Source organism: Nostoc sp. DedQUE02, from assembly GCF_034531035.1.
Classification (GTDB): Bacteria; Cyanobacteriota; Cyanobacteriia; order Cyanobacteriales; family Nostocaceae; genus Nostoc.
The window spans coordinates 1-57,671 of record NZ_JAVRBY020000030.1 but is presented as its reverse complement, the minus strand read 5'-3'; the positions used below and the strand labels follow the sequence as shown (position 1 = coordinate 57,671).

The window sequence follows — 57,671 nt, the reverse complement described above, 5'->3', positions numbered from 1 at the left end:
AGAAATGTTTTCTTAAGAGCGAGGTTAACTCGCAGCGCTAGAGCGATTGTAAAAACATTGCTCATAGCGATCGCTACTGTGACATTTTACTTCACCAGCGATCTAACTCTTCCCCAATCTGCTGCCGCCTATCCCTTTTGGGCACAGCAAACCTATCCCGAAACCCCCCGCGAACCGACAGGGCGGATTGTTTGTGCCAACTGTCACCTAGCCGCCAAGGTTACAGAAGTGGAAGTACCTCAATCGGTGCTACCTGACACTGTATTCAAAGCTGTGGTGAAAATCCCTTACGATTTGGCTGCCCAGCAGGTTGGTGCCGATGGTTCTAAGGTTGGCTTGAACGTCGGTGCTGTACTGATGCTACCTGAAGGCTTTAAGATTGCTCCTGAAGACCGTCTTTCCGAAGAACTTAAAGAAGAAGTTGGCGACACTTTCTACCAACCCTACAGCGAAGATAAAGATAACGTCGTCATCGTCGGTCCCTTACCCGGTGAACAGTATCAGGAAATCGTCTTCCCAGTTCTTTCTCCCAACCCCGCAACCGACAAAAACATCCACTTCGGTAAATATTCAGTTCACGTAGGTGGTAATCGCGGACGTGGACAAGTTTATCCTACTGGCGAAAAGAGCAACAACGCTGTCTACAACGCTTCTGCTACTGGCACAATTACCAAGATTGCCAAAGAAGAAGATGCAGATGGTAACGTCAAATATCAAGTCAACATCCAACCTGAATCGGGTGATGTGGTTGTTGATACGATTCCTTTAGGGCCAGAATTGGTTGTTTCCGAAGGGCAAGCAGTTAAAACTGGTGAAGCTTTGACCAACAACCCGAATGTCGGTGGATTCGGTCAAGCAGATGGAGAAATCGTACTTCAAGATGCCTCTAGAGTCAAATGGTTGATTGCGTTCATCGCTCTTGTCATGTTGGCTCAAGTTATGCTGGTGCTGAAGAAGAAGCAGGTTGAAAAAGTCCAAGCTGCTGAGATGAATTTCTAAATTTTTTGCGAAATCATTCCTTGTAGGACAGGCATCTTGCCTGTCTTTTTTATAAAATTTGCAGAACAACTAATGTCATATCATCAGTGTTTTGCTTATCATCACCAATGAATTGCTGAACTTGGTCAAACAGGTAATCCACAATCTCCTGTGGCCCATTGCAGTACTTGCAAGCCGTATTGAAGCTAGCAACAAAATTGTCTTCATCGAAGCGATCGCCACCAGCAGCAGCAGCATCGGTCAAACCATCTGTATAGTAGATAATTGTATCCCCAGGTTCTAATTGTACCTGGGCATCTTCATATTGGCTGTTAGCATCCAAACCGATTAGCATTCCTAGAGTATCTAAACGGCTGACAGTTTTTGTCGCCGCGTGCCACCACAAGGGAGGATTATGTGCCGCATTGCTATAAGACAAAATTCGGTTATGGGGATTATATTCTGAGTAAAATAGCGTTACAAAGCGGTGGGAATTTTCCAAATCCGCATACATAACTCTATTTAAATTTTGTAGAATTCTGGCTGGAGAATTACCATGTAGCACTTCTCCCCGTAGCATTCCCCGCATCATCGTCATAATCAGACCAGCAGGCACACCTTTGCCCATGACATCTCCAATAACCAAACCCCAGCGACTAGTTTCTGTACCGCTTTTAATCTTGGGCTGAATCTTATTGTTATTAGTAGCAATAAAGTCATAGTAATCTCCGCCGACGCGATTGGCAGGTTTACACCGTGCCGCCAGGACTGCACCAGGGATTGTAGGGCATTGCCGTGGTAAAAGTCGCCGTTGAATTTCTGCGCCAATTTCCAGTTCTTGGTCTAAGCGTTCTTTTTTTCTTAGTTCTACAGCTAGTTCATCGTTTTCGATCGCTACTGCTGTTTGATCTGCCACTAACCTAACTAACTTTTGCCTAGTTTCTGTCCAACTATATTCTGGATCGCGACTCAAGACATAGAGCCATCCCCGTTCTGTATGCTTCACCAGAATCGCCGTACCAAAGATTTGCACATCTGGCCCCAAATAGCGATGCATCTGGTCATCCAAAATTCCTGTGGTATTCGCTAAGGGGGCAGTATTAGGTACAAGTGTGATTTGACTGGTAGCTATTTCTAGTGCTTTGCGAATATTCTTTCGCTGGCGACTGTCTTGCCAATGTAACTGTTCTAACCTGATTTGACCATTAGGTTTGTAGAGAAACAGGGCGCTGCCGTCTGCATCTGTCACTCTTGTTGCCATCAGTGGTATCAGTTCCAAAAACTGATTCAAATTATTGAAACTTCTCAGGGCAAATCCTAAAGAACTGAGCAAATCTTGAATTTTGTTCTGTTCCCGGTGCAACCTTGCCACAAGTTCTTTAAGTGCCACGACTGGTGTGACATCTGTCGCGGCACTACTATTGTTATCAGTGGGTTGAGAGGGCAGTTGAGACACAGGTACAGGTATTATTGCACTTTAATATTGGCAGATTTTAGATTACTTATAAATCTTTTGGCTTTGGCATTGTTAAACCATATTTAGACAAGACCTGTCATTTTAGCAAGAGTATAAAGACGTAACAGGCAAATTTTATAAGTATTTTATTTGCTTATTCTATTTCTGATGGAATATTAGTCATTTCAAATCATGTGTTTTTAGTCCAAACCCAACCCGTAAAAATTACTAGTTTGTTTCGGTGATAATTCAGAAGGTTTTTCTTTTTTTCATAACTTAATTCCCAAAGCATATCTCTAAAGTCATAGAAATACTTTATTCAAAGAATAATTAATAACGCTTTGAGAGTGACTGTTCGGCCAGAAGCACAAGAAGACTAGAAGTCTTTTGATCGAAAACCTCTAGAAGCGCTCAAATCGAGCTTGGTTTGGTAAAACATAGTTACATTTATTCTCAAACCTGAAAATATGTAAATAAGTCTTCAAATACTTAATTTGTATACCATAATTGCCAAGGAACTTTCAGTAAAAAAAACATCTCATTCCTGCGGCACGCTCCGCGAACGTAGGAGCGCACAGGTGTGCTACAAATGTACAAATAATTTGGGATAATTTATTTTTTGTCAGTCCCCAAGATTGAGCTTTTGAGTCCACGGTCTATGATTCTTTAAAGTCCTGAAGGCCGGAAGCCGTCCTTTTGTTGAGGTAGGCGCTGGATAGGCAGTTGAAGCTCGGATATTTACTACTTTGTCAAGTTAGTAATGAAGGGTTTGTAGTCAGAACTTTAGTGCTTAGAAAATAAAGATTAAAGTTCTGATTACAAACTTGCTTACCCACTAATTTAAACTTGACAAACTACTACTCTTAAGCAAGTTAAACACAACGTGTCGCTCTTTCGACTCCTAAAGCAGTTGCTTCTTTTGTGGTTGCCGTTGCGCGAACAAGTAGTTGAAATTTTAGCAAAAGTCACACATTGATTGTGAAAAACGTATGGTTTTAGGACTTGAGCCGTTTCCAGCATTTTATTTCTAGTGAGTTCAAGTGATGATACCAGATCAGTTATCCCTAAATTTATCAGTTTGTCAAGAAAAATTTTTAACTCCAAATTTTTCAATTAGCCACTCAAGAGAGCTTCGACAAACTCATAGCTCGAAAACGGGCGCAGGTCTTCAATTCCTTCGCCAGCACCAATAAAGCGAATAGGTAAACCTAGTTGTTGCACAACTGCCAGAGCAACACCGCCTTTGGCAGTGCCATCGAGCTTAGTTAAGACAACGCCACTCAGTTGGGCAGCTTGGGAAAAAACTTCAGCTTGCCGCAGTCCATTCTGACCTAAAGTGGCATCTAGAACCAAAAGAGATTCTACTTTGGCATTTGGGGCTTTTTTGTCGATAATTCGCCGGATTTTACCGAGTTCGTCCATTAAATTTTTCTTGTTTTGCAGTCGTCCAGCTGTATCTACCAAAAGTAATTCAGTTTGACGCGCTTGAGCTGCGGCGATCGCATCAAATACAACTGCTGCTGGATCTGTATTCTTTCCCGGATTGGCAATTACATCCACGCCACTTCTACTACCCCAAACCTTCACCTGTTCCACGGCGGCGGCGCGGAAGGTGTCTGCTGCCCCAATCAAGCATTTATAGCCAGATTTTTGTCCCAGATGGGCAATTTTGCCGATGGTAGTGGTTTTACCGGCACCATTTACTCCAGTGATTAACCAAATGTTTAAGGTGTCTTTTTCTGGGGTAAAGGTAGTTTTGTGGGATGTAATACTTGGCGCATCCAGCATATCCCGGAGGATTTTTTTTAGATAAGCGATCGCTTCTTCCGGTGCAGTAACTTCTTCTCGAAGTTTTGTCTGTAGAGCATTGATAATAAAGTCTGTCGCCTCTACACCCACATCAGCTTGCAGGAGCAATGCCTCAATTTCCGTCACAGCAGCAAGGTTTAGCGGCCCTTGACCAACGATCGCCTTCAGTTGGTTAAGAATACTACGACGAGTTTTGTCTAACCCTTGCCGGAGCTTTTTCAGCCAGGTAATTTCTTCAATAGAAACGTCTTCTGCACTCCTACCTTGAGCTGCTAGAACTTTCGCCGACCAGACAAACCCATCATCAAAGTCTAGTCCAGGAATTTCTTCTTCTACATCTGAAGTTGTAGCTACTGGCTGTGCTACCTCCGGTTCTGGAACTTCAATGGCGGTGGCTATTAGTTGTTCCAGTTTTGCTTGCCGTTCTGCTGCTGCCCGTTCTAAGAACGATAAGGCAGCTGGTGGTGTTGGTTGTGTTGCCTCTGGCGTAGCTAGTGCTTCGGTGGATGTTGGTTCAACTTCACTTACCGTGAGTTCCGGGCTAGAGACATCTGGCTGATCGCTAATTGCTGCCACTGAAGAATCTTCTATATTTTCTTCCTCGGTAGCTGCCTGGATAACTTCTGGCTGTGCTGTTTCTAGGGTTGTACTAACAGGTTCCTCAGTTGCTTCTGGTTCAGTGATTTCCGCAATTGCCGTTTCTGCGGTTTCAGATTGTGCTGAAGTATCTGCTAAATCAGATGAAGTTTCTCCTACCTCACCTTGTTGTTTTTGTTGAATATTTTTGTAGGCAGCTTTAGCAAATGCCAACAAATCTGCCGTTGTGTCTGGTGCAGTTTCAGCTGATGCTGTTGACGTTTCGGCTGGCTCTGGTTGGGGTTCTTGTGCAGGAGTGGCTTCTTGCTGTTTTTTATCAGAGGAAGTGTTAGAGGAATCGTTATGTTGACGACGGAACCAATTAAAAACCATTGCAGCAGTATTGATTATATGAGTTATTAGTTATAGTTATGAGTTTAATTTAACTTGGGGCATTGGGCACTTGTACTGAGCTTGTCCTGAGCGTAGTCGTTGGCGCACTTGTACTGAGCGAAGCCGAAGTAGCCTCTCGTAGAGAAGGGCGTAGTCGAAGTATTGGGTATTGGGTATTGGGCATTGGTCAATAATCAATAGTTCTCTTCCCCTGCTTCCCCTGCTTCCCCTGCCCCCCGGTCACTGAGCGTAGCCGAAGTGCTGCTCCCCTTATCTTGCTCATCCTCCTCATTTGGGGAAGTAAGTATAAAAGGCTATGCTGTTTTCTTCTGCTCAGTAACTCGGCGCAAAACACCGTTAATAAATCGATGACCATCGTCGCCACTGTAACGTTTGGCTAGCTCCACAGCTTCGTTGATGGCGATACTATCTGGAACTCCTAAGAACTTCATTTCTGCCACAGCGATTTGCAAGATATCGCGGTCAATTTGAGCGAGACGAGTTACTTGCCAATCTACTAAGGCACTAGAAATGAGTTCATCTATAATGTGTCGATTTTCGTTGACGGTAATCACAAGCTCTTTAGCGTAATTCCGAACTCCCTTATCCTGATTAGCTAACTGAATCAATACGGGGAAATCAACTGCCGTACCCAACTGATTGATTGCCGTCTGGGTACAGGCGATCGCTTCTTGAAGCATTGTTCTGGCAGTATTGAGGTCGGAGGCCCGGGTTTGGCTACTCAAAAGGCGATCGTTACTACGTTGTAGTTCACCTGCGGCATTATCGAGGGTATCTTGCACTTCTGAGGTCAGAGTGCGTACTGCTCCTAGCACCAACTTGGATACTAGTTGATCGTCTTCCAATTTCTCTAATTTCTTTGGGCTGACTGGCAATTGGCTAAGGCTTAAAAGCGCCAATTCACGGGCAATTTGCTGAGGTTTCCGGGGTTGCATAAAAGTGAATGGTGATTGTGCGAGAACTGATTAACTAGGCGGAACAAACTTACAAGTTTATCAATTTTGGCACAGTCAAACAACAACATTACGCATTTGCTTGTAACTTTGCCAGATTGATTTTAAGTTTCTTCAACGGCAATAACCTGCTGTTTGGTTTCGTCGTGTTTCATTTCCAGTGTGGACTCTTTGGGGAAAACCAAAGGCGTATTGGGAGCGACAATGCCACCTGATACAATTATTTTAAAGGCGTCTTCAATGGAGATGGAGAGGTTTACCACCTCATCTTCAGGAACGACTGCATACCATCCGGTAGTCGGATTCGGGGTAGTAGGGATAAAAACACTTAGCACGGGGCGAGGCATCTGGGCTTGGATATCACTGCTGATTGCACCAGTGACAAAGGCGATCGCCCAAATTCCTCGCCGGGGATACTCTACCAAAATTACACGGCGAAACTTGCCATTAGAATCTTTTAGAATTGTTTCTAAAAGCTGTTTGAGAGTTTTGTATACCTGTCCTGCTAAAGGAATTGCCTGTAATAATCGCTCACCAAAATCTAACAACCATCGCCCAGCAATATTACGAGCCATCAAGCCCATTAAGAGTATACTTAGTAAGGGTACAGCTAATCCTACTAATAAATTCAGTATATTTACTAAAACTGGGTTCAATCCATCAAAGGGATTTAATTGTTTGGGAATTTGGGTGAGGAAGTTGATTACCCAAGTAGCAACGCTAATGGTCAGCCAGATAGTGGTTGCTAGGGGAATTATTACCAACAAACCAGCAATCAGGTCGTTTTTTAAGTCCTGTTTTAGGCGATCGATTCCCAAGCCCCGATTCTCCTGTTTTAAGCTAGAGGAACTTTTTTTATTGGTATCCATACCAGCAGATTCGTCAAATTCCGAAGACTTCAACTTTCTTGAGTTTCTGCCACAAGTAACTGTCTAAAACGCTAGCAAGTTGGTTGCTGCCTCAAAAACACATACTTGTTGCTGGAAATCAGCTATTTTCCTACAAGCATACACATAGACGTTAACCAATCCGATGGCGATTGGTTATTTTCAGAGGATGTTACTTTTCTTTGTAAGACTTGTAAACGATTGTTGCAAGTCCTTAGGTATTACTAATCTACCGCGCTCAATCAAAAGCTGCTCATGATTGTAAAAGTACCATCAGGGAAACTCAAAAATTCCGTATTGCTCAATCAAGGGACGATTTCGTAAACTTATAAAATTCTTACCCTACTTCCCCTGTACCCCTGCCTACCTAAATTCATCCCACTGTTGTGCAACGCCAAGAATTCTTTTATCTGGTCAGTCGCTCACATTTAAGCAGGAGCGGCTTTTATGAAAGTGTTCTGTTAAAAATATTAATTTATTATGGTGGTTTTGTTTAAATGTAATACGCCGTAGGGGCACACAGCTAACTATGCACCCCTACTTCTGAATTCTGATTTTGCGATCGCTGCTTATTGATTATACTGGGAATTCTGCTAATCTTCAGTTCCCTTTATGCCACATCAACCTGTGTAGTTTCTTCAGAATCCGCGTACTGTACCTGTTGTGTAGACTCTTTTGCCAAAATTGCTGTTGCATCTAAATTAGGTTTTGGTAGATACTTCATTTCCCAGACTTTGAGCAAAATCAGATATTCGTAGAATGCCTGCAATGTACACCAAGCAATTCCGGCACGTCCATCTAAACAACCGCCTAAGATAAAATACATATATACAAATCTTAGCAACGGTCTGGCGGGTAAACGTAAAGACAAATCTTTCAAGGCGCGGCGTCTTTCGATTTCCGATTTACCAAAGAATAAATCTTGCCAGTTGACCTTTCCTTGTTCTAGTTGAAACAGTGTTTCTTGAGCTTCATCTGTAGAATAACGGTTATGCTTTTCAATCCAACGACTCAAGCCTTTGCTACAAGTGTAATGTGGATATGTTTCTTTTAAAAAGCTAGTTGCACCCTCACAAACTTCTCGCTCAGTATGACCGTAGTCTGTGAACCACACTTTACCGTGGCAAAAGAGTCGCATTTGGTAACGGGGATACTGTGTGCTGTAGCGAATCCAACAATTCATAAACATCACACGTTCCGCCACATAGTAACCAATGTAGTCTGGATTCTGACTTGCCTTTTCGCATTCCGCAAACAGTTCTGGTGTCATGCGCTCGTCAGCTTCGAGAATGTAAACCCATTCGTGCTTCGGGAGGATAGACTCTAACATCCAGGTGCGTTGGCGTCCGTGGCTTTCAAAAGCATGTTGGACGACGCGGATAGGATAGCGACTGGCGATTTCCACAGTGCGATCGCTACTGCATGAATCCACAACAATAATGTCATCCGATAGCATCGCCGATTCGATACAAGCAGCAATATCTAGTTCTTCGTTATATGTCAGTATGTAAATTGAGAACATTACCCAAGTTTTATAGCGATTTTACTCAGTGATAATTGTCTTTTTATTGTTATTAGCTATTAGACGCATGGCAGTATCAGCCGTCATTCAAGAGGCAGGAGGTAGAAGGCAGGACACAGGAATAACCGACACTTAAATTTTTTTAACTGGGTTTTTGGCTCAGAACTAAAGTAATCAATTATACTTCTTTTCTCCTGACTTCTGCCTTCTTTTATAATTTTTAGATACGTCTTAACTGCCATGCCAATAGTGGATTAGCGGGCAGCAGGTCTAGGTTTACCACCTTGTACAGCACCCCTACCTCTTAAGCCTGTCCAGCCGATGATAATGTAACCAATGGATAACAGCAAACTGCTAATTCCAATCCGCAGCCCAGACTTCCAAGCAGTATCTTTAGCTTGTTGCTGCGCTTCGTCTCTGCGCTGGCGAACTTGGCTCAGTTGTTGAGTTTGCAGCGTTTGAACATCTGTTTGTTGTTCGATAGCTTTGTCAAGTACTTGAGGATTTGTTTTAGCCTTCTTCAGTAACTCTTTAATGTTTGCGGGAATTTGAGGGCTTTCAAGTGCTTGCTTATATTTTTGATCATCTTTGAGGATTTCACTAAACTGAGCTTTGGTTTGGTTTCGCAGCTGCTCTAGTTGCGCTTTTCCTTGCTCAGTATTCAGTTGTGCTTGCAATTGCGACAACCGAGTGTTCAGTTGATTTTCTGCCTGATCTGCTTCTTGGGTGATTCGGTTGAGTGTTTGAGTCTTAGCTTGATTGACGTTGTTTAGGTGCAGGGGAAAAATTAGCAAGAACATCAACCCTAAAATACTTGAGAGAATTAGAGCGGGAAATCTTAAATCGACACCTTGCGGGCGATCGCTTCCTACATCAGCATTATCAATCCAATAGGCGGCAAACAGAAGCCCCAAACCTACTAAAGGAACAATTCCCCGATCTACGAGTGCTGTTGCCAAGTTGATTTGCCATACCCGATCAGTCGGTTGAAAGGGTAACAATAGAATCAAAAAATCAACGAAAAACGACAAAATACAGATGATTCCAACTACCTTAAGTGTGAGGGCAGGACTCACGGAAGCAAAACGGTTAACCATAGTTTTTCAAACTGGCGGTGAATACGAGTGATTTTCATATTTCAAGCTACTTAAATATTGTGCCTATGACCGTGCCTGTTGTGTAGAAATATAAAGCAGATTCAATATTGATAAAAGCTATCTGCCTCTTGGTTTTCAACTAGGCCACAGTAGCATTTGTTATGTATAGTGTCTTCAGGAAATTCCTGGTGCTTTAAGATACGAAGATAATGCGTGGCTGAAGCAAAAGACTCATTAATTACTTAATCGCTTGTAATACAGGCATTTTCTATGGACTCACAAATGTGCATTGGTGTCAACTTAGCGTGAAAGCCTCATCAAGACGTGATACTAAGTTCATTTACTTACGGTTACTCACCGCGTCACCCTACCACGGTTTTGTCTAAAGCCGAAACCGCCCCTCCCCAAAGCATCGGGGAGGAGTTGGAGGTGGGGTAAAATGCCTGTGGGATAAGCGTTTTAACTTAAGTTGACATATCTGACAGATGTGTACCCCTAGCGTGTCTTGCATCAATACAAAAATTGCTGTGTGTCTCTCATCTCCCTTATTTATCTATCTCTCTTGCAAGGGCTTGTTCCCAAATCGGCAGATCCTCTGGTCGGTCAACATCAGCTAAAGGCGACAAGTTCACATAAGATAAATTAAGTTTTTGGGCAATGTCTACAGTTGTCTGGAATACTTGAGCAGTTCCCCACTTGATGTTGACGAATAACTCCGGGATGGATTGGCGCAAACCAATTAAGTAATATCCACCATCGATCGCAGGGCCAAGTACCAGATCAAAAGCCTGTAACTTTTCAAAGGCTGTTGCTAAAATCTGGGTATTGACTCCAGGACAATCTGTACCGATGATCGTTACTTTTTCTGCACCAGATTGAAAAGCATCGAAAAGCGATCGCGCCATCCGCAAACCTAAATCCCCTTCACCTTGAAACTGGTAAACCAAATCCAACCCCAGCCAGTCTTGCATAAGTTGCAAATCGCCACCTGTAAACCGCACTTCCACAGATATGTCAATGGCTTTTTGCAATTCTTGAACCTGAAATATTGTATATTCAGTCATCTGGCGTTGAAGATTGGCAGCACCAACAGTTCCCAAAACAGGTATCAATCGGGTTTTTGTCTTACCCGGTTCTGGATAGCGAGTAAAAATAATCAGGTGCTGTTTCGAGTTTCCTAGTAAGTTCAGCACACAATACCTTATTTGAATAAACTAAAAATATTTTAATTTAAATATAGGATTCATATTTGATTTATTAAAAAATTCAATACAACTCAAAGAGGCTTCTTGCCTATTGCCTATTGCCTATTACCTATTACCTATTGCTTCCTACACAAATAAGTTTATAAATCAAATCGGATTGCTATATATTTCTTCAAGAGCATAAACGTGTTTCATCTGAGATTGATTAATTACATCCATTATCCTTATCAGTCCGCATTGCGCCTAGTAAAGTTGAAACGAAAACGCACCCTTTAGTAGCACTGTTATTCCGAGGCATGAAGGTAATTTTACCCAGTTGTCCATTTACAGAACCATCATACTTGAACTGTACTCGATAGTAGCTAGTACTAGGAATTTGATCAAAATTGGAAGTAAATGCAATTGCTTTAGGGTTATCTGTAATCAAGGATTTTGCATTGGTGGTTTGACAAGAAGTTCCAGGTTGTATAGAAGCTAAAACTTGATTGCCGTCATCCCAAAAACAAGCCTGCCAAAGAACTCTTTCACGTTTGGCATTAGCTTGGGCATCACGTAATAGTGTCAGTGCTGTATTTTTTGCAGTATTTACCCTTTGGCGATTCAGAAATCCCAGCCAGCCAGGAATTGCGATCGCAGATAGTACACCAATCATGAGAATAACTACAAGTAGTTCAATTAAAGTGAAACCACCTTCTGATTGCTCTGATATAAATTGTTTTTTCATCTTTATTTATAATTCAGCTATGATTCTGGAATTTTATTAATAACGCCACGCATAAGTACTTGAGTTTGTAAAATAGGAGTATAACTATTAGTTGTTACTCCTGTTTTGCCGTTAGCATTACCCCTCAAATAGATCACTACATCTTGATTGACTCCACTGGCAACTGCTGTTGATCCTGAAGCTGGCACAGCAGTCCTAACACAGGCAAAAAAACTATTACTAGTGCTGCTTGAAGGAGTACGAATATAGTTAGTGCCACATGTAGGTAAAGTACCAGTATTTGTTGCATCAGGAGCATCAACAAAATCTACTAAAGCAGCAGGATTAACGCCACTTGTTGATGGTAGAGATGCTTGCAAATTAGTACCATCACTAGATTTTCTTGGCCATATTTGAAATGAAGTACTATCTGTTTGCGATGGGTCTACATATCCTGTGGATTGGGTCAAGTCACTAGCGGAAATAGCACTATATTTACTTAGAGCATATCTTATAATCCTAGATTTTCCCCGCCAAGAGCTACCAGAAGTAGTTGATTGTAAATAAACAACCAATGTATAAGTCCGACGCTTAATTAAAAGGTCTAAACAATCTTGGTTTTTAGTAGCGTCAGTTATACCACTGCAAGTACCCAAGGTAGTCAAGGTAGCATCATCAATTACTTCCGGTTTCCAAAAAGCCAAAACAGGTTTTTGAGTAGTAGTAATTAATGATGTTGGTAAGTAGTTTTGCAACCCTGGGCAATAATCACTACTAGCTGTAGCACTAGCAGTTGGAGCAGTTCCTTGGACTGTAGTTGACATACAATTGTTGTCGTAAACATACACTGCCTCACGTAATTCTGCTGCCATGTAATTTAACGCCGTTTTCATTTCCTGTTGGGTTTCGTTGCGGGCATTTTCCCGACTGTCAACTTGCAGGAGATCTACAACCAGTGACAACAAAGCCGAAATAATCAAAGAAGCGATTAAGAGCGCTACCAAAAGTTCTATAAGGGTAAAGCCTGCTGTTTGGCTTTTTTTAGAATAAACCCACAACCAATTCAATAGCAATTTAAGATGTCTTTTCGTCATAGATTTTCAGCTTGATAAAAATAGCAAATATGACATTAAATAGGTCAAATTTAAAAAATATAAAATAGACCTATGGTTCCTTCATAAACAGTTTTGGAGGAAGTGAGGGTCAAAACATATCTGTTTGTAGTAGAAGTCTTACATTTTATTTAGTTAAGTTACTTAGGCAATATTCTAGGCTCGACTTCATCCATTTTTTATTGCAACATTATACTCATGTGAATTCGTTGCACGAATGCTTAAGCTAAAACCTTTGTGGGACAGTAATTTTATTTTTTTAACTTATCGATAATCTGTGATGTTGAAGCTTTTTGTCCGGTAAAGAAAAAGTAGTTATTAATTTTGGATAAAGTCGAGCTAAGGTTATTGCAAGAATTCCTTATATCTAGTTAGAGAATCTTTGAGATCGCTGCGAACCACAGAAGTGTACATCACAGCCAAAGGATACTTTCGCTGTTGTCCCTGCTCTGTAGTGAATTTAAGAGATGCTGGGGTCGTTTGCAGTCCTGACTGTCCATTAGCTATAGCTGCATACACCCTTACCCCCATTTGAAATGCAACGACTTGAGAGGTGCTTCCATAACTCTTTTCCTTAGTACGGAATCTTTGTATATAAAAACTGGGTGTAGTACTGTTATTAATATAGACAGGGCAAGCCTCGGATGAAGCAGGACTAGTAGTAGTAAAACTAGTGCAGGGATAAGTAGAAGAAAGAAAAGTTGTAGGCGCTCCCACTGCTTCTGCATTACCTGTTGCTTCTGATGAAGTAGAAGGTAGAGAGGGTAATACACTATTGGCATAACCTCCCTTTTCGGCCAATATACGTACTTTATCAACTTCGCGTTGAGCCAATTGCATTGCTTGTTCAGCTTTTTGATTTTGAACGCGAGTAGCTACCGCTAAAAAAATCGGAGGAGTAATTGCTACAACAACTATGGTAACTACAATCATCGCCATCAAGGATTCTATGATGGTAAATCCTTCTTCCGGGTGTCGTTTGACAACTGGCTTTTGTAACTCAAGATAAGTTTTGAGTCCTGTTGACAAATGCGAGCAGATATTAATTGGTAGCATATTATCCTCCTTCAACTGAAAGTATTAAGAACAAGAAGCAGCAGGATCGATGTAGGGCCCGCTTGCACTTTTCTTTGCACAGCGCAATTTCTTAATATATGGGTCGTCTACAGCTAACTCCCGATAAACTTCACTACGGTTAGTACTAGGAACGGCAAAGCGTCGAGATACCGGGCCTCCTGTTTGAAATTGCAAGGCAACATCATAACCCCAGCGACGGGTGCTAGGTGGACGGAAATACCATGTATATTCAGTACTCGAACTAGGTGAATTACCTGGTTCCCAAGCTTCTTGGTCAAAGTTACCTGTAGCTTGATTGCTGAATCTTAATTGTATAAAAGCTCCTGACAGGAAAAAATCTTGAGAGTCCCAATTTTCAAACATTCGCGGGAAAACATGGAAGCCTCCATAAGACTGCCCACCTCTAGAGGGGATGATACCTTGAACGATAATTGTATTGACCCTAGTAGTATTAGCAGTACCAATACATTTTCTATTACCACCAACATTGCAATCGCCATCTTGATCTTGAAATCTTAGGTAGCTGTGGGGGTAGTCGCCGCTAATACCAGTAACGTTTTCGTATGATCTTTTATCAGCATCTGGACAAGGTATGGTATTACTTTTGCAGTACCTGGGTTTGCCATTTGGGTCAATGTCAATTGGTGAAGTTAAAGTTGAATCGTAAGGATTAGCCCTAATCCAAGTATTAGTAGTTCCTGAAGGAGTCCTATCAGCAGCAGGAATATTAGATGAATCTAGTGAGTATTTAGGACGGTTTTGGTTGAGGTAGGAAGTGTATCTAGCACTTGAGCTACAACCGTAATTACTTAAGATTGAGCTTGAAGGAGCGCTACCAGGATAGATAATTCCATCTTCTATGCTGCCATTACAGAATTGATTGGACAAAATATTAACATCATCGCCCAGTACTTCTGTAGGTCGCCAAGTATCTGATGATGGACTGGCAAATCTGGTATCTTTTCTAGTTCTGAGATAAAAATTGCTCCAATCATCTTTTAGCTTGCCTTTACCGTCGCTGTCGGGAGTAGAACTGCTGGGATTACTATTGGCAAATTCTTCTAATAAATTGCTGGCAGTAGTAGTACCATCAGTGCTATGGAGGTTGAAATCTCCCTGAATATAAACAGAGTTGTTGGAAATAAAGGACATACCAGCAGTGTTAGTCCCCCTATCTAACCTAGAACCATTTTTCAAGCGGAACCCATAAGGACGACGATCTGGATCTGCGTAGTAGTCTACAGATTTGGTAGAAATGCCATTTATATTGTCGATGAGCGGGTCTTTAAGATTACCAGGTTGAGCATTCATGTTGGTAGTATTGCTTGCTCCTGCGGGTCTGGCAATACCATCTTCCCTCACAGCATCTTCTCGAAAGGCATAAAATATACCATTGGGAGGCGGAGCGTTAGGATCGGTGGCAGTGTTATCGTTAATCGGTAGCCATTTATCAGTACCTGGGCCAGTTGTACTTCGCAGTAAGTTGAGGTCAACATCTAATGCCCGCACGCTCATCATCTCCCGCCCGTTAAACAAGGCAGCATCTTTAAAGGCGACTTGGTAGTATGTCGTATTAGGCGTTGCGTCAGTGTATTTAACTAGGTTATTGTAGTTTGTTGTGTTGCTATTGGGTAGGCTGCCGGGCTGACCTGGTATTGTAGCAATATTAGTATCGTTGGTAGCTATAGCGGCACTCCTGGGAATCGTCCAAGTTCCTATGTTTGGGGTAATTGCTATATCTGCAATATTGATAGTTTTGTAGCGATCAGTTACAGAAGTTGGGTTGACTGTTGCACCAGTGATATATGAGTCAGTCCGGTCTTCAGCGTGATCGCTGGTGGGGAAAATGTAATACAAGGCATTATATTTAACGCCACTCGGACACAATATATCCAAACCTTTCACATCTGTGGGACTTGTAGAACGAAACTTGGCTTTGCCACAATCAGGAGTTGCACCGTTTCTGCGATCCAGTTCTACTTGCTCTTTGGTGGCAATTAGCCGTGCCAATTTCACCAATTTATCTTTATTGGCCACAGCAGACGCATTTAAAGCTGCGATCGCTTGATCTGGGGTGCTAGGCAGAGGGCTAAGATTAGCAATAGCTGTATCCAAATCATCTAAAAGCGCATTTGGCTTCAGTGCAGCAGTACTCCAGTTGAGGCTGTAATCATAGCCGTTGAGATAGCTGATGTTGTAAGCTAGCATCCCCAACATACAATTCGCCGTATCTCGGTATGATTGATCTGCAATACTTGTACCGGATAGCGATCGTCGCAGATTAGAAAAATTTCCATATTTGGTTAGCTCAGGATAGGGATGCATGATCGTTGATGTAGATGCTTCTTGTTTCGGTGGAAAAGCACCATCTGGATCACCTGCAAAATATGCCAGGTTCGCCCGCGCGTTGCTTAAAGCCGTTAAAGCAGCACTGCTAGTAGGAGGACTACTAAACTCCCAACCATTAGTGCCTCTGCCTGTGAAAAAGTCGGTAAGAAGTTTATCAACAAAAGTAGATGAGCCTTGAATCCTTAGAGTGTCAAAGGTGGCACTTTGCCTAAGAGTTTCTGCTGTTCCTGGATGCACCGTAGTTGCCATACAAGCCACAGGAGTTAGTCCACTTCCACTTTGATAGTGATATACAGAAGTAGCTTGCACCGCAGCTAAATTATCTCTTTGAGTGCGGCGCTGAAGAAACTCATGTTGCCTACCAGAAGGGAGACTGGATGCAGTTCCAAGCGGATCACCTAACTCCAGTCTTTGCCCTACAATCACTCGCAAACCCCCTGTGACTGCTCGTCGCTCCCAATAGCCATCTAAACCCAAAGCATCTGGATTTTTCGGGTCTGGGGGGGTATTTCTGGTGAGAGAATCATAATTTGTACCAGCGTTACTGGAAGTAATCGGCTCGCCGACTTTATTGGTTGATGGTATTTTTACTAGACTAGTACTAATGGGCTTACCATCATAAGTAGGGTTTGGTCCATAACGGTCATCAGCCCGATAAGTATCATCTAGATAAGGCGGATTTGTTTCTTCATTAAAAATTCTTTTACTTGTAAAGAAATTCCTAGTTGTCCATGCAGTATCTCTATATGTTGTGTTTGTTGTATCAGAACCTCTAGCTTTAAATACATCCTGTGTCAATAAAGCTACTGGATCAAGGGCCATATCAGCAGGTGTTTTGCCTGTTGTGGGAGTGACTGAATCTGTTGTTTCGCCGAATCCTTGATCTTGGGTTGGAGGATTTCCATTACCGTTAAATAAGTCAAATGTTGATGAACCCCCGAATTGTTGGCCATTGTTACCTTCAGCTTTGCTTAATCTACCTGCAACTATTTGACCTTGAAAGGTAGTAGCGCCTGACGTATCAGTATAACTACTGACTGTAACTTTAGAATCACTAGCTGAAGTATTGACACAAGAAGAGGGAGAACTAATTAAGTAAGATTTAAAAGGATTGCTATATGAGCCAAAAAACATATTTCCATCACTATGTATAGCTCCGTTCCAACGGAAGTTAGGATCTTGAGCTACTTCAAAGTCATAACGGAAATAAGCTCCCCATTTATTACCTTTATCTACTTGTCTATCTTGTTGCAACTCTAGTGTAGTTACAGTTCTATTTGGTTTGTCAGGATTTGCTACAACAAAAGCGTTAACTTGAAAAGTCTTAGCTAAAGTTGCAGCATTAATAGGCTGCCAATCTTTTTCGTTGGCTGCCAATTGAACTGCACCACCGCATTTGTCTGCTGTAGATTTATTGGTATTCACCGGGCCGTTGCGAACAACAAAGTAAGGTGCTTTTGCAGTATCAGCATTTGTTACTTCAGCATAAGTAGTAGTCGCATCTGCGCTTGTTGCTTGCTTCTTAAAAATAATTGAATAGGCAATAGTTTGATTGTTTTGTGTAAAATACCAGCCAATGCCAGGGTTGCTGTTAGAGTCCTGAAAATTGGCGAGGCGTGTCTCACCAGGGAGTGTATAAATGTCAGTCCCACTGGCGGGTGTTGCAAGAATACTCTGTATAGTGCTATCTGATGCTACCCCAGCAGGTAAACGAGTATCTTGTCTAAAAAGATACTCTAGCTTTGCCTTAGCCCGGTCTACTGCTGGTGTGGCTGCATTGTAAATAATCTGTTGTTGACGTTCGCTAATAACCTGACTGCTACGACTGAAAGTGCGAAAGATTATAGCTGAGACTACTAAAGTTACGATCAACAACAGCATAACGGTTGTTGGCAATACAAACCCACCTTGGTGTCGCTGGAAATTCACACGTAAAACACGCGCTAACCAGCGAATAGCTGATGTTTTTAAAGTTTTTTGTAATTTAATAACTTGCCGCAGAAAGCGGGTAAATGCTCTGATGTATTTGCGCTTAGTCATAGGTGCATTATTAAAACCAAAGATTTTAGCTCCCCCTTCCCTTGTACAGAAGGGGGATTACGTTTTTGATTACTGAATCGATGCTCTAGCTTTAACAGGAAAGTATTGGACAAAGACCTGTGCTTTTTGGATGAAATTTTATTTCAGTAATGGTATTGGCTTTTACCCAATCTATACTGATGATCAGAGATTACCCACTTACTTGGCAAAAACTATCACCGTCAACTACAAAAACTAGATGAAATTTTTACAAATTTTCAGGGTGTATTATGAATGCACCCTAAATTTTTTATAAAGAATATTTACAGAATGGCAAAAAACCGAGGCTTTAATAATGATTAAGACTAATTGCTACTTGTTTTGAGTTTCCAAGCGTTTAATTTCTATGGTCTTGATTGCTTTAGTAGACAGGTTGAGTTTTACCTAGCAATTACTTAGAGGCTACCAAAGGCTTTTACTTTACAGGTTGGCTTGCTGAAGGTGCTTAGTGCGGTGGTGGGAGCGGGAAAAAAAATTATTTGCCTTTCTGTCAGTTACTTCACACTTACCAAATATATAGGAATCCGGTTTGATTACTGAAATCACTTGGCTTAGTAGGCAATAGGCAAAAGGCAATAGGCAAGAGGATTTTAGAAGATTAAGGTGTACCGAATTTTTTTCACGCAATCAAATATGAGTCCTATATAGAATTAGTATTTGATTTTTCAACAAGCTCAGTACAACTACGATGCTTTATTTCCCGTTGCCTATTGCCTATTCCTTGTCTACGCAAATCAGTTCAGGAATCAAATCGGATTCCTATAAAACTCTTATTTAATTGCGTGAAAAAACTCCGTACAAGTCGAAGAGACTCATTCCTTCATCCCTACTCCCTGCCTATCGCGCTTGTGCTGCGCTTCGCACACCATACAAATAAGGTCTGTGGTATGAGATAAGGCAAAGCGTTAGTTTGTCTAATTATGTGGGTAATATAAATTTGAGGATAATGCTTGATCTTTACTTGTTCCTCAGGCAGCCTGCTTTCAAAAGGATTTTACTATCCAAAGCAGAAACTCACAAATAGGAAAAAATTCAGCCAACACGCCGACACCTTGTCGATAAAATGCTGTTGCTGTCAACCCACATTTGCACGAGATTGCTGAACATGACCACATCCACTGACTTTACTGTAGCCATTTGCACCTACAATGGTGAGAAGCGTTTGCCTGAAGTTTTGGAACTGTTGCGAACCCAAGTTAACATCCAATCTCTTCGCTGGGAAGTTATTGTCATTGATAACAACAGCACAGACAACACCGCCAAGATTGTCCAAGAATATCAAGCAAATTGGTCAGCTACTAATCGGCTCATTTATTGTTTTGAACCACAACAAGGTGCAGCCTTCGCTAGAAAACGGGCTATTCATGAAAGTCATGCTGAACTCATTGGTTTTCTTGATGATGACAACTTACCAGCATTAGATTGGGTTGCAGCAGCTTATGCTTTTGCACAAGAGTACCCGAAAGCTGGTGCCTATGGGAGTCAAATTCACCCGAATTTTGAGGTAAAACCACCAGAAAATTTTCATCGAATAGCTCCATTTTTAGCAATTACAGAGCGTGGCTCACAGCCTCTTTTGTATGAACCTCGCAAAAAATTACTTCCGCCCTCAGCTGGAGTCGTTGTACGTAAGCAAGCTTGGTTGGAGAGCGTTCCTGTAGCTTGTGTTTTAACAGGTAGAGTCACAGGGAATATGTTAACCAGTGAAGATTTGGAAGTATTGTCATATATCCAAAAAGCAGGCTGGGAAATTTGGTATACCCCTACGATGCAAGTGCATCACAAGATACCTAGTTGGCGCTTACAAAGAGACTACTTAATTCCATTTTTTCGGGGAATTGGACTCAGCCGCCATGTCACTCGTATGATCAGTGTTAAACCTTGGCTCATACCGTTGGCAATAATTGCTTATATGACCAACGACATACGTAAAATTCTCTTTCACTTGCTAAAGTATCGCACACAAGTTAAAACCGACCTAGTAGCGGCTTGTGAGATGGAACTGATATTAAGTAGTTTGATCAGTCCTATTTACTTATGGAAAACCCGGTATTTAAACCAGAGTTAAAAATGGCTTTCATCGATTTTACAGTAGTAATTCCAACTTACAATGGCGAGCTTCGTTTACCTGTAGTTATAGATCAACTACTTCATCAGACAAGAGTAGAAAACCTCAATTGGGAAATTATTGTTGTTGATAATAATAGTACAGATGCTACAGCAAGGGTAATACACGAATACCAACAAAGTTGGAGCTATCCGTTTCAATTGAAATATATTTTTGAAGCAGAACAAGGGGCAGCATTTGCAAGATCAAAAGGTATTTTAGAAGCAAGAGGTGAAATTGTCGGTTTTTTAGATGATGACAATTTGCCTGCACATAACTGGATTATAGAAGCATATAAATTTGCACAAGAACACCCTCAAGCAGGAGCTTGGGCTAGTCAAATTCATGGGAATTTTGAAGTAGAACCGCCAGAATCTTTCAAGCCAATTTTATTTTATCTTGCAATTACAGAAAGAGGTGATAAGCCTCATATATACGAAGCTTGCAAGAAAGGCTTTCCTCCTTCGGCTGGCTTGGTTGTACGCAGAAATGTATGGAGAGATAATGTTCCTATTCGCCTTTTTTTAATAGGTAGAGTTGGTTCATCTATGTTAGGGAGTGAAGATGCTGAATCTTTACTATATATTCATAAGGCTGGGTGGGAAATTTGGTACAACCCGGCAATGGTAGTAAGCCACATCATTCCATCTTGGAGATTAGAAAAAAATTACTTAATTTCTCTAATGCATGGGGTTGGTTTAGCTCGTTATTACTTGCGTATGCAGCTTCTTACAAGTTGGCAAAGACCTTTAGTCTTTTTGATGTATTTTATCAATGATATACGCAAAGCAATATTGCATTTTATTGTATATCGAAGAGTTTTGAAAAGCGATATTGTTGCCGCCTGTGAAATGAAACGACTAATTGCTACTGTTATTAGTCCTTTCTATTTGTGTAAAATGGCTTTTAAAAAATGGCTATTTAGTACCTATAATGCTGAATTTTTAAAGCATCAGAACTCGAATTTAAAATCTAGGTTAGAAGCCTAAATTTCGCACATAAGCATAAAATTCCCAGAATAATGACTGCTCTTATTGCCTAACAATGGTTTCAATCTTGTTAGCAGACTGATTTAGCATACTAAGTAATGAATATCCTAAAAAATGATCATCTTTAAGATAATCTTCATCAACAATTATGTTAGAAACAGTATCAAAATAATATAAACAACTTGGTAATTAATTAGTAATTTTGCGCCTTTTACGATTTTTTATGCATATTATTGTTTTAGAAAATGAAGTATCATCTCTACGTGGCGGACAAGAGTTAAGCCTATTTGATGTTTGTCTTGGTCTACATAAACGTGGACACACTATTACTTTACTTTACACAAAAGAAGGCAATTTACTTCAGCAGTATCGTGTTTTTTGCACTGAAATAGTAAAAGTTAATGGTTTCAGAATTGAACGAAAAAACATAATTAATTCACTGCAAAACTTTTTTATAGATACTAGAAAAATAAAAACTACTAAAGATAGCATAGTCTACAGCAACCAATATCATAATAGTTTTTTTGCTTATACATTAGCATTATCCAAGAATATACCCTTTGTTTGTCATCTTCGCCTGCCGCCACCACAAATCAAAAAACTTGGTTTGCAGTGGAGTATTGGAATGTTCGGTGCAAAACATTTGATTGCGGTTTCCAATCAGACCAAAATAGATTGGATAAAGCAAGGTTTTAAAGAAGATAAAATTGAGGTTGTACACAACGGAATTAACACTGATAAATTTCAACCATCAACCCATGTATCAATCCTTAAAAATGAATGGGGTATTTCTGATGATGTAGAAATTATCTCCTACATTGGAAGATTGGATAAGGAGAAGGGACTCGAAACACTGATTAGGAGTTTTTCTTTATTTCTCAAAACTCACAAGAATGCCAAGTTATTGATTGCTGGTAAACCATTACGTCATACAGAAGAATATAAAAAGTCTCTAGAAGATTTGACATTTGAACTGGGGATAGCAGACTCTGTTAAATTTCTTAGTCATCTAACTAATCCTATTCCTCTTTATCAAATAAGTGATGTGACAGTTTTAACTAGTTTACATTCTGAACCATTTGGTAGAGCAATTATTGAATCAATGGCTTGTGGAACTCCTGCGATCGCTAGTCGTACTGGTGGAATACCTGAAATATTGACAGGAGAGTTTCAAAAAATGCTCTGTGAGCCGGGGAATGTACAGGATTTGGCAGATACTTTGAATTTTGTATTGAAATGGAAAAATTTAGATCCTCAGTTAAGTGTGAAATGTCAGGAACATATATTACGTAGTTTTAATGTAGATAAAATGGTTGATGGCGTTGAAAAAGTTATCTTAAAATTTAAAAATTAAAGGTTAATTAATATGCAAACAAATGAACCAAAAGTTTCAGTAATTATTCCTACCTATAATCGGAAACATTATTTAGAAAGAGCTATCAATAGTGTTTTAAATCAAACATATACTGATTATGAGTTGGTTGTAGTTGATGATGCCTCAACCGATGGAACTACAAGTTTTATTGCAGAAAAATATCCTAGTGTTCGTTGCGTTAGTTTACCAAAAAATTGTGGTGCTGGTGGGGCAAGGAATGAGGGAATTAGGATTGCAAGAGGCAGTTTTATAGCTTTCTTGGATTCTGATGACGAATGGTTGCCTAAGTATTTAGAAACCCAAATTCAATATATTGAGAGTAGTCCTGATAATGTAATAGTTTTTTGTGGATGTATCCACCAGATGCAAGATGGAAAAATTGAAAAGTTCAGTTGTCAGCCTTGGCTAGCATATCCCGATCTAACTTATCATTTATTATCTGAAAATTTTATACTTACAGCATCAATTGTAGTGGTAAGTAAAAATGCTTTAAATAAAGCAGGCTATTTTAATGAAAGCCTCAAGATTTGTCAGGATAAAGAACTATTTTTACGATTATTTTGCTTAGGAAATGCTGCTCATGTTCCTTATTATTTGGTAACTAAATATTCTCATTCGAGTAATCTTACAGGAGATTATAAACTTTGGGTAAAAGAGACATTTGATTTATTGGACATATTTTTTACACATGAGTTGAGTCTGCCTTATAAACATTTTGAAATCGAGACTAGAAGTCACAATGCTATGAGATTAGCAAGAATATTATGGGGTGAAAAAAAGAAATTTTTCTTTGCTATACAAATGTTGGTGAAGGCTTTTATTATCTCCCCAACGTATATAAGTCAGCACTTGTGGAAAAAATTGGTTAAGGCTAGTACATAACGCCGTGTGCAACTTTTTTTCAAATCTAACCCCCAACCCCTTCTCTACCTCTCCCTAGCCCTCTCCTCGTAGGAGAGGGAAGCGGAAAAACTTTTTTTGCTATCAGAGGAGCATGAATCAAAGCCTCTCTCTCAAAGGGAGAGAGAGATTCTACCAGATACTATGTAGCAATTTGTGGTACTGACACCTTCACCAGCACTTTTTTGCTAAAAGACAGACCGTTTTCATTTTTATCAATGATTATGGTGTCTCCAGAGATAAAAGTATTTTCCAATAATTTGGTGGCGAGGGGATTTTCTACTTCTCGCTGAATTGCCCGTTTGAGTGGACGCGCACCGTAAACTGGGTCATAGCCTGATTCAACAAGGTGATCGCAAGCTGCTTGGGATATCTCAAAGAAGATTTTTTGCTCGCGCAGGAGATTTTCTACCCGCTTGAGTTGAATACGGATAATATGCCGCATTTCTGTGCGACTGAGGGCATGGAAAAGAATAATATCATCAAGGCGGTTGAGAAATTCTGGGCGGAAATGCGATCGCAAAGCATCCATTACCCGCTTTTGCATCGTTTCATACTTGGAATCATCACCAGATATATCCAAAATATGTTCGCTACCAATGTTACTGGTCATCACAATGACGGTGTTACGAAAATCTACCGTCCTTCCTTGAGAGTCAGTAACTCTCCCATCATCCAACACCTGCAATAAAATGTTGAACACATCGGGGTGCGCCTTTTCCACTTCATCCAACAGCACCACTGAATAAGGACGGCGGCGAATCGCCTCGGAAAGTTGACCGCCTTCTTCATATCCTATGTATCCTGGAGGCGCACCCACTAAGCGAGAAACTGAGTGTTTTTCCATATACTCAGACATATCCAAGCGCACCAATGCATCATCAGAATCAAAGAGAAACTGAGCTAAAGCACGGGCGAGTTCGGTTTTACCCACACCTGTGGGGCCCATGAACAAAAATGAACCAATGGGACGAGAGGGATCTTTCATCCCCGCACGGGCGCGGCGAATTGCGGCTGCTACTGCTTCTACAGCCTCTTCTTGCCCAATGACTCGTTGATGCAAATGACTTTCTAATTGCAGTAATTTTTGTCGTTCCGATTCCAACAAGCGATTGACGGGGATTCCTGTCCACTTGGCGACGATTTCGGCAATGTCGGCTTCGGTGACTTGTTCTCGCAGCAACGTAGAACCTTGGTTTTGAATTTCTAAAAGGCTCGCTTCTTTAGCTTCACGCTCGTGCTGCACTCCCTCCAATTTGCCATACTTTAGTTGGGCAGCTTTATTTAGATCGTAGGCGCGTTCCGCCTGTTCAATTTGCACTCGCAGCGCATCTTCTTCTTTCTTTAAGGCGCTTATCGCCTCCAATATCTGCTTTTCACCTTGCCATTGCTCATTAAATGTTTGCTGTTTTTCCGTCAAATTGGCGATTTCTTGCTCAATTCGCTGCAAACGTTCTTTTGTTTGGAGAGTACCCTTTTCTTCGCCAGCTAATGATAGCTTTTCCATTTCTAATTGCATCAGGCGGCGATCGATGGTTTCCAATTCGGCTGGTTTGGAGGTAATCTCCATTTTCAACTGTGCTGCTGCTTCATCCACCAAATCAATAGCTTTATCTGGTAAGAAGCGATCGCTAATATAACGTGCTGACAAGGTTGCTGCTGCTACCAAAGCCGAATCAGAAATTTTGACGTTGTGATGCACTTCATAGCGTTCTTTCAACCCCCGCAGAATGGAAATAGTATTTTCCACACTTGGCTGATCGACAAAAACTTGCTGAAAGCGGCGTTCTAAGGCAGCATCTTTCTCTATGTGTTTGCGGAACTCATCGAGGGTAGTTGCGCCAATACAACGCAGTTCTCCCCGCGCCAGCATTGGTTTGAGCAGATTTCCCGCATCCATTGCCCCTTGTTGGCTGGAACCTGTACCAACTACGGTATGTAGTTCGTCAATAAACAAGACAATTTGACCGTTAGATTCTGTAACTTCTTTGAGGACAGCTTTCAGGCGTTCTTCAAATTCTCCTCGCAATTTTGCCCCAGCAATTAAACTACCGATGTCTAAAGAGATGAGTTGGCGGTTTTTCAGAGATTCAGGAACATCACCGTTTACCATCCGTTGTGCTAATGCTTCGGCGATCGCAGTTTTACCTACCCCAGGTTCACCAATTAATACAGGGTTGTTTTTGCTACGACGAGACAATACTTGAATTACCCGTCGAATTTCGTCATCCCGCCCAATTACTGGGTCGAGTTTTCCCGCTTTTGCCTGTTCTGTCAAATCTCTGCCAAATTTTTGTAAGGCTTCATAGCGGGATTCTGGTGTTTGATCTGTCACCTTTTGGCTACCGCGAATAGTTTTGATTGTAGCTTCAAGTTTAGGTGCATCCGCATTAAAGCCTTTGAGCATCTTTCGTCCAATGCGATCGTCTTCAGCAAAGGCCAAAAGTATGTGTTCCACAGAAATGTAGGAATCTTTCATCCTAGCTCTAGCTTCCTCGGCCCGGTCTAGTAAAACATCTAAACTACGGCTAAGATAAAGCTGATCGCTTTTACCAACTTTCGGCTGACGTTGGGTAAAGGCTTCTAGCTGCTGCTGCAAGCGGATTGGATCGACCTCAGATCGAGCTAGGATACGTATTGCTAGACTAGTGGGTTCTTCTAACAGGGCAATAATTAAATGTTCAACATCTAGTTGCTGTTGTTGATAAGCACGGACTATATCCTGAGATTTAACAATTGCTTCCCAGGCTTTATCAGTAAATTTATTGGGATCTGTAGGTTGCATCTTTAGAATTTTAGAATTTGAATTTTTAGTTTAAGGATTGGGGGATTATTAAAGGGAGTAAGGGAGTTGGGAGTTGGGAGTGGTTATAATCCTACTCCTTAATACCCAGATAATTATCCAAACATTCTGGGCGTATATCCGCGTGTATCTCCGGTGGCAATTTTGGATTGACAATTGATGATAATTTAATCCATTCCCTATTTCCTAATTTAAAACGAAAACACTGTTATGAGCAGACTTTCCCCAATGGTATTGTTGGAGCGAGGGTTATTAGTATCAATCGTTAACGACAGTGTAGGGGTAACTATGAATAGGATTTACCCAGAGAAGATCCCCTAACCCGCCTAAAAAGAAAGGCAAAAGGGGAAAAATCTCGCTTATCTGGGTTGATTGGCACGATATGCCAGTATGCCAGAAGAATCAATCTCCCTCTAGCTCAACTTTTTAAGACATCAATGTAGATTTTCCGATCGCTCTTAAGCACAAATTGCTGCCCAGATTCCCGACTCCTGAAAGAAGTCGGGGATCTGAATCCAGCTTAGATAAATGACATTCCACCCTACTGGATAATTAATTTTTTGGAAATCCCCGATCGAATTATTGACTTACAAGTTGCTCTTGTGATTCTTGTTTGACTGCCGAACCTTGAGTTCCCAGTTGAATCAGTTCAATTTTATATCCATCAGGATCTTCCACAAAAGCAATTACCGTCGAACCATGTTTCATTGCCCCTGGTTCGCGCACGACTTTACCGCCCTGAGTGCGAATTTCTTCACACGTAGCGTAAATATCATCAACGCCAAGGGCAATGTGACCGTAAGCATTACCTAATTCGTACTTTTCCACCCCCCAGTTGTAGGTTAGTTCGATTACCGCGTTGTCGCTTTCGTCACCATATCCCACAAAAGCTAAAGTAAATTCCCCCCCTGGATAATCTTTTCGGCGTAGTAATTTCATACCTAGAAGTTCACAGTAAAACTTTAAAGATTCTTCAAGGTTGCCCACCCGTAGCATTGTATGTAGTAATCGCATATTGACCTTTTCTCTGTAACTGATTTAGTGTTATTCTCTGCCAATATTTTACCTAGCTCAAAGTCTGAAGGTAGAAATGCGATCAAAGAAAAAGACAAAATAAACGTTCCCTTAACCATTTTTGGCTTGATCCTTATCCATACAATGGAAATCTTCTTTAATCTCAGCCAATAAAGTCTCTTAAACGCCTATGCTAGCGATTGGGTTAGGCAACTGGACTGTATGCGTAACAGACTCGAATAAAGGATAAAGTACAGATGAGTAAATTTCTAGATACTGCAATTGAAGCGATCGCAGCTCGTGAAATTCTTGATTCACGCGGTAGACCGACAATTGAAGCCGAAGTGCATTTAGCCAATGGTGTTGTCGGACTGGCGCAAGTTCCTAGTGGTGCTTCTACTGGCTCTTTTGAAGCCCACGAACTGCGTGATGGCGATAAAAGCCGTTATGGGGGCAAAGGTGTACTCAAGGCAGTACAAAACGTCAAAGAAGCACTTGCACCACAATTGTTAGGCTTGGATGTCCTCAATCAAGAACTGCTAGACCGCACAATGATTGCGATCGATGGTTCTGCTAACAAAAATAATTTGGGGGCTAACGCAATTTTGGGGGTTTCCTTAGCAGCTGCTAAAGCTGGTGCTGAATCTCTCGAAATTCCTCTATATCGCTATTTGGGTGGCCCTTTAGCGAATTTGCTCCCAGTGCCGTTGATGAACGTGATTAACGGTGGCGCACACGCCTCAAATAACGTGGATTTTCAAGAGTTTATGATTGTCCCAATTGGTGCAACCTCTTTCCGGGAAGCATTGCGCTGGGGTGCAGAGGTGTTTGCTACCCTTAGTCAGGTGTTAGATGAGAAGGGTTTGCTTACTGGTGTGGGTGATGAAGGCGGCTTTGCCCCTAACCTAGAATCTAATCAGGTGGCTTTGGAATTGCTGGTTGCTGCCATTCAGAAAGCTGGTTACAAGCCAGGTGAACAAGTAGCTTTGGCGCTGGATGTGGCGGCTAGCGAATTTTACAAGAATGGTCAGTATGTTTACGATGGTAAACCTCACGCCCCGACTGAATTTATTGATTATTTAGGACAACTAGTTGACCAATACCCAATTGTATCAATTGAGGATGGCTTGCACGAGGAAGATTGGCAAAGTTGGCAATCGATCACCCAGAAGTTAGGTTCGCGGGTGCAATTGGTAGGAGATGACTTGTTTGTGACTAACGCCACTCGTTTGCAAAGAGGCATCCAAGAAAAAGCCGCTAATGCAATTTTGATTAAACTCAATCAAATTGGTTCTCTGACCGAAACCTTGGAAACGATTGATTTGGCAACTCGCAACAGTATCCGTTCAGTAATTAGCCATCGTTCTGGTGAAACAGAAGACACAACGATCGCTGATTTAGCTGTAGCAACCCGTGCTGGTCAAATCAAAACAGGTTCTCTGTGTCGCAGCGAACGCGTAGCAAAATATAATCGCTTGCTGCGAATTGAAGATGAACTAGGCGATCGCGCCGTTTATGCTGGTGCTGTGGGGTTAGGGCCGAAGTAGGGACTGGAGAAAAAGGGAAAAGGTTAAAGGGAAAAGGGCAAAGGGATAATTTTTAACCTTTTCCCCTTACCCCTTTCCCTTTCCCCCTACTCAATGCCCCATGCCCATTTACGGATAAAACCCCAACTTCGGCAACCCCAAGGTTTCATCCCAACCCATCATCAGGTTTAGACACTGAATAGCTTGGCCAGCCTGTCCTTTAATTAGATTGTCAATTGCTGACATAACAATTACACGACCTGTACGCGGGTCAACTTCTACACCGATATAACAAAGATTGCTGCCGCTTGCCCACTTGGTTTGCGGGTAAACGCCGCTACCGCAGACTTTTACCCAAGGAGAGTTGCGGTAGAAGGCTGAGAAAATTGTGATTAAATCATCTCGTACTAGACCGGGGTCGCTCATTGTGGCATATACTGTTGCCAAAATACCGCGTACCATTGGGACAAGGTGCGGTGTAAATTGGATCATGAGTTCGTGACCAGCTAAGTCACTGCAAATTTGCTCAATTTCTGGGGTATGACGGTGACGACCAACATTGAAAGCAGCTATGGAGTTGTCTGCTTCAGCTAGTAATAAATTGGTTTGAGCCTGCCGTCCACTGCTAGATGTGCCAGACTTGGCATCGATAATAGCTGTTTCTGGTCTGATTAAGCCTTGCTTTAAAAGTGGCGAAAGTGCAAGAAGACTAGCAGTGGCATAGGAACCGGGACAGCCAATAAGTTGAGCTTCGGCAATGCGATCGCGATAAAGTTCTGGTAATCCATAAACTGCTGTAGCTGCAATTGGGCGATCGCTTCTCTCAATGCCATACCAATTTGTATAAGTTGTCAAATTACTAAAACGATAGTCTGCACTCAAATCTATGACTTTACATCCTTTTTCCAACAGTTTAGGAGCGATTTGGCAGGCCAGACCATTTGGTAAAGACAGGAAAACTACTTCACAACGGTGAGCAATTATTTCTGGTTCTACCGCTTCTATTAGCAGGTTAGTTGCATGAGCCAGATGCGGGTAGAAATCTCCGAAGGATTTTCCGATACTGCTTTCACCTCCTAAATAAACCAGTTCAACTTCTGGATGATCCATCAGTAGTCGTACTAACTGTACTCCGCCATAGCCCGACGCGCCAACAATCCCAACGGGTACGCGTCTAAATTTGCCCATGATCTGAAATCCTTATCCCATGAATGGTTAATTCGTTCTCAGCTATCAACAATATCAGCGACTAGACGCGCAGCGCACAAAACGCCACAAACCCCTCCACTTTGTTCTAGAAAGATGAAGAAGTAGGGCGAGTAAATAACTATTATTCTCATCTTGATACTGTCGCTGCACTTTATCGCTACTTTTAATCGCAAAAATTCTTGTCACCCGATCAAATCATTGCTAGTCTACTTCTCTGCCTTATAAAGGAGCTACAATCTAAAAGAAGAAATTGTTAAAAAAATTTACGTTTATAGCTGGAAATCTTTCTGTGTCACAGCCTAATACTACCCAAGCTTTTAAATTTGATTCGATTGATGCCGCCTTAGCAGACCTAAAAGCTGGTCGCGTCATTGTAGTGGTAGATGATGAAAATAGAGAAAACGAAGGCGACTTAATTTGTGCTGCCCAATTTGCCACACCCGACATGATTAATTTTATGGCGGTGGAAGCAAGAGGGCTAATTTGTTTGGCAATGACAGGCGATCGCTTAGACGAGCTAGACTTACCTTTGATGGTAAGCAACATTACAGATACTAACCAAACTGCCTTCACTGTTAGCATTGATGCTGGCCCAGAATTGGGTGTCACGACTGGTATCTCAGCAGAAGACCGCGCCCGCACTATCCAGGTTACTCTCAACCCAGCTACAAAACCTACTGATTTACGTCGTCCTGGCCATATTTTCCCGATTCGGGCGAAAGCTGGAGGCGTACTCAAACGCGCAGGACATACGGAAGCGGCTGTAGACTTATCTCGACTAGCAGGGTTATATCCAGCCGGGGTAATTTGTGAAATTCAAAACCCCGATGGTTCGATGGCGCGGTTGCAGCAGTTATTTGAATACGCCAAACGTCACAATTTAAAAATCATTAGTATTGCGGATTTAATCAGCTATCGCCTACAGCACGATCGCCTCGTGTATCGTGAGGTAGTTACCAAGCTGCCTAGCCAATTCGGCCAGTTTGAAATTTACGCCTACCGCCATACCCTGGATAATACAGAACATGTTGCAATTGTCAAGGGAGATCCAGCGAACTTCAAAGATGAGCCAGTCATGGTGCGAATGCACTCAGAATGCTTAACTGGTGATGCTTTGGGTTCTTTGCGCTGCGACTGTCGGATGCAGTTGAACGCTGCACTGAAAATGATTGAGGCTGCTGGTCAAGGCGTAGTTGTATACCTGCGTCAAGAAGGGCGAGGCATCGGCTTGATTAACAAGCTGAAAGCCTACTCATTGCAGGATATGGGACTGGATACAGTAGAAGCAAATGAGCGGTTGGGATTTCCTGCTGACTTGCGAGACTACGGGATGGGGGCACAAATGCTGATGGATTTGGGCGTTAAAAAGATACGTTTGATTACTAATAATCCCCGTAAAATTGCTGGAGTCAAGGGTTATGGGTTGGAAGTAGTTGATCGCGTTCCATTGTTAATTGAAGCCAATGACTACAATTCTTATTACCTAGCAACAAAGGCGAAAAAGCTGGGTCACATGTTGTTACAAACTTATCTTGTGACAGTAGCAATCCATTGGCAAGATGACCCGGAAGCCGTGACGGAACGTTATGAACGCTTAGAGAAACTGCGACATTTAGCGAAAAGTAACGATCTATTGTTGCAGGAAGAAGCGCGTCCCTTGGCGATCGCTATATTTGATGAGCCATCTTTAACAGTACACTTGGGTTTTGATCAAGCAAAAGTTGCTAGCTGTGATTGGTATCAGCAAAGTGGTCATCCTTATATACAGGCAATATTCAAAATTCTGGATAACCTAGCAACAGTGCCTTACATCCAGAAACTAGAATTTCTAATTTCTTCTGGTTGCGATCCTTTGAGTAATTTACAAGTGCAACTAGATCGACAGACATTCACAGATGGTACAGTGCCTTCATCGATTAGCGATCGCTTAGAGACGCAGCAAATTTACAGCTTTAGCGAATAGTCACAATCCTAAGAGTCAAATTTTTAAGGGTTGGGAAATTTGTTGTGCGTAAGTCCTAAAAATCAATACAGTTCAGTTAAGCAAATTTATTTGTTAAGGCAGGCAGGGGGAGCAGGGGAGGCAGGGGAAGCAGGGGGAGAGAAAAAAGCTTAACTGAACTGTATTGTCCTAAAAATACCCCACCCCTGACTCCTCCCTGCAAGCGAGGAGGGGAATTGGGGAATTATTAGACTTCTTGGCATTTGTGGGGTAAAGGGGAAGGGTTAAAGGGGAAAGGATAGAATTTTCCCTTTCCCTTTGACCTTTCCCCAACATCAAGGCAAAAGTAACTTTTGCAAGATGTCTATTGTATTAGCAAAAATAGGCTGGGATCGGAAATTGGCGATAATTAATTAATAATGAGTTGCCGACTTGCGATGATGCACGGCTGTTACGCCATCAGTATCTAACAATTTGCCATTCTCGACAGTCGCATAAACCAGCCAGTGGTCGCCAGATTCCATCCGATTTTGTACGGAACATTCAAGATATGCTAGGGCATCGGTAAGTATGGGAGAACCGCTTTCTGTTTCTTGAGTGGCGACATCAGTAAATCGGTCTTGTCCTGGGCCAAAAGGTTTGAGGAAGTGCTTCATCAATCCCAAGTGATTCCCTTCTTTGAGGATGTTGAGGACAAATTTGTTTCCTGTATGCGTTAGTGTTTCTACTGCACGGTCTTTGGCGACGGCTATGGTTAAACCAGGGGGACTAAAGCTAGCTTGAGACACCCACGAGGCTAACATCGCACTAGAACGATCGCCTTCTTTTGCAGTGAGAACGCAAAGAGAACCGACAATCCGACCAACTGCTTGTTCTACACTTGTTGCAGGAAGACTTTGCGATCGCACTTTTCTAGCTTTCTTCAGTGCTTGGGCAAAGTCGGTTCCAGCTTCTTCACACAATTGTAAGGTGGCATCGTCGGGTTTGAATTTGACGCGAATGGTATCAAAACCAAATCGATAGCCAGCATCTTTTAATTTACTCTCAATTAAATCAACCGCTTCTCCACTCCAGCCAAAGGAACCAAAAGCACCGGCAAGTTTATTGTTAGTAGCGGTGGATAGCACAATTCCTAAAGCTGTTTGCACGGGTGTCGGTGCATGACCGCCGAGAGTAGGAGAACCGATGATGAAACCACCTGCTTTTTCCACAGCCGCCCGGATTTCTTCTGGTTCAGTAAATTCGCAGTTAATCGATTCTACAGCTACACCAGCTTTTGTAATCCCACGAGCGATCGCTTGGGCTAATGTTGCTGTATTCCCATAGGCTGATGCATAAATCAACGCCACTGTCAAGTCGGCAGATGTTTGTTGTTGACTCCATTCTCGATAAGCTTTGGTCAGGTCGATTAAGCCATAGCGTACCAAAGGCCCGTGTCCAGTGGCATACATTCGCACGGGTAAATCAGCTAATTTCTCCAGTGCTGTTTCAACTTGACGGGCGTGGGGAGCCATGAGGCAATCAAAATAATAGCGTCGATCTTCGTTATATACTTCCCACCCTTCATCAAATACCTGATCTCCACAAACATGCGCCCCAAATAACTTATCTGTGTACAGAATTTCTGTTTGCGGATCGTAGGTACAAAGTTCATCTGCATAGCGGGGATTGGGGGTGGGAATAAATTGTAAATTATGCCCGTTACCCAAATCTAAAGTTTCTTCGCCCCGCATCACAAGAATTTGCAAATCTGCATTTGACAACGCCGCACGTAAATTTATCGCTCCGGGATTAGAACACACAAAGGTGATTTGCGGAGCAATTTCTAACACAGCTTTTAAAGTTGCAGCGCGGTTGGGATTGACGTGTCCCAAAATTACATAATCTAGGTCTTCCAGATGGAAACGTTGCTGCAAAGCTTCTAAATAAATTTGTGTAAACGTTTCCCCCGGAGGATCAATAATGGCGGTTTTCTCGCTTTCGATTAAATAAGAATTAGCAGTTGTACCTTTAGCAAGGGCATATTCAATTTCAAATCTGAGCCTTGACCAACTGCGCGATCGCAGTATTCTCGTATCTGTAGCAATGGGGAAAACTTGAACATCACGGGGTTTATTTTTTGACATGGCTTTATTGGGTATTGGGTATTGGGTACTGGGTACTGGGTACTGAGGATTGGGTACTGGGTATTTGGAAAACTTTTTTCCAGTTCCTAGTCCCTAGTCCCCAGCGATGCACTGAGCGGCTTGCCCTGAGCGGAGCCGTTGGCGCACTTGTACTGAGCGAAGCCGAAGTAGCCTCTCGTAGAGAAGGGAGTCGAAGTGTCCCCAATCCCTAATCCCCAGTCCCTAATAGTGATTACCAACTTTGCGGTGATGCACAGCAGTCAAAGCATCTGGCTTAGAAACCCGCCCTGCATAGACTGTGCTGTATACTGCCCAATGGTCGCCACAATCCATTCTACTGATGACTTCGCACTCCATGTAGGCGAGGGCATCGTTGAGGATAGGCGCACCATTTTCGGCTGGCTGAGTTCTCACACCTTCAAAACGATCTGCGCCAGGGGCGAACCGTTTCAAAAAGTGTTTCATTAGTGGTTGGAAATTGCCTTCTTCTAAAACGTTGAGAACAAAGCGATCGCCTACTTGCATGAGTGATTCAATCGCCCGATCTTTGGCTACTGCAATGGAAAATCCCAAGGGTTTGAAGCTGGCTTGAGCAACCCAGGAGGCTAGCATGGCACTGGATACATCGCCTTTTTTGGCAGTGATGATATATAATCCGCCGCTAATTCTACCAAGTGCTTTATCTAAGTCAGCACCAAGGGATTTCATAGCTTTGATGTTGCGATCGCGTGTTACCCATTGAGCTAGGTCTGTACCCGCTTCTTCACACAGTTTGTAGGTATTTTCTGTAGGTGTTTGTTTAATCCTAATCGCTGGAAAAACTGTTATTAAACCCAAATTGCGGAATTTACTCAGCAAAGGATCTATCGGCTCATCATCGCCACCGCCGGTTTCAAATACGCCGATAGCTTGCTTTTCTTTGGCTGATCCTAAAACTGTGCTAAGTGCAGCTTGGATACTTGCAGCACCAGAAGCCGGAGGTAGACCAACGATTAACCCAGAACAACGGCCAACTAGTTCTCGTAGTTCTTGTAAATCGACTTCCGATCCCAAATCGACAATTTCCACAGCGACACCAGTTTTACCGATACCGTTGGCAATTGCTTGCGCGAGGCGATCGCTATATCCGTATTCGGAAACGTAAAATATCCCAATTGTTGTTTCTGCCTTGGTTTGGCTTTGGCTCCAAGTGCGGTAACGTCCAACTAGTTCTTCTACATTGTGAGATAATAACGGGCCGTGTCCTGTGGCAATCATGTCGATCGTTTTCAGTTCACCCATCCGCTTCAGGGCAGAGAGAACTGACCGAGCATTCGGCCCCATCAAGCAATCGTAGTAGTAATGAAAGTCTTCTTCGATCGCCGCCAAGTCTTCATCAAAGGTGCTATCTGAGCAGTAGTGCAACCCAAAGGCATCGCAGGTGTAGAGAGTTTTGGTTTTGTGGTCAAAGCTAAAGATGGTATCCGGCCAGTGTAAATTTGGGGCAATCACGAATTCAAATTCATGCCCATTGCCCAAATCTAAGCGATCGCCATTTTTTACAATCCGCCGCTTAAATGGCTGATGTACCAAATCTTCCAGAAACTGAATCGCCACTTTAGAACCGACAACGGTTATTTCTGGAGCCATTTGCAGCAAATCTTTAACTAAACCGCTATGGTCTGGCTCAGTGTGGCTGATAATCAAATAATCAATCTCTGTTGGCTTGATTAGTCCGGTGAGCGTATCGAAGTATAGTTGACGAAACTTTTCATGGGAGGTATCAACTAAAGCAGTCTGCTCTCCCCGGATGAGAAACGAGTTATAAGTAGTACCGTTTTGCAGACCAAACTCAATATCGAAGCGATCGCGATCCCAATCCAAAGAGCGAATCGCTGTCGTCTCTTGAGCGATTTCCACAGTCTGTATGGTGAGCCGTTTTTCAGTTTTTTCGGTGAGTGCTACCATAACTCCCTCCTTGACACAATGAGTATTTGTTCCTCTTGTTTTATTGTGACACGGGATGAATGTTAATTTTTATTAAAAAACATATAACTGACTTAAAAAAGTTAAAAGTGTGAAACCGCATAAGCACCCAGAACACACAGATAATATTTGGCTAGCTTTGGAAATTGGCAACTCTCGGCTACATTGGGCGTTGTTTATTGGCGAGACGCTTTACTCAGCTTGGGATACTGACTATCTACCTAAGTCTGTTATACAACAACTGGCTGAATGCCAAACCCTGAACGATTTACTAGAGAAAATTTTTCCACAAGGTGAATCTCTAGTAAACACTCTGCCCCTTTGTCCTCTTTTCATCGCCTCCGTAGTTCCCAGCCAAACTGCTATTTGGCAAACTTACCCAAATACTCACGTTATTACCTTAAACCAATTACCGCTAACAGGTATTTATCCTACATTAGGAATTGACCGCGCTTTAGCTTTGTGGGGTGCGGGGAAAACGTGGGGTTTTCCAATGTTGGTAATTGATGCTGGGACAGCGTTAACTTTTACTGCTGGAGATGATAATCAGTGTTTGATTGGAGGTGCAATTTTGCCGGGATTAGGTTTGCAATTTGCAACTCTCGGTCAGCAGACAGAACAATTACCATTAGTGGAAATGCAAAACTTTCCGTCTCTACCATCGCGTTTTGCTCTTAATACTCCAGAAGCTATTGAAAGCGGAATTATTTACACTATTTTAGCTGGAATTAAAGATTTTATTGAGGCGTGGTGGCAATTATTTCCTAATGGGAAAATTGCGATTAAAGGAGGCGATCGCACTTTATTAATAAACTATCTACAAGCCTTATATCCTGAAATTGCAGCACGCTTAATTGTGGAACCAAATTTGATTTTTTGGGGAATGCGGGAAATAGTAAAACTGCTCTAAGTCAGACCCAGAGCAGCTTAGATTGATCAATTAGCAGGTCGGAATTGAGCTTTGATTCTCTGAGCGATAGAAGTAGCTTCACGGCGAATCCTCTCAGGGTCAACCGTGAGCATCTTACGTTTTTCCATTAAAACTTGTCCATTTACAATTACAGTATCAACATCTTGGGCATCTGCTGCATAAACAAGATGTGAGATGACATCGTAAAGCGGGAGCAAGTGTGGTTCTTTAAGCTGGACTTGAATTAGGTCGGCTTGAAGTCCCACCTTAATTGCACCAATTTTATCCGATAAGCCAAGTGCTTCTGCACCACCAACTGTTGCCATACGCAAAACTGTCTTAGCTGGTACAGTAGTCGGGTCAAGGGTAGTCCCTTTATGGATGAGGGCAGTGAGGCGAATTGCCTTCCACATATCAAGAACGTTGTTCGATGCGGCTCCATCCGTACCTAAACCAACCTTAATTCCTGCTTTCAGCATCGCCGGAATCGGCGCAAAGCCAGAAGCCAGTTTCAAATTCGAGTCAGGATTGTGGATAACACCAACACCGCGTTTAGCCAGCAGGGCGATTTCACTTGCGTTAGGCCAGACAACGTGTGCGGCAAATACACGCGGTTCTAGGAAACCCAGATTTTCTAGATGTTTGACTGGAGTTGCGTTATAGCGTTGCTGGACATCTTTTACTTCAGCTTGTGTCTCTGCCAAGTGAATTGTCAACGGCACATCGTAATGACGTGCAGCCTGAATAGCCTGGACAAGATGCTCTGGCGAAACAGTGTAGGGAGCGTGCGGAGCAAGAGCTGGTATGATACGTTCGTTCTTACCTTTCCAACGTTTCAGAAAATTTATCGACAAGGCAAAAGCATCATCCCATCCTTGGAAACCAGGGCTGGGAAAATCTATTGAAGAGGGCGCAATAATGGCGCGTAAGCCGCATTCACTAACGACTTTGGCAGCGACATCTGGCTGAAAGTACATATCAACAAAGGTTGTTGTACCACCGCGTATCATCTCCCAGCAGGCAAGCTGTTCGCCAACGCGGACAAAATTTTCATCAACGAACTTCCCTTCTGCTGGGAAGATGTAATTCTGGAGCCAATCTTGCAACGCTAAGTCGTCCGCAAGACCGCGAAACAGAACCATTGCTGAGTGAGAATGACCGTTGACCAGACCCGGCATCAGCACCAGACCGTCGCCTGGTAGCGTCCTGTCGGCTCTGTAAGATGCCATGATTTTGTATTGTGTGTCTACCGCAACAATTTTGCCGTCCCTAATGGCGATCGCACCATTCTGGATAACGGGTTGTGCCTCGTTCATCGTTACGATAAAATCACCACCCACAATCAGTTGTACTCTTTGCTGCCCTTGAGCGACTAGATTATAGTTACTTTGAGCAACAACTATCTGACCAAAAAAGATGAACAACGTTGTACAGACAAAAAGAACTAATAGCTTATAGTATTTTGTCAGATGATATTTCACACTAAAATATCCTTGTTGAATTTTTGTCGTGACTTTATCATCCGTCTAATTGCTACTAATTTCACAATTAAAAATTGTGAATTATACCAATTCATTTGTAACTATTCTTTACTATTTACTAGCATTTAATAGCCTTATTTAATCACTTCTTAATCACTTTTTATATAGAAAAATCATCGTTACTATAGGACTCATATTTGATTTCTGAAAAAATTCAGTACAACTCAAAGAGGCTTCTTGACTGTTGCCTATTGCCTATTGCCTCTTGCCTCCTACGCAAATAAGTATGGCTACGCTCCCGTGAGGGATACAGAAATCAAATCGGATTGCTTATAATACTTTCATTAAAAAATAATTGGCTAGACCCATAATATTAGGAAATAAACCTTCAAATCTAGTTATTATTTGAGTTTTAAAAGTTGCTTTTGAATTTTCTTTTACCAAAATTATTAAAGCTGGTCATAGACGCTTTGGATGTCCGTGACCAGCTTTCATCAATCTTAGAATTAAGGAAATGTTAATATTTTAGCCAACGAAAAATTAAAGTTTTATCAAAGTGGCTCAAGATGTTTAAGTTTTGGCTTTTTGAGCAGTAACTTGTCTACGCTTCATCAACCAGGCGATGCTAGCAGTGAAAACTGTGCCACCCGTTGTTAATGGTTCAGGGACTGGGGTAGTAGAGGTAATATTAATTAATCCATTGTTCTGATCTATTGTTCCCTGAGTTGGATTTCTCAGGCTAAGTCCTAAACCAACAGTTCCGAACAGATAATAATCTGTACTTTGGGCATTATCCTGACCTACATCAAAGTACCCAAACAAAGACTTTGTGGCTATATCGTAGTTAAAATCTAAAAAACCATAAACAATACTCTTATTAGTAATTGGAGTAAAACTATTCAATAATTTTTGACTTGGGTCAAAAAAAGAAACTTCCAGGGATTGAAGTTTTGAATTGTCTATGGTTGTGTAACTTTGAGTTTCATCATAGGAAAACGAGCCTTTAGCTGAATACCCTGCATTACCAGTCCAATCAAAGTTGAGTGTAACTGCCTGGACTGGGACAGCTTTTAGTAAACCCAGACTCATCACTACCCCAGCAGTAGTAACGATACAAAGCTTTTGAGTTAATTTCATCAGAAAAGTTTTTCCAATTTAATAATCTGGATGAAGCCGCTCTAGGCTTAGTATAGATTATTGCATTGCTTTGTGAAAAAATAATTTTAATACCAATTCTTTGTAAACTTGCATACTTTGCCGTATCATGCATCAAGACAGTATCTAAATCCTCAATTCCCTTTAATAAACTCCCGAATCTCGATCGCTACAACACCAGCACAAGATTCTGCTAAGTCATTTCCGGCATGGGCAATCATTTTTAACTCGACTTTCGGCATCAGTTGAGCATAAACCCGACTTTTAGCTAAAGCATCTGGTGTATCTTGGCCACCTTGTAAAATAAAAACCGGCACATCTATCATATAAAGCCGCTTTTGTACTAATTCCGCCTCAATTTCTACTTGCCGCCGTTTGAAAAGTAACTGACAAGCTATGGGGTAACGCAACAATTCCTGACGTAATTGCAAATCCTGGGCAATTTTTTCATGCCAACCCAGAATTTTAGTTAAAGGAATTAGCGATCGCAACAATTTAACTATTAGTGGTGAATAATTCAATAATCGCCGCATCTTTTGGCAATGCTGTTCTTGTCCTGCTATCTCTACACCCTCTGGTGCTAGCAATACCATACCAGCAACTTTCTCTGGATACTTTAACGCATAGCTAGCAGCAATCCAACCCCCAAGAGAATGCCCTACTAAATATACTTTTTCTAACTTAACAGCTTGCAAAAACTCAGCTAAACACTCAACTTGTAAATCTATCGAATGGTAGATATTTGGATTTTCTGATTCACCAAACCCTAATAAATCAGGTGCAAAACAATGAAAATCTTGTGCAAGCGACTCCATCACAGATAACCATTGACTGCTTTCATTCCAAGCACCATGTAAAAAAATTATAGGGGTTTTTTCACCGACTTCACGCCAGAATAATAGCCCTTGAGAGAGCTTTCTTCGGGAGTTACGGAATAGTGTATCCATTTTAATTTAGCAGTTAACTTGTAGCACCATAATAAAATAAATAGTCATTAGTCATTAGCATCTGACAAATAACTAATGACTAATGAAAAAAATATTGTTATGCCAGTGTTGTCAAACCATTCAAGTAGTCTTGCAACTGCCGAGTATGGTCGTGAGACATCTGTCCTGAAGGTAGAAAAGTGGGAGAGAAAGCTTGGATTTCCATTACTTCCAAAGTATCCTGAATCTCCATTATTCCCTGTACCTCGGCTTCAACCACAATACAAATTGAATGGATTCGGGGATCGCGGTCTGGTGCAGAATAAACTCCTACCAAACGGTTAATTTTCACCAATTCTAGCCCGGTTTCCTCCATCAATTCCCGGCGGACTGTATTGGGAATATCTTCTCCCCAATCCACTATCCCTCCAGGCAATGACCAAAGACCATTGTCGCGCCGCCGGATCAGTACAATCCGACCATCGGGTAAAATTGGGATGATACTAGTACCAGTAATGGGATGACGAAATATAATACCCAATACTGTTTGTCCAATACGCCATAAGCTACGTGTGGACTCGACAGCTGCCGGAAAAAAAGCAATAACGTTCAATCTTCAAAATTTCTGTGTTGTATTCTATAGTTCCCTACCACTTACATGGACTCAACTAATAAAATCTTCGTTGAGTTTTGTTTTATACAAAAATGTTTGTGGGTTGAGGTTTTATTCTCACGATTTACGTAGAATACTATCAATTCTAACATCAAGTTTCAATAGAAGCACTGTATTTATATATACATAATATCTTTGTAATTAAGAAAATTTTCAGTTTCTATCTAGCATTAGTACTGCTGAAACTAGCTATTAATAATAGTTTTTCAGTACACATTAAAAAAAATAATATGAATAATAATTCAGAATCCCTAAGTCTGAATTCTAAATTTAGAAGAGGCAAGTAAGTAGGGTTTCAGGGACTTCCAAAAAATAAATTATCCTAAATTATTTATACATTTGTAGGGTAACACAACTGTGCTAACCAGAGATGGGGTGTTTTTTTCACTGAAAGTCCCTAAGAAACCTCGACTTAATTTAAAAACCAGTAAATCAAATATCAGATTCCATGCTTAAACCCACCCATTCTTACTGAGTTATAACGACTGACTCCTGAATTCTTTCGTGATAAATTTGGTTTGTTTCAATAAGTACAACAAGTTACCTAATTTCCAATCTATTTGATAGATTGGAATCTAAGAAAAGGTATTTTTCATCTAGCTTGCGAGGATAATTCTGAATTATTCTTGACAGACTTAGGTGAAATGCGGTAGACTAGTACACTGTTTAAAGCGTATTTATTGCTGCACTAGGCTACAAGTATATCAAGAATATTGGTAGCTAATATTGCCTACGTGATGCCTAGTTGCTACTTTTTTGTTGTTTATTAATGAGGTGAACATGGCCAAGCGCCGTAACCCAAAAAAAGAAAAGGCGCTACGTAACCAGGCGTATGCCAGAAAGTTTCGTAAACGGACTACGACAGGAAGAATGCAGAGAAGGTTCCAACAAAGACCACCAAAGAGTGAAGAAGAAGAAGGCGCAGCAACAGCAGCTGACACTGACTAAGTTGTCTGCTTAAATCCTTGTTATTTAGATTATTTATTTTTTAGGGCGTACATTGATTTGTACGCCCTTATTTATTTTTGGGCATTGGGCATTGGGCATTGGGCATGGGGAAGGGGGAAAGGGGAAAGGGTAAGGGGTAAGGGGAAAGATTAAATTTATTCCTTTTCCCTTTAACCTTTAACCTTTTCCCCTGCTCCCCAGTCCCCAATCCCTCTATTGAGCAATTTGAGTGCGGGCAGCTATAAGTGCTTTGCTTACCTGTACAAAGCCAGTACCTCCGTAACTGTTGCGGGCTGCCACAACTTGACGGGGGGATATCGCCTCATAAATATCTTCTGCAAATGCCGGATGTAGTTGTTGCCACTCTGACAACTTCAAATCTTTTAGGAGTTTACCTGCGGCAATACTAGTTTTTACCACCTTACCCACAAGGTTGTAAGCTTCCCGAAAAGGAACGCCCCGTGCTGCCAAATAATCTGCTACATCGGTGGCATTAGAAAAATCCTCCGCCACAGCTGATGCTAACCGATGGGTACGAAATTCTAAGCCTTCCCTGAGCAAAATCGTCATCGCTTCTAAAGAGGCTTTGACTGTATTAACGCTATCAAATAGACCTTCTTTATCTTCTTGCAAGTCTTTGTTATATGCCAGGGGAAGCCCCTTCATAATCACTAACATCGCCTGGAGATGACCGAATACACGTCCAGTTTTCCCCCGCACTAATTCTGGAACATCGGGGTTTTTCTTTTGGGGCATGATACTAGAACCCGTAGCACAGCTATCTTTGAGGGTGACGAAGCGAAATTCTTCAGATGACCAAAGAATGACTTCTTCTGCAAGGCGACTGAGGTGAACCATAATCAAGCTAGCAGCACACAAAAATTCGATCGCAAAATCGCGATCGCTCACTCCATCAAGGCTGTTAGCATAAATATCGTCAAAATTCAATAGTTTGGCTGTGTAGTGGCGATCAATAGGGAAAGTAGTTCCCGCTAAAGCACCACACCCCAAAGGTGAGATATTCACGCGGCGAGAAACGTCTCCTAAGCGTTCCCAGTCGCGTTGTGCCATTTGAAAGTATGCCAAGAGGTGATGAGCTAAACTCAGGGGTTGGGCGCGTTGGAGGTGGGTATAGCCAGGAATCAGGGTTTCAACGTGCTTTTCAGCTATATCTAGTAAAACACCTTGAAATTCTCGCAATTGGCTTTTGATTTCTTGGATTTGGTCGCGCAGGTAGAGTCTAGTATCTGTGCCAACTTGGTCATTACGCGATCGCGCCGTATGCACCTTTTTACCCACATCGCCGACAATTTCTGTAAGTCGGCGTTCAACTGCAAAATGCACATCTTCAGCATCGACACTAGGCTGAAATTTACCTTGGCGATACTCTTGGCGAATTTGTTCTAAACCTGTAACCAGTTGCTCTCCTTCTTCTGGGGAGATAATGCCCGTATGAGCGAGCATTTGGGCATGGGCTTGAGAACCAGTGAGGTCATATTCGATTAATTCAATATCAAAACCTATACTGGCATTAAAACGAGCGATCGCTGGATGCAACGCTGATTCAAACCTCTGGCTCCAAGTTTCTTGTTTGGTCATAAATTATAAGGGGAGGGCATCAATTTTGGATTTTAGATTTTGGATTAATCTAAAATCTAAAATCCAAAATCTAAAATTTCTTTAACCGTAGCTAGTTAGATTCCGAATCATATAGCCAATGACTAAACCAATCAACAATGCCCACACTTGACCCGTTTGTATAAAGTGGGCCCAAGCTTTTTGCATCTGACCCATAACGTTTGGATCAGTGATTGTTTGTGCTAGTGCCGTCAAATTTACAGGCAAATGCCAAAGTAACTGAGATGTCAAATCGCTGTAGTGGCTCATATTGGGTACTTAAGAAGTTAGGGCTGAAAAATTCCAGTATCAGTTTATTCTTTACCAAGAAGGGGAAAAGGAGAAAGGTAAAGGGGGAAAGGGCAGGAATAAAGAACTTTTCCCCACAAGGTACAAAGCCCCTATTTTTAAATAGGTCGAACAAAAAAAGAAGATTTTGAGACACGTAGTGCGTTCGCCCTTGGCTTCTCGCAGAGAGAAAAATCAGCGTCTTTATTTAAAACCCCTGCTTTAAAGTATGGGGTTCCCTTTCCCCTTTCACTTTCCCCTTTCCCCTTCTTCATATTAATTACTGATATTTACTGAAATATTAGATATAACTTCAATGTCTTAACTCAAGATGCAGCCGATGCCAACCGCAATTTCTCGGCAGTCCGCAAAATTTGCCCCGCCAAAACTGCTGCACCAAAACCATTATCGATATTTACTACGCCTACTCCCGCAGCACAAGAGTTAAGCATTGTCAATAAAGGTGCTAAACCGCCAAAACTTGCGCCATAACCGATACTGGTGGGTACAGCAATCACGGGACAACTGGCTAAACCTGCGACAACGCTGGGTAAAGCGCCTTCCATTCCCGCCACGACAATTAATACCGATGCGGACTCAATCACGTGGCGGTTACTTAATAAGCGGTGAATCCCCGCCACACCAACATCCCAGAGGCGCTGTACTCGGAAACCAGAAAGTTCAGCAGTGACAGCCGCTTCTTCAGCAACGGGTAAATCGGCAGTACCAGCAGAAAGGATACCAATTTCACCCGCAAATTGTGGTTCGATGGTAGGGGGAGCGATCGCACAAATTCGCGCCGATTCGTAATATCGCAAACCGCTAACTTTTGATTCCAGTACGGCATAAACTGCTGGTTCAATGCGAGTTGCCATCACCACCGGATTACGGAGACGCATCACTTCCATAATTTGAGCAATTTGATCGGGCGTTTTCCCAGGGCCCCAAATCACCTCTGGGAAACCAGTTCTTAGCTGGCGATGGTGGTCAATTTTGGCAAATTCACCTACAGATTCATAAGTTAAATCTTTGAGTGAGTCTAATGCCGTATCTGGCGTAACTTTACCATTGGCAACCGCTTCTAGGAGCGATCGCAAAGTTTTGTCATTTGTCATTGGTCATTTGTCCTTTGTTACTTATCAGTTGTCAGTTGTCAGTTGTCAGTTGTTAGATACCACTAATTACTAACTAATGACTATTGACTAATGACTAATCCGTTACTTTAATTTGTTCAATATTCCAGAATGCACCGCCAAGGGCAGAGAATTTAATGCCTTCAAAACGATTACGCACTGCTGACATTGAATAAGGATTAACCAAGTAAATAAAAGGTAAATTTTCCTGAGTAATACGCTGTGTTTCGGCATAAATCGCTTTAACTTTAGCTTCGTCTAATTCTCGTGCAGCTTGGATGTAAAGATTCCCTATTTCGGCTTCCCAAGGAGCAACCTCCCAATCCTGAATCGGCTTTTGTCCTGCTTGGGGTTTCTGATTAAACATGTGCAATCCGCCTTCAGGCGCCCAGACATTAGCACCATCATTTGGTTCTAATCCGCCCGTCAGACCCATCAAAGAAGCTTCCCAATCCAAGGAGTTAGAAACTTTGTCAGTAAAAGTATTCCATGCCAACGGGGTAAAATCAACTTGAATGCCGATTTTGCTCAAGTCTTGTTTAATCTGCGATCCCATTGCCTCACGGATTTTATTTCCAGCATTGGTAAGCAAAGAGAAACGGACACGATTTCCTTGAGCATCTACTAATTGATTGTTGTTGTACTTAAATCCTGCTTGTATGAGTAAATCCTTAGCTTTTTGCTGATTGTAATCGTAAACTTTTAACCCTTCTTTAGGGGAAAGATAATAAGGACTTTGTACAGAAATCGGTGAATCTTGTGGTACACCTAAGCCGCGAAAAGTGTTATTAATCATCGTTTGGCGGTCAATTGCATAAGCTATAGCCTGCCGAAATTGCACATTATTGAACCACCGAGACTTAACCGGATCGACTAATGGTTTTCCGTTCCTTTTACCTTTGTTGAGATTGAACCAAACAAACGATGTAGCGGATGTTGGCCCACCATTATAAATTGTGAAATTACTCTGCTTTTCTTGCACCTTTAGCAAAGAAAAGTAATCTGGTGACACTCCTACAGTATCTAAACCGCCAGAACGAAATTGCAGCAACGAGGTATCTGTTGATTCCACAATTTGCCAAATTACCCGTTCAATATAAGGCTGGGAATTGCCTTGAGCATCCTTGCGCCAGTAGTAGGGATTACGCCGGAAGACGACACGCTGACTAGTATCGTAGCGCTCTATTTTGTAAGGGCCGTTGACAATAATTTGGTCGGGAGGAGTATCAACGCCCCATTGTGTCAGAAAAATCGGCTTCCCATCTTGGTCTTTCGTTTTTACCGATTTTTGCAATATGTGGGCGGGCAAAATTGGCGAACCTGTACTCAGTAAAAAAGGTCTAAAGGGTTCTGGTACGCTAAACTCAACCCGGCGTTCATCCAATTTTCGCACAGTGGGCAACTTCCGACTTTCACCAACCCTCAAGCCGTCTCTCACATCTGTAGGAATCGCCTCGTTTAAGTAAATATCGTTGTAGGTAAACACTACATCATCTACTGTTAGTGGCTGACCATCAGACCATTTCAACCCTTGGCGTATGCTAAAAACAATCTTTAATTTATCATCGGAAATTTGCCAGGATTCTGCTAATGCTGGCTCGACTTTAGCGGTTATTGGATTTTGGGTGATTAACCCCTCATAAATTAGAGGAAAAACATTAGGAAACTCTTGACTCAGAGGGTAGTTGAAAGTTTTGGGATCGCTAAGAATGCTACTTATTAATTGTGGCGTTTGAGCAGCTGCACTTTTGAAGTTAGCTGGATTGCAGGCGGTAACGGTAAGTGCTGTTGCTGAAGTCAAAATTATTGGCAACCAAAAATATTTAATTGCCAGAAATATTTTTCTAAAAAATTTCATAATTTTCAATTTGTTTCCATCTAATCAGTCTTCAATATCTTTATCAGAGGCTAAAACAAATTCACTCTGAAGCAACTAGCAAGACAACAGCATAAGCACATATACCTTCTTCACGTCCAACAGGGCCTAATTTTTCATTAGTGGTAGCTTTGATGCCGATTTGATTTGGTTCTAATTCTAAAATTCTTGCTATTTTGTCACGCATGTTGTGAATATGCGGTTTTAATTTTGGGCGTTCTGCTACTACTACCGAGTCAATATTTCCCACCTGCCAGCCTTGATCGCGAATCAGTTTATGTACTTGATTTAATAGTACTAAACTATCTGCTCCCGCCCATTGGGGATCGCTAGGCGGAAAATAATGACCAATATCCCCCAAGGATAATGCGCCAAGCATGGCATCCATAATTGCGTGCGTTAATACGTCAGCGTCACTGTGACCCAACAAACCTAGTTCATGAGGAATTTGAATTCCACCTAAGATTAAAGCGCGATCGCTCACCAACTGGTGAATATCGTAGCCGTTACCAATACGAATTTTAGTCATTTGTCATTTGTCATTTGTCATTTGTCATTTGTTAGGAGTTAGAAATTATTCTTCTCTCCCTGCTCCCCTGCTCCCCTGCTCCCCCTGCTTCCCTTCCTGCAATTTCTCCAGGAGATCGGGGCGGCGATCGCGGGTTTTTTGAATTTGTTGTTCGTAACGCCACTGTGCGATCGCTGCGTGATTCCCACTGAGCAAAACATCAGGGACTTTCAAACCGCGAAAATTAGCAGGACGAGTATATTGAGGATAGTCCAATAACCCTTCCTCAAAACTTTCTGCTGTCAGGGACTCCGTTTTGGCTACAGTTCCGGGTATTAGGCGCACTACACCATTAATCAAAGCCATTGCTGGAATTTCTCCGCCAGTCAGAATAAAATCCCCTAAAGATACTTCACGAGTTACCAAATGTAGCACCCTCTCATCCACTCCTTCGTAATGCCCGCAAATAACTACTAACTGGTCATAATTTGTCACCAATTCTTTCAAAAGAGGTTGATTAATTGTTTGACCCTGTGGACTCATCAAAATTACTTCTCTTCGGGGTAGAATCGGCAGCGACTCCACAGCAGTAAAAATAGGTTCTGGCTTCATTAGCATTCCAACACCACCGCCGTAGGGTTCATCATCTACTTTTCGGTGCTTGTCAGTGGTAAAGTCCCGTGGGTTAACCAGATGCACTTCGGCAATCTGTTTGGCTAAGGCTTTACCTAGCAGCCCAGAATTGAGAACAGAGTTAAAACAGTCAGGAAAAAGCGTAACTATATCAAAGCGCACAGTTATTCGTATTCGAGGACACTAATCTTAAATTTGAATGTCTAGCAAACACCAGCAAGCCAAAGTCCAGCCCGACTCCAGTTAAACTTTATCAATAGTATCTAAAACTACCAGACCTCTTGGATTTTAGATGGGATCAAAAGTTTTTCTAATTACTTAATTTATGTTTAAATGTTGTCACAACTACATTTAAATTAATAATCATATCAAGTTAACAACTTCCAGGATGCATCGAGCCAGCCTCAGAAAAAAGCGTAGTCTTAACTGCTTGTCCCCAAACTTAAAAGGGGAATATAGCTACTTAAAGACTATTTTGCCCTGCTGCAAGTGGACAGGTGAAAAACAAGGCGCTGGCGAGAGAGGAATGGGAACGAACACGTTTAGACTGAGGCAACGCGAGCGTTAAGCGAGAATTTGGAGAGTGGCTGACCCAGTTCCAAACTTCCAAAAAGTGTCCTCTCAAAAGTTGCAAAGCGCAAAAATCATCAGGCAACTGAACCTTGTTAAATTCACCTGAAGTTGTTGACAGGAGAACCAAAATGCCGCAATTACAAGCTAAATCGCTAGAAATGAGGACACCCCAAGCAACTAAAACCGCCGTTCTGGTTATCGGAGGTGCAGAAGATAAAGTTCATGGGCGCGAAATCCTACGAACTTTTTTTGGACGCGCCGGTGCTAGTAAGGCTTATATTACAATTATTCCATCTGCCTCTCGCGAACCTGCCATCATTGGTGGTCGGTATATTCGCATTTTTGAAGAAATGGGTGCCCAGAAGGTAGAGATTTTAGACATCCGCGAACGAGAACAGTGTGAAACCTCTCAGATAAAAGCATCCTTAGAAGCCTGTAGTGGGGTATTTTTGACAGGAGGAGACCAGCTGCGTCTTTGTGGCGTATTGGCAGATACGCCAGCAATGGAAATTATTCGTCAGCGGGTGAGGGCGGGGCAACTGACGTTAGCAGGCACCAGTGCAGGAGCGGCGGTGATGGGGCATCACATGATTGCTGGCGGCGGTAGTGGAGAAACGCCCAATCGTTCCCTAGTGGATATGGCAACGGGTTTGGGATTTATTCCCGAAGTAATCGTCGACCAACATTTTCACAACCGTAATCGGATGGGGCGACTGATTAGTGCGATCTCAGCTCATCCGGATCGCTTAGGTATTGGCATTGACGAAGATACTTGTGCTGTGTTTGAACGTGATGGTTGGCTACAAGTTATGGGTAAAGGCAGTGTTACCATTGTCGATCCCACTGAGTTGACCCACACCAACGAACCCCATGTCGGTGCTAATGAACCCTTAACCGTACATAATTTACGTCTTCATATCCTCAGCTTAGGCGATCGCTTCCACTTGTACCAGCGGACTGTATTGCCTGCTGTACACCGAATCTCCAGCTGACGGGATAGAGTATCTGAGGTTACACTGAGTTGGCCGCACATTTATTATTTCTTACCGTACAAAAATGATAAGAATACCATGTAAAAAGAAAAAACTGTTTTTAACGAACAGTTTAGCGGTCAATTCCAGTAAGAAACTAGAATTTTGGTTCCGAATCTCCATCTACCTATTCCCATGAGAATCCTCAAGATCCAGACATTACGCGGCCCAAACTATTGGAGCATTCGACGCCACAAACTGATCGTCATGCGCCTCGATTTAGAAAACCTTGGCGAGACGCCCTCGAATGAAATCCCTGGCTTTTATGAAGGATTAGTTGAGGCGCTGCCAAGTCTGGAGGGCCACTATTGTTCGCCTGGCTGTCGCGGTGGTTTTCTAATGCGAGTCAAAGAAGGCACAATGATTGGCCACATAGTGGAACACGTAGCCTTAGAACTTCAAGAATTAGCTGGTATGCATGTCGGCTTTGGTCGCACCCGCGAAACTGCCACACCCGGAATTTACCAAGTAGTAATCGAATACCAGAATGAGGAAGCGGGACGCTACGCTGGACGAGCCGCAGTACGGCTGTGCCAGAGTATTGTTGATCGAGGCCGTTATCCTAAGGCAGAACTAGAGCAAGATATCCAAGACCTGAAAGACTTTATGCGTGATGCTTCCTTAGGGCCTTCTACGGAAGCGATCGTTAAAGAAGCAGAAAAAAGAGGTATTCCCTGGATGTCGCTGGAAGCCCGCTTCTTGATTCAGCTAGGCTACGGCGTGAACCAGAAGCGGATGCAGGCCACAATGACGGACAACACCAGCATTTTGGGTGTAGAACTAGCTTGCGATAAAGAAGCCACTAAACGCATCCTTGCTGCTGCTGGTGCGCCAGTACCCAGAGGTACAGTAATCAACTTCTTAGACGATTTAGAACAAGCCATTGAATTTGTTGGTGGCTATCCCATCGTCATCAAGCCACTAGATGGCAATCATGGACGTGGGATCACCATTGATATCAGAACTTGGGAAGAAGCTGAAGCTGGATACGAAGCTGCCAGACAAGTTTCCCGATCAATCATTGTCGAAAGATATTACGTTGGGCGCGACCACAGGGTACTGGTGGTAAATGGGAAAGTAGTAGCAGTAGCCGAACGTGTCCCGGCTCATGTCATTGGCAACGGCAGATCCACCATCTCTGAACTAATCGAAGAAACCAACCTTGACCCAAATCGTGGTGAAGGACATGATAACGTCTTAACCAAAATTGAACTAGACCGCACCAGCTACCAGTTGCTAGAAAGGCAAGGTTACACCCTAAATAGCGTGCCACCCAAAGGTACTATTTGTTATCTCAGAGCAACAGCAAACTTGAGTACAGGTGGTAGTGCCGTTGACCGTACCGATGAAATTCACCCAGAAAATCTTTGGTTAGCACAACGAGTAGTCAAAATTATCGGTTTAGATATCGCCGGACTCGATATCGTCACCACAGATATTAGCCGTCCTTTGCGGGAAGTAGATGGCGTGATTGTCGAAGTTAACGCCGCTCCCGGCTTTCGGATGCACGTTGCCCCAAGTGTCGGCATTCCCCGTAATGTCGCTGGCGCAGTCATGGATATGCTGTTTCCTAACGAGCAATCTAGCCAAATCCCCATCCTCAGCATTACGGGTACTAATGGCAAAACCACCACTACCCGACTGCTAGCACATATTTATAAACAGACTGGAAAAGTAGTAGGTTATACTACCACCGATGGAACATATATCGGTGATTACTTAGTAGAATCTGGTGATAATACAGGCCCTCAAAGTGCCCACCTCATCCTCCAAGATCCCACAGTAGAAGTAGCAGTACTGGAAACAGCTCGCGGTGGCATTCTCCGCTCTGGATTGGGCTTTGAAGCCGCAAATGTGGGGGTGGTATTGAATGTAGCCTCTGACCACTTAGGAATAGGTGATATAGATACCATTGAGCAGTTAGCTAACCTGAAAAGCGTTGTAGCAGAAGCCGTATTCCCGGATGGCTACGCGGTACTTAACGCCGACGATCGCCGCGTCGCCGCTATGTCAGAAAAAACTAAGGCTAATATTGCCTACTTCACCATGAACCCCGACTCGGAATTAGTGCGGAAGCACATCCAAAAGGGTGGAGTAGCGGCAGTATATGAAAATGGCTATTTGTCAATTGTTAAAGGTGATTGGACACACCGTATAGAAAGAGCCGAAAATATACCTTTAACAATGGGCGGACGTGCGCCGTTTATGATTGCCAACGCTTTAGCAGCAAGTTTGGCAGCGTTTGTGCAAAACGTCACAATTGAACAGATTCGTGCTGGTTTGAAGACCTTCCGGGCCTCAGTTAGTCAAACACCGGGACGAATGAATTTATTTAATTTAGGCAACTACCACGCTTTGGTGGACTATGCCCACAACGCCGCTAGTTACGAAGCTGTAGGTTCCTTTGTGCGGAACTGGACTACAGGACAACGGATTGGCGTAATTGGCGGGCCAGGCGATCGCCGCGACGAAGACTTTGTTACTTTGGGCAAATTAGCAGCACAAATTTTTGATTACATCATCATCAAAGAAGACGATGATACACGGGGACGACCACGGGGATCAGCTGCTGAATTGATTATTCAAGGCATCAGCGAAGTTAAGCCTGATAGCCGCTATGAATCAATTTTGGATGAAACCCAAGCGATCAATAAAGGCTTAGACATGGCTCCTGATAACAGTCTGGTGGTCATTTTGCCAGAAAGCGTTACTCGCGCAATTAAGTTAATCAAGCTGCGTGGTTTAGCGAAGGAAGAGACACACCAACAAAATCCCGGCACAACTGTCATCGATTCCCAAAATGGGATTACACCTTCTTCTGTTGTTAATACCTTACTGTAGTCAAGAGGAGTCAGTGCGCTGACTCCTGTATTTTTATTATTGTTTTTCTTCTTCCTGATTGGTTTCCTCACTGGGAGTTTTCATCTCCTCCTTAAAACCTCGTAGGGTTTTGCCTAGTGCGGTTCCCAATTCGGGAATTTTTTTTGGCCCAAAAATTAGAACAGCGACTATGCTAATTACAGCTATTTCTGGCCATCCCAGTCCAAACATATAAATTTCCTCTAAGGCATCTGTAATTAAATATAGACATTGATGGCTCAAATACGATGAGTTCGCCATCGATCAGCGCTCAACCCCCTTGCAGAAACAAGGTATAAATAAACCTAATATTGTTAAGTATTGTTACATATAGCAATACTGATATCGCTAAATAAATATCTCTTTTAAAACAGTCCTAACTGTACTGACTGGTTCTGATCAGCATTTTCTATTGCGATTGATGGTAAATCTGGTGGAGGTTCCACAAGCAAAGGAGCATTTTCTTCAAATCTCAGTTTTGAGCTTTTGATATAATTTTCATCAATCTCAAAAGCCAACCAGCGTCTTTGTAAAGTTTCTGCAACTCGACCTGTCATATTAGAACCAGCAAAAGGTTCTAAAACAATATCACCTGGTTCTGTACAAAGGTTAATGACAAACTCTGGTAAAGCTTGAGGAAATCTGGCTGGATGTGGCTTAAAATATTCTTGTTTGCAACGCCTTTGATAATAATCGTTGGAAGCTGTATTCGAGACAGAAATTAAATTTACGGGCTGGACTAAATCTTCAAATAAAGTTTCTTTTATAAGAGTCGGTTGCCCTATTTCTTCTTTCTCTGTACTACAACGTCCATCAATAATATTTGGGGGAATTGCTCCTCCCCTGTCCTTCCCAAATTTATCGGAAATATCATGTCCTGATGGTCTAATTTTAGGTTTATATCCATTATTTAAAAGGTTTTTCATCGCATTACTATAAGGCTTTAAAACCCTTCTATTATTAGCTTTAGGATGTGGTTCTTTTGACAGCCACCAAATTGTATTTACTGAATCTTTAACTCTTTCTCTGCGAACTGTTACCCATTCGGCAGGGGTAGGTAGTTTTGCTGGGTTATACCAATACAATTCTTGTGCCAAATAAAATCCAAGTCCGCCTTTTTCTTTTGCTTTGCATAAAGAAACAACCAGTTCAAAATGATAAAGAGAACGAACTGGCATCCCTTTAATCCAACTGCCACCAATATCAATAACTAATGAGCCTGTTGGTTTAAGAATACGGTAAAAGTGTGTCGCATAATCTTTAAACCATTCAACATATTCGTCAGCATCAACGTTTCCATATTCTTTTTTACGAACTAATGCAAATGGTGGAGAGGTACAAATTAAATCGATACTTTCGTCGAGAATACCAGCCATTAATTCTAGGCTGTTTCCCAAATAAGCAGCACCAAATTTTGTTTCGTAGTAAGGGTTACAATTAAGTCTCATCTAAGCTTTGTTAGTACATTTGTACAGTATATAAAGACAGTATTATCCATAAAAGCATAAGTTTTCCAACTCTTAGCTATTTTTTTTGATCAATTTGCTGGATGAATAGAGCAATATACCAAGTATCTACATTTATGGCAGTGCTTGTTTTTTATACCAAGTATGGTCGAGACAGAACTGGACACTTTGAACAAAGCAATCATTAACGCAACTAATTTTTAATTGGATTGGTAATTGGCAAACCTAACCAATCGCTCAATTCCTGAGCTAGCCATTCTAATTCCGCTTCAGATTTGATTGCACCATCACTACCACCAAGTTGATATTTTTTTACTCCTACCCAAATATCCAATTGTGCGGGAACGGCAATTCTCGTACCTTCAGAATCTTTCGTAAAATGTTTGGGAATGTAAACTAATTTATTAATACTTTGTCTTGGCGATGCACGGGGACGATAAAATTTCCAAGCAAACAACTCCCAAGTTAGGGAAATTTGTTCGCGATTCAGGCGTAAGCAGATGCGTCCAAAAAAATGAAAGAAAAATTTATACACCATCATCAAGCCAGCACCCCAAAATGGAAGTGAAAACAACGCAAAGGGGATGTTGACAGGAAAAGGTGCTGAAAGTGCGCCAATTGTCCAAAAGAGAATAAATGAATTCCAGACGATCGCAAATAAACCTGTGAATACTATTGATGGATCAAAACCAGATGGTGGAACGATAATCTCTAGAGAATCCCAATTTTTAGTTAGTTGAATCTTACTCCCGTCTGGTTTGCTGCCAATTAAAGCAGGTAATGTCGCTTGTGATTTTTCTAAGGCTGCGATCGCAACAGCCGCAGAACTAAAACGCCCTTCTAAACTGGGTTCAATCATCCACTTTAGCCACTTGCTAAAGCTGGGACTCACATTAGCCGCTTGTTCAAATTGAATGCGAAAATCCTTTTGCGGTAAATCGGCTGGGTGATCACCCGTCATTAAATAAATTAAAGTTGCGCCTAAACTATAAAGGTCTGATGCTGCAACAGTGCGTCCGCCAAATTGCTCTGGTGGCATATAGCCATAAGTTCCTACCACAGTTCTTGTGCCGATTTCTGTGGCGAGGATAGTCTGAACTGAGCCAAAATCTACCAAATAAACTTGACCAACACTATTACCAGAACGCTCCCCTAATAAAATATTGCTAGGCTTAATATCACGGTGAATTAGAGGCGGATGTAGCTCATGTAGGTAAACGAGAATCTTTAAAAGTGCTTTAGCTATCTCTTTAATTTCAGTTTCTGTAAAAGTCCGCCCAGATTGTAAGTATTGTTCTAAAGTTTGTGCAGGGATATAAGTTTGTACGAGAGCAAATCCTTTGATGGTTGGTAAGTTTACCTCAAAATAGTTTAAATAGCCAGGAATTGAGGGATGTGCTAGGTTTTTTAAAGTTTCAGCTTCTCGCTCAAATAACTTGAGTGAATCCCACTCAAAGTCACTACTAAAAGAAAGTAACTTGATGACGACTAATTCCTGAGTTTGCAAATCACGGGCTAATAGCGTCCGCCGCCCTGCTTTTTTTCCTAATAGCTGCTGAATTTCATAGCGTTCGCCTAATATTTCGCCAATCATTATGTTTTCTTCTAATGCTACGGTTGAAAAGTTTTTAGAGCTTATAGCTTTTCAATTTGGCAAATCCATATCTTTAGTATAATTGCGTAGTTCTATGCCCTCCCAACTTTGGCCTTATATTACCCCTGGTATTCCCGATGAATTATTTGAGCATTTGCCAGGAATTCCCCTGAGTCAGCGAGAAGTCCGCCTGCTATTGATTGCCCAACTGCGGCTAAAATCAGATTCTGTGTTGTGGGATATTGGCGCAGGGACGGGTACAATTCCGGTAGAGGTGGGGCTATTGTGTCCAGGCGGACAGATTATCGCTATAGAAAGGGATGAAGAAGTAGCTAATCTGATCAAGCGTAACTGCGATCGCTTTGATGTGAAAAACGTCGAAGTAATTGAAGGTAGCGCCCCAGAGTGTTTACATAACCTTAAACTTGCCCCTCACCGCATTTGTATTGAGGGAGGACGCCCGATCCAGGAAATATTACAAGCAGCTTGGCATTATTTGCCACCATCCGGTCGGGTTGTAGCCACAGCTGCTAATCTAGAAAGTCTGTATGCTATTTCTCAGAGCTTTTCCCTGTTAAGGGCTAGAAATATCGAAGTCGTCCAGTCTGCGGTTAACCGCTTAGAGACGCGTGGCTTTTCTCAAACCTTTACCGCCGTTGATCCCATTTTTATCCTTAGTGGTGAGAAACTGGATTAGGGAATGGGGACTGGGGATTGGGGACTAGCGACTAGGGACTGGGGACTAGCGACTGGGAAAAAGTTTATCCTAATACCCAATACCCAATACCCAATACCCAGCACCCAATACCCAGTACCCAATACTTCTATGCCTTGGTCTCGGATTATTAGTGGAATTGTTGCGATCGCTCTTGCTCTTTCTGCAACCCTTTTGGGGGGTTGGTACTTTACCATCATCTTTGCAGTTATCATCTTTTTGGGTCAACAGGAATATTTTAATTTGGTACGAGCCAGAGGCATCGCTCCTGCTGCTAAAACCACTATGGCTGTCAGCCAAGTCTTGCTGGTGATTTGTACCCTTGATGGTAGTTTAGCTGACGCTGTGATGCCACTTGCTGGCACACTTATTTGTTTTTACCTGCTGTTTCAGCCCAAATTTGCCACGATCGCTGATGTTTCCGCTTCTATTATGGGGCTGTTTTATGTCGGTTATTTACCAAGTTACTGGGTGCGGTTACGAGCAATTGATAGTGCTGCTTTTAGCAATCTCCCTTTCGGAGGTTACTGGCCCACAACCTGGACAGATTTCTGGGAAAAGGCAAATTCCGCTTCTTTAGCTCAAGGTTTTACAGCAACACTGCTGACTTTTTTGTGTATTTGGGCTGCGGATATCGGCGCTTACACTATTGGCAAATTCTTTGGAAAAACTCGTCTGTCTGAGATTAGCCCGAAAAAAACTGTAGAAGGTGCTGTCTTTGGAATTACTTCAAGTGTTGCTGTAGCCATAGCAGGAGCCTATTATCTAGATTTGCCGAGATCCCTCTTCACTGGTTTAGCATTGGGTTTGCTGATCGGCATTGCTAGTCTTTTAGGGGATCTTACAGAATCTATGCTCAAGCGAGATGCTGGAGTTAAAGATTCTGGACAGTTAATCCCCGGTCACGGTGGTATTTTAGACCGTACCGATAGTTATATTTTCACTGCTCCTTTAGTTTATTATTTTGTGACATTGCTATTACCACTAGTTAGCAGATAGGTGAGTTGGGGATTGGGCATTGGGGGGAGCAACGCAAAAATGTGAGATCATCGCTTTTTGAAGCAGGGGGAGCAGGGGGAGCAGGGGGAGCAGGGGGAGTAAAGAGAGAATTT

Annotated in this window: 43 protein-coding genes (1 of these 43 running past the window's edge); 14 read left to right on the top strand and 29 right to left on the bottom strand. The window is 42.2% G+C overall.

Annotated features, from left to right (window positions below; translation table 11 throughout):
• Positions 1-999: the 3' portion of a cytochrome f gene (gene petA / locus RMX98_RS21435; protein WP_322677528.1), read on the top strand. The gene continues 3 nt to the left of window position 1, outside the view; the window shows 999 of its 1,002 coding nt (coding positions 4-1,002); its start codon lies off the left edge, out of view; it ends in the stop codon at positions 997-999.
• Between the two features lie 49 nt (positions 1,000-1,048).
• Here petA and RMX98_RS21430 read toward each other — a convergent pair whose 3' ends face one another.
• The 11 genes from RMX98_RS21430 to hpsA all read right to left on the bottom strand — a co-directional run bounded on the left by RMX98_RS21430 (position 1,049) and on the right by hpsA (position 18,178).
• Positions 1,049-2,434 (bottom strand): PP2C family protein-serine/threonine phosphatase, encoded by a 1,386-nt coding sequence (locus RMX98_RS21430; RefSeq protein ID WP_322677529.1) that lies wholly within the window; start codon positions 2,432-2,434, stop codon positions 1,049-1,051.
• Between the two features lie 1,113 nt (positions 2,435-3,547).
• Positions 3,548-5,212, bottom strand: a complete 1,665-nt coding sequence (ftsY, locus tag RMX98_RS21425) for a signal recognition particle-docking protein FtsY (RefSeq protein WP_322677530.1) — start codon at positions 5,210-5,212, stop codon at positions 3,548-3,550.
• Between the two features lie 314 nt (positions 5,213-5,526).
• Positions 5,527-6,168, bottom strand: coding sequence for a transcription antitermination factor NusB (gene nusB / locus RMX98_RS21420; RefSeq protein ID WP_322677531.1), 642 nt, complete (start codon positions 6,166-6,168; stop codon positions 5,527-5,529).
• Between the two features lie 122 nt (positions 6,169-6,290).
• The gene (locus tag RMX98_RS21415) at positions 6,291-7,055 is read right to left on the bottom strand and encodes a DUF502 domain-containing protein (protein WP_322677532.1); all 765 of its coding nucleotides are present in this window, start codon (positions 7,053-7,055) and stop codon (positions 6,291-6,293) included.
• Between the two features lie 628 nt (positions 7,056-7,683).
• Positions 7,684-8,595, bottom strand: coding sequence for a glycosyltransferase family 2 protein (locus tag RMX98_RS21410; protein ID WP_322677533.1), 912 nt, complete (start codon positions 8,593-8,595; stop codon positions 7,684-7,686).
• Positions 8,596-8,849: 254 nt separating this feature from the next.
• On the bottom strand, positions 8,850-9,692 hold the full coding sequence (locus RMX98_RS21405) for an HpsJ family protein (protein WP_322677534.1): 843 nt from the start codon (positions 9,690-9,692) through the stop codon (positions 8,850-8,852).
• A gap of 545 nt (positions 9,693-10,237) precedes the next feature.
• Positions 10,238-10,885: a TIGR04282 family arsenosugar biosynthesis glycosyltransferase gene (locus RMX98_RS21400; RefSeq protein ID WP_322677535.1), complete on the bottom strand. Its 648-nt coding sequence runs from the start codon at positions 10,883-10,885 to the stop codon at positions 10,238-10,240.
• A gap of 217 nt (positions 10,886-11,102) precedes the next feature.
• Positions 11,103-11,621, bottom strand: coding sequence for a type II secretion system protein (locus tag RMX98_RS21395; RefSeq protein ID WP_322677536.1), 519 nt, complete (start codon positions 11,619-11,621; stop codon positions 11,103-11,105).
• 17 nt (positions 11,622-11,638) lie between these two features.
• Complete coding sequence (locus RMX98_RS21390) at positions 11,639-12,694, bottom strand: type II secretion system protein J (RefSeq protein ID WP_322677537.1); 1,056 nt, start codon at positions 12,692-12,694, stop codon at positions 11,639-11,641.
• Between the two features lie 363 nt (positions 12,695-13,057).
• Positions 13,058-13,768 (bottom strand): hypothetical protein, encoded by a 711-nt coding sequence (locus tag RMX98_RS21385; RefSeq protein ID WP_322677538.1) that lies wholly within the window; start codon positions 13,766-13,768, stop codon positions 13,058-13,060.
• 24 nt (positions 13,769-13,792) lie between these two features.
• On the bottom strand, positions 13,793-18,178 hold the full coding sequence (gene hpsA / locus RMX98_RS21380) for a hormogonium polysaccharide biosynthesis protein HpsA (RefSeq protein ID WP_322677539.1): 4,386 nt from the start codon (positions 18,176-18,178) through the stop codon (positions 13,793-13,795).
• Positions 18,179-19,322: 1,144 nt separating this feature from the next.
• On the opposite strand from hpsA, the gene hpsE (RMX98_RS21375) reads away from it, so the two are divergent.
• The 4 genes from hpsE (RMX98_RS21375) to RMX98_RS21360 all read left to right on the top strand — a co-directional run bounded on the left by hpsE (RMX98_RS21375) (position 19,323) and on the right by RMX98_RS21360 (position 23,570).
• The gene (hpsE, locus tag RMX98_RS21375) at positions 19,323-20,285 is read left to right on the top strand and encodes a hormogonium polysaccharide biosynthesis glycosyltransferase HpsE (RefSeq protein ID WP_322677540.1); all 963 of its coding nucleotides are present in this window, start codon (positions 19,323-19,325) and stop codon (positions 20,283-20,285) included.
• Positions 20,255-21,313, top strand: a complete 1,059-nt coding sequence (gene hpsE, locus RMX98_RS21370) for a hormogonium polysaccharide biosynthesis glycosyltransferase HpsE (protein WP_409881437.1) — start codon at positions 20,255-20,257, stop codon at positions 21,311-21,313. Before hpsE (RMX98_RS21375) ends, hpsE (RMX98_RS21370) begins: the two co-directional genes overlap by 31 nt.
• 223 nt (positions 21,314-21,536) lie before the next feature.
• Positions 21,537-22,667: a glycosyltransferase family 4 protein gene (locus RMX98_RS21365; protein ID WP_322677541.1), complete on the top strand. Its 1,131-nt coding sequence runs from the start codon at positions 21,537-21,539 to the stop codon at positions 22,665-22,667.
• A 12-nt stretch (positions 22,668-22,679) separates the two neighbouring features.
• A complete protein-coding gene (locus RMX98_RS21360) occupies positions 22,680-23,570 on the top strand; it encodes a glycosyltransferase family 2 protein (RefSeq protein WP_322677542.1) in 891 nt (296 codons plus the stop codon).
• A gap of 160 nt (positions 23,571-23,730) precedes the next feature.
• On the opposite strand, the gene clpB is transcribed toward RMX98_RS21360, so the two are convergent.
• Both clpB and gloA read right to left on the bottom strand, forming a co-directional pair.
• Complete coding sequence (clpB, locus tag RMX98_RS21355; RefSeq protein ID WP_322677543.1) at positions 23,731-26,373, bottom strand: ATP-dependent chaperone ClpB; 2,643 nt, start codon at positions 26,371-26,373, stop codon at positions 23,731-23,733.
• A gap of 597 nt (positions 26,374-26,970) precedes the next feature.
• Positions 26,971-27,405 (bottom strand): lactoylglutathione lyase, encoded by a 435-nt coding sequence (gene gloA / locus RMX98_RS21350; RefSeq protein ID WP_322677544.1) that lies wholly within the window; start codon positions 27,403-27,405, stop codon positions 26,971-26,973.
• Positions 27,406-27,662: 257 nt separating this feature from the next.
• Between gloA and eno the strand changes: the two genes are divergently transcribed.
• On the top strand, positions 27,663-28,952 hold the full coding sequence (gene eno, locus RMX98_RS21345; protein WP_322677545.1) for a phosphopyruvate hydratase: 1,290 nt from the start codon (positions 27,663-27,665) through the stop codon (positions 28,950-28,952).
• A gap of 108 nt (positions 28,953-29,060) precedes the next feature.
• On the opposite strand, the gene argC is transcribed toward eno, so the two are convergent.
• The gene (gene argC, locus RMX98_RS21340; RefSeq protein WP_322677546.1) at positions 29,061-30,119 is read right to left on the bottom strand and encodes an N-acetyl-gamma-glutamyl-phosphate reductase; all 1,059 of its coding nucleotides are present in this window, start codon (positions 30,117-30,119) and stop codon (positions 29,061-29,063) included.
• Positions 30,120-30,429: 310 nt separating this feature from the next.
• Between argC and ribBA the strand changes: the two genes are divergently transcribed.
• The gene (gene ribBA, locus RMX98_RS21335) at positions 30,430-32,103 is read left to right on the top strand and encodes a bifunctional 3,4-dihydroxy-2-butanone-4-phosphate synthase/GTP cyclohydrolase II (protein ID WP_322677547.1); all 1,674 of its coding nucleotides are present in this window, start codon (positions 30,430-30,432) and stop codon (positions 32,101-32,103) included.
• Between the two features lie 392 nt (positions 32,104-32,495).
• Here the strand turns inward: ribBA and RMX98_RS21330 are convergent, their stop codons facing one another.
• On the bottom strand, positions 32,496-34,208 hold the full coding sequence (locus RMX98_RS21330; RefSeq protein ID WP_322677548.1) for a diflavin flavoprotein: 1,713 nt from the start codon (positions 34,206-34,208) through the stop codon (positions 32,496-32,498).
• Between RMX98_RS21330 and RMX98_RS21325 the strand changes: the two genes are divergently transcribed.
• A complete protein-coding gene (locus RMX98_RS21325; protein WP_322677549.1) occupies positions 34,202-34,420 on the top strand; it encodes a hypothetical protein in 219 nt (72 codons plus the stop codon). The genes RMX98_RS21330 and RMX98_RS21325 overlap by 7 nt on opposite strands.
• Positions 34,421-34,430: 10 nt before the next feature.
• On the opposite strand, the gene RMX98_RS21320 is transcribed toward RMX98_RS21325, so the two are convergent.
• Positions 34,431-36,155 (bottom strand): diflavin flavoprotein, encoded by a 1,725-nt coding sequence (locus tag RMX98_RS21320; RefSeq protein WP_322677550.1) that lies wholly within the window; start codon positions 36,153-36,155, stop codon positions 34,431-34,433.
• A 109-nt stretch (positions 36,156-36,264) separates the two neighbouring features.
• On the opposite strand from RMX98_RS21320, the gene RMX98_RS21315 reads away from it, so the two are divergent.
• Positions 36,265-37,083: a pantothenate kinase gene (locus RMX98_RS21315; RefSeq protein WP_322677551.1), complete on the top strand. Its 819-nt coding sequence runs from the start codon at positions 36,265-36,267 to the stop codon at positions 37,081-37,083.
• Between the two features lie 26 nt (positions 37,084-37,109).
• On the opposite strand, the gene RMX98_RS21310 is transcribed toward RMX98_RS21315, so the two are convergent.
• The 4 genes from RMX98_RS21310 to RMX98_RS21295 all read right to left on the bottom strand — a co-directional run bounded on the left by RMX98_RS21310 (position 37,110) and on the right by RMX98_RS21295 (position 41,258).
• Entirely contained in the window at positions 37,110-38,564 is a 1,455-nt protein-coding gene (locus RMX98_RS21310; protein ID WP_322677552.1) for an amidohydrolase, read from the bottom strand.
• Between the two features lie 570 nt (positions 38,565-39,134).
• Positions 39,135-39,701: a hypothetical protein gene (locus RMX98_RS21305; RefSeq protein WP_322677553.1), complete on the bottom strand. Its 567-nt coding sequence runs from the start codon at positions 39,699-39,701 to the stop codon at positions 39,135-39,137.
• Between the two features lie 152 nt (positions 39,702-39,853).
• Complete coding sequence (locus RMX98_RS21300; RefSeq protein WP_322677554.1) at positions 39,854-40,666, bottom strand: alpha/beta hydrolase; 813 nt, start codon at positions 40,664-40,666, stop codon at positions 39,854-39,856.
• Positions 40,667-40,763: 97 nt separating this feature from the next.
• Entirely contained in the window at positions 40,764-41,258 is a 495-nt protein-coding gene (locus RMX98_RS21295; protein WP_322677555.1) for an NUDIX hydrolase, read from the bottom strand.
• An 840-nt stretch (positions 41,259-42,098) separates the two neighbouring features.
• On the opposite strand from RMX98_RS21295, the gene RMX98_RS21290 reads away from it, so the two are divergent.
• A complete protein-coding gene (locus tag RMX98_RS21290; RefSeq protein WP_012412073.1) occupies positions 42,099-42,266 on the top strand; it encodes a hypothetical protein in 168 nt (55 codons plus the stop codon).
• Between the two features lie 213 nt (positions 42,267-42,479).
• Here RMX98_RS21290 and argH read toward each other — a convergent pair whose 3' ends face one another.
• The 6 genes from argH to trmD form a co-directional block, all read right to left on the bottom strand.
• Entirely contained in the window at positions 42,480-43,865 is a 1,386-nt protein-coding gene (gene argH, locus RMX98_RS21285) for an argininosuccinate lyase (RefSeq protein WP_322677556.1), read from the bottom strand.
• An 81-nt stretch (positions 43,866-43,946) separates the two neighbouring features.
• A complete protein-coding gene (locus tag RMX98_RS21280; protein WP_322677557.1) occupies positions 43,947-44,153 on the bottom strand; it encodes a hypothetical protein in 207 nt (68 codons plus the stop codon).
• 344 nt (positions 44,154-44,497) lie between these two features.
• Positions 44,498-45,286: a nickel pincer cofactor biosynthesis protein LarB gene (gene larB / locus RMX98_RS21275; protein ID WP_322677558.1), complete on the bottom strand. Its 789-nt coding sequence runs from the start codon at positions 45,284-45,286 to the stop codon at positions 44,498-44,500.
• 94 nt (positions 45,287-45,380) lie between these two features.
• On the bottom strand, positions 45,381-47,162 hold the full coding sequence (locus RMX98_RS21270; RefSeq protein WP_322677559.1) for an ABC transporter substrate-binding protein: 1,782 nt from the start codon (positions 47,160-47,162) through the stop codon (positions 45,381-45,383).
• Between the two features lie 61 nt (positions 47,163-47,223).
• Positions 47,224-47,709 (bottom strand): 2-C-methyl-D-erythritol 2,4-cyclodiphosphate synthase, encoded by a 486-nt coding sequence (gene ispF, locus RMX98_RS21265; protein WP_322677560.1) that lies wholly within the window; start codon positions 47,707-47,709, stop codon positions 47,224-47,226.
• A gap of 45 nt (positions 47,710-47,754) precedes the next feature.
• On the bottom strand, positions 47,755-48,483 hold the full coding sequence (gene trmD / locus RMX98_RS21260; protein ID WP_322677561.1) for a tRNA (guanosine(37)-N1)-methyltransferase TrmD: 729 nt from the start codon (positions 48,481-48,483) through the stop codon (positions 47,755-47,757).
• Between the two features lie 539 nt (positions 48,484-49,022).
• On the opposite strand from trmD, the gene RMX98_RS21255 reads away from it, so the two are divergent.
• Both RMX98_RS21255 and cphA read left to right on the top strand, forming a co-directional pair.
• A complete protein-coding gene (locus RMX98_RS21255) occupies positions 49,023-49,886 on the top strand; it encodes a cyanophycinase (RefSeq protein WP_322677562.1) in 864 nt (287 codons plus the stop codon).
• A gap of 174 nt (positions 49,887-50,060) precedes the next feature.
• Positions 50,061-52,766, top strand: a complete 2,706-nt coding sequence (cphA, locus tag RMX98_RS21250) for a cyanophycin synthetase (protein WP_322677567.1) — start codon at positions 50,061-50,063, stop codon at positions 52,764-52,766.
• A 36-nt stretch (positions 52,767-52,802) separates the two neighbouring features.
• On the opposite strand, the gene tatA is transcribed toward cphA, so the two are convergent.
• The 3 genes from tatA to RMX98_RS21235 all read right to left on the bottom strand — a co-directional run bounded on the left by tatA (position 52,803) and on the right by RMX98_RS21235 (position 55,844).
• Entirely contained in the window at positions 52,803-52,976 is a 174-nt protein-coding gene (gene tatA, locus RMX98_RS21245) for a twin-arginine translocase TatA/TatE family subunit (RefSeq protein ID WP_322677568.1), read from the bottom strand.
• Between the two features lie 173 nt (positions 52,977-53,149).
• Positions 53,150-54,232, bottom strand: a complete 1,083-nt coding sequence (locus tag RMX98_RS21240; RefSeq protein WP_322677563.1) for a site-specific DNA-methyltransferase — start codon at positions 54,230-54,232, stop codon at positions 53,150-53,152.
• A 211-nt stretch (positions 54,233-54,443) separates the two neighbouring features.
• Complete coding sequence (locus RMX98_RS21235; protein WP_322677564.1) at positions 54,444-55,844, bottom strand: serine/threonine-protein kinase; 1,401 nt, start codon at positions 55,842-55,844, stop codon at positions 54,444-54,446.
• Between the two features lie 94 nt (positions 55,845-55,938).
• On the opposite strand from RMX98_RS21235, the gene cbiT reads away from it, so the two are divergent.
• Positions 55,939-56,541, top strand: coding sequence for a precorrin-6Y C5,15-methyltransferase subunit CbiT (gene cbiT / locus RMX98_RS21230; protein WP_322677565.1), 603 nt, complete (start codon positions 55,939-55,941; stop codon positions 56,539-56,541).
• A 129-nt stretch (positions 56,542-56,670) separates the two neighbouring features.
• On the top strand, positions 56,671-57,558 hold the full coding sequence (locus tag RMX98_RS21225; RefSeq protein ID WP_322677569.1) for a phosphatidate cytidylyltransferase: 888 nt from the start codon (positions 56,671-56,673) through the stop codon (positions 57,556-57,558).
• Positions 57,559-57,671 lie beyond the last annotated feature (113 nt).

Excerpts from the sequence above, each read along its gene's own strand:
- hpsA (WP_322677539.1), bottom strand. The coding sequence starts at position 18,178 with ATGACTAAGCGCAAATACATCAGAGCATTTACCCGCTTTCTGCGGCAA.
- RMX98_RS21410 (WP_322677533.1), bottom strand. The coding sequence starts at position 8,595 with ATGTTCTCAATTTACATACTGACATATAACGAAGAACTAGATATTGCT.
- hpsE (WP_322677540.1), top strand. The coding sequence starts at position 19,323 with ATGACCACATCCACTGACTTTACTGTAGCCATTTGCACCTACAATGGT.
- RMX98_RS21225 (WP_322677569.1), top strand. The coding sequence starts at position 56,671 with ATGCCTTGGTCTCGGATTATTAGTGGAATTGTTGCGATCGCTCTTGCT.
- cphA (WP_322677567.1), top strand. The coding sequence starts at position 50,061 with ATGAGAATCCTCAAGATCCAGACATTACGCGGCCCAAACTATTGGAGC.
- clpB (WP_322677543.1), bottom strand. The coding sequence starts at position 26,373 with ATGCAACCTACAGATCCCAATAAATTTACTGATAAAGCCTGGGAAGCA.
- RMX98_RS21305 (WP_322677553.1), bottom strand. The coding sequence starts at position 39,701 with ATGAAATTAACTCAAAAGCTTTGTATCGTTACTACTGCTGGGGTAGTG.
- eno (WP_322677545.1), top strand. The coding sequence starts at position 27,663 with ATGAGTAAATTTCTAGATACTGCAATTGAAGCGATCGCAGCTCGTGAA.
- RMX98_RS21290 (WP_012412073.1), top strand. The coding sequence starts at position 42,099 with ATGGCCAAGCGCCGTAACCCAAAAAAAGAAAAGGCGCTACGTAACCAG.
- RMX98_RS21300 (WP_322677554.1), bottom strand. The coding sequence starts at position 40,666 with ATGGATACACTATTCCGTAACTCCCGAAGAAAGCTCTCTCAAGGGCTA.
- tatA (WP_322677568.1), bottom strand. The coding sequence starts at position 52,976 with ATGTTTGGACTGGGATGGCCAGAAATAGCTGTAATTAGCATAGTCGCT.
- RMX98_RS21235 (WP_322677564.1), bottom strand. The coding sequence starts at position 55,844 with ATGATTGGCGAAATATTAGGCGAACGCTATGAAATTCAGCAGCTATTA.
- RMX98_RS21395 (WP_322677536.1), bottom strand. The coding sequence starts at position 11,621 with ATGAAAAAACAATTTATATCAGAGCAATCAGAAGGTGGTTTCACTTTA.
- argH (WP_322677556.1), bottom strand. The coding sequence starts at position 43,865 with ATGACCAAACAAGAAACTTGGAGCCAGAGGTTTGAATCAGCGTTGCAT.
- ftsY (WP_322677530.1), bottom strand. The coding sequence starts at position 5,212 with ATGGTTTTTAATTGGTTCCGTCGTCAACATAACGATTCCTCTAACACT.
- argC (WP_322677546.1), bottom strand. The coding sequence starts at position 30,119 with ATGGGCAAATTTAGACGCGTACCCGTTGGGATTGTTGGCGCGTCGGGC.
- hpsE (WP_409881437.1), top strand. The coding sequence starts at position 20,255 with ATGGAAAACCCGGTATTTAAACCAGAGTTAAAAATGGCTTTCATCGAT.
- RMX98_RS21280 (WP_322677557.1), bottom strand. The coding sequence starts at position 44,153 with ATGAGCCACTACAGCGATTTGACATCTCAGTTACTTTGGCATTTGCCT.
- ispF (WP_322677560.1), bottom strand. The coding sequence starts at position 47,709 with ATGACTAAAATTCGTATTGGTAACGGCTACGATATTCACCAGTTGGTG.
- RMX98_RS21365 (WP_322677541.1), top strand. The coding sequence starts at position 21,537 with ATGCATATTATTGTTTTAGAAAATGAAGTATCATCTCTACGTGGCGGA.
- larB (WP_322677558.1), bottom strand. The coding sequence starts at position 45,286 with ATGACAAATGACAAAACTTTGCGATCGCTCCTAGAAGCGGTTGCCAAT.
- RMX98_RS21240 (WP_322677563.1), bottom strand. The coding sequence starts at position 54,232 with ATGAGACTTAATTGTAACCCTTACTACGAAACAAAATTTGGTGCTGCT.
- RMX98_RS21320 (WP_322677550.1), bottom strand. The coding sequence starts at position 36,155 with ATGGTAGCACTCACCGAAAAAACTGAAAAACGGCTCACCATACAGACT.
- RMX98_RS21330 (WP_322677548.1), bottom strand. The coding sequence starts at position 34,208 with ATGTCAAAAAATAAACCCCGTGATGTTCAAGTTTTCCCCATTGCTACA.
- RMX98_RS21405 (WP_322677534.1), bottom strand. The coding sequence starts at position 9,692 with ATGGTTAACCGTTTTGCTTCCGTGAGTCCTGCCCTCACACTTAAGGTA.
- gloA (WP_322677544.1), bottom strand. The coding sequence starts at position 27,405 with ATGCGATTACTACATACAATGCTACGGGTGGGCAACCTTGAAGAATCT.
- RMX98_RS21360 (WP_322677542.1), top strand. The coding sequence starts at position 22,680 with ATGCAAACAAATGAACCAAAAGTTTCAGTAATTATTCCTACCTATAAT.
- RMX98_RS21385 (WP_322677538.1), bottom strand. The coding sequence starts at position 13,768 with ATGCTACCAATTAATATCTGCTCGCATTTGTCAACAGGACTCAAAACT.
- cbiT (WP_322677565.1), top strand. The coding sequence starts at position 55,939 with ATGCCCTCCCAACTTTGGCCTTATATTACCCCTGGTATTCCCGATGAA.
- nusB (WP_322677531.1), bottom strand. The coding sequence starts at position 6,168 with ATGCAACCCCGGAAACCTCAGCAAATTGCCCGTGAATTGGCGCTTTTA.
- RMX98_RS21255 (WP_322677562.1), top strand. The coding sequence starts at position 49,023 with ATGCCGCAATTACAAGCTAAATCGCTAGAAATGAGGACACCCCAAGCA.
- RMX98_RS21415 (WP_322677532.1), bottom strand. The coding sequence starts at position 7,055 with ATGGATACCAATAAAAAAAGTTCCTCTAGCTTAAAACAGGAGAATCGG.
- RMX98_RS21270 (WP_322677559.1), bottom strand. The coding sequence starts at position 47,162 with ATGAAATTTTTTAGAAAAATATTTCTGGCAATTAAATATTTTTGGTTG.
- RMX98_RS21390 (WP_322677537.1), bottom strand. The coding sequence starts at position 12,694 with ATGACGAAAAGACATCTTAAATTGCTATTGAATTGGTTGTGGGTTTAT.